Origin of the sequence: Cryptosporangium phraense (assembly GCF_006912135.1) — a bacterium.
Classification (GTDB): domain Bacteria; phylum Actinomycetota; class Actinomycetes; order Mycobacteriales; family Cryptosporangiaceae; genus Cryptosporangium; species Cryptosporangium phraense.
Window position 1 is genome coordinate 1 of sequence record NZ_VIRS01000022.1, and the last position, 56,412, is coordinate 56,412.

Below are 56,412 nucleotides of genomic sequence, written 5' to 3' on the forward strand. Positions count from 1 at the left end.
TACGTGAAGAAGAGGGCCGCTACCCGCACCGGGTAGCGGCCCTTTTCGCATGCCCGGATTCGGTCGGCCGGTTGGGATGCGACCCATGGAATCCGAGGGCCGGCGTGAGCGCAGGTAGGTCGAACGCCAACATCCATAGGCTTTCGCGCCAGCATCGTCACCGACCCTTTGCCGGCGCCGTTGTCTGCACCTCGGGGTCGGCTGCCGCGACCAGGGCCGCTCCAGGCATCTTCTAATCTGCAGCCCCACGGTCACGCGCTCTGTCGGTCAGGAGGCGCTTCGGGACCTCGCGCACTCGACGCGACCGCGCGCAGCGCCACCCGCGGTGCCGCAATCATCAGGCCCTTCACGAGGCCGCCGGATCTCGGTCGAGCATGCGCATCAGCATGCCGCTGGGGCTCGCACCCTCAGGCGGCGAAAGCGGCTCCGCCGATCACCCCGGCGCCGCGCATGTCGACATCGCGGCCCCCGGGGTCGGGGGTGAGGCGACGTGCTGTCTCGCGGCGGGCTGGCAGCAAGAGCCACCTCGCCGTGAAAGGCCGCAGCCGGCCGATGTCCATTCGACTGCTCGCCGGGCAGGCCGGCGATGGCCCGCAGTTCCTGCCGCTACTGGAGGAGGTTGCGCTGCCCCGGCCGGGGCTGGGCCGACCGCGGAAGCGGCGCTCTATCGGTCTCGTCCCGAGCCAGCCCAGATAGATGTCGACGCTGGGGGGAAAGATCCACGCGATGCTGTTTGCGGTCCAGCCGCTCCAAGGGCGGTCTTCCACGACCTCCCATCGCCTAGGGATGTCGCGTCACGGCGCGCCCGTTTGGTCGGCGTCCCGCCGCACTCAAGCCGCATCTCGGCGCTTGCGGAAACCTTGGTGATCAGGGAATCGGGGGAAGGGGCAGTCGGACACCTGGGCTATCAGGACCCATATTTGAACCAGGTTCAGAAGTCACTTCAAGAAATCGATCGCGCCGACCGGGCATTCTCGCGGATTCCGCAATCGATCCAGTCGCCTTCCCGTGAGACGAAATTCGGAACAGGCGCGGCGGATGATCACGCATGGGTTCGATGGGGCGATTCCGTCCCACCTTGCGGGACGACCATCCGAAGTGAGGCAACTCTTTGTCACTCCGCTGCACGCATCCTGTAATGGCGTCTACCCTGGTGGTTAGAGCAGAGAGTTACGCGGGCATCGAATCCGCACCAGGAAATTCTCGGCTGTCGGGAGGAGGGCTGCATGGCCCACATCGACATGACCGTGGCTTCGTCGGAGGTCGGTCCGGACGCGGTGCCGTCGTTACGACTCGTCGACAGCGTCCGGCCCCTTGAAACCTGGCTCCAGGCCGTCGAAGAGGCCGAGGAACCCTGCCTCCTGCTCGACCGGGACGGGGTCGTCGTCGCCGCTTCCTCCAGCTGCCACGCGGCCCTCGGGCTACCGACCGTGGGCGGGAGCCTGGTCGGGCGGGGCCTCCTGGAAGACGTCATCGAGCTCGTCGACTTCAGCGCCTCGCGGCTGCGGCTTCGTCCGGACGAGGTCGAGCGCATTCCTCCGCTGTTCGCTCTCTCCACCGCCTCCCTGGCCCGCGGGCTGATGCGCATCCGGGCCGGCGGGAGCACCTGGACGCTCGACGCGGTGGCGACCCCCCTCCGGGTCGGTGGCGCGGTCCTGGGCTCCCTGACGTTCTTCCATCGCGTCTGAGCTGACGCGGACGGTTAGGCTCCGGGCATGTTGCGCTATGCCTACCTCGGCCCGGCCGGGACGTTTACCGAACAGGCGCTCCGCTCGATCCCCGAGGCAGCCGACGCCGAGTTGCTGCCGATGGTCACGGTCCCCGAGGCGCTGTCGGCCGTCCGCACCGGTACCGCCGACGCGGCCCTGGTTCCGCTCGAGAACTCGGTCGAAGGCGCGGTTCCCCCCACGCTCGACGGGCTGGCCAGCGGCGAGCGGCTGATGATCAACCGGGAGGTCCTGCTCCCGGTCACGTTCAACCTCTACGCCGCTCCGGGCGCCGATCTCGGGTCGATCAAGACCGTCGCGTCGCACCCGCACGGGCTGGCTCAGTGCCGGGGTTGGCTCCGGACGAACGTCCCGGACGCCGAGCTCATCACCTCACCCTCGACCGCCGACGCAGCGGAGGGCGTCGTCCGGGGTGACTGGGACGCGGCCGTGTGTGCTCCGGTCGCCGGGCAGCGGTACGACCTGGCCGAGCTGGCCGTGAACGTCGCCGACAACGCGGCCGCGGTGACGCGGTTCATCCTGGTGACCCGGCCGGCGCCCCCGCCGGCCCGCACCGGGGCCGACGTCACGTCGCTGGTCGCGTTCATCCACCACGACCGCACCGGGGCGCTCCTCGAGGTCCTCACCGAGTTCGCGGTGCGGGACATCAACCTGACCCGGATCGAGTCGCGTCCGATGAAGGAGCGGATCGGGCGGTACTGCTTCTTCCTCGACTGCGACGGGCACATCGAGGACGACCGGGTCGGTGAGGCGCTGATGGGCCTGCGCCGGGTGTGCGAGGACGTCCGGTTCCTCGGCTCGTATCCCCGGGCGAACGCCGACCACGAGGGCGACGGTCGGGCCAAGCCCTCCGACGACGACTTCGCCGACGCCGCCGCCTGGCTCGAGCGCGTCCGCGCCGGCGGCGCCTGAGAGCCACCGGGCCTGAGATCAGCACCAGCTGGGTAGGACCCGATTAGACATGTCCGGCCGGGCGGGGCTGAGTCGCCCGGCCGGACAACACCAAAGATGACAAGCTAGGTTACGGCTCCCCTCGTACCCCAGTCGTTCCCTCTCTGGTGCGGTTAGGCTAACCTAACCCTATGACGAGGTCTAGAGGGGCTGGGCGATGACGCTCCCGCCGTCCACCGCGCGTCGGCCGGCCGCCGATCTCCTCGCCGACCGGAGCGCGCTGCGCGACTGGATCACCCGGTACGGGGAGCAGCACGGCAGCGACCGGTTCCCGGTCGCGTCGGCTCTCGCGTTCAAGGCCTACACCTGGGCGCTCATCGAGGTCGCGATCGGCGCCTGGGTCTCCGAACTCCGGGTGCTCGACGTGTCCTCGTCGCGCGTCGCCGTCTCGATCGATCCGAGCGGTGAGCCCCTCGCCGAATTCCTCGAAGTGCACTTCACGGTTCTGCCCGACGACCCGATGGCCGGGCAGCCCGGCGTCGCGGTCGTCGAGACCGAGGCGGAGCTGCTCGCGGTGCTGCGCCGGACCCTGGTCGAGGAGCACCTGGCCCCGGCCGTCCAGGCCTTCCAGGCTCTCCGGGGTGGTGGGCCGCGTCCGCTGTGGGGGACCGTCGCCCAGTCGATGGGTTACCCGGCCGCGACCGCCGACCCGGCCCTGCTGCCCGATCGCGCGGCCGCGGTGCGGTCGCTGCTCTCGATCCTTCCGGACGGCGTCGCCTCGCTGATCGAGATCGCCGAGCTGGACGACGGGCGCGGGTGGCGTCCGCTGTTGCTGCGTCGGACCTGCTGCTACGCGTACACGCTGCCGGCGTACCAGCAGCCCTGCCTCACCTGCTGCCTGCTCGACGACGCCGGCCGGGACGAGGTCGCCGCCGCCGACCAGGTGTCTTGGCGTCGCTGCTGAGAACAGAACAACGGCGGGCCACCCCCCGAGGGGTGGCCCGCCGTTGTCGTTCCTACTGGAAGAGACCGCCGAGGACGCCACCCTGCTGCTGCTGGTGGCCCCCGCCGCCGCCCGCGCCGAGGCCGGCGGGCATCTCGGACGGCTGGACGACGACGAAGCCCTGGCCGGCGAAGCTCATCGTGAACGCCTCACCGGTCGTGCGGCCGATCAGCGTGCCCAGGCCGAGCTGGTCGGCCCGGTGGTAGCCGGTCTGCAGCGAGGCCGACCAGCACACCGCGGCCTGCGGGTCGGCGTAGGTCGGCTGGTCGACCTTGAGGACGACCGGCGTGCCCTTGCAGGTCACCGCGATGCGGCCCTGACCGGAGAAGACCGTGTTGAATGCGCCCTGGGCGGAGAACATGCCCGCGCCCTGCACCATCTTGATGTCCCACTGCAGCGTCGGCTCGAACGCGAGCACGTTGGCGCCGTTGATCGTCAGGCCGTCGTGCGGGCCCTCGAGGTCGATCAGGTAGATGTCCGCAGCGTTGTCGGCGAGGAACACGTCACCCTGGCCGACCGCCTTCATCAGCGGGACGCCCTCGCCGGTGAGCTTCTGCTTCAGGAACTTGCCCAAACCGCCCGAGCCCTGAGCCTGGAACTGCACGTTTCCCTGGTAGGCGACCATCGAGCCGACGCGAGCGAAGACCTCGCCGCGCAGCTCGACCTTGAGGAGTTTCGAATTCTGCAGACGCAGGCCCGGCTGCGCCGACTCCTGCTCCATGTTCGAGGCGGCGAACAGTTCTGAGCGCATGGTTTTCCCTCCGCGTAACAGTGGCTACAGGGTAGGACCTACGGGCCACAGCAGGTGTGCGGAGTGCACAGCAAATGCTCAGCCCCAGCCCAGTTCGTGGAGCCGCGCATCCGGAATGCCGAAATGATGAGCAATTTCGTGGACGACCGTGATTGCCACTTCGTCGACGACTTCTTGTTCGGACGAACACATTGCGAGCGTCGGGTTACGGAAAATGGTGATCCGATCGGGGAGCACGCCCGAATAGTCCCAGCCGCGGTTGGTCAGCGCGTGTCCCTCGTACAGCCCCAGCAACCCCGGCTCGGGCGGATCGTCCTCGACCAGCACGACGACGTTGCTCATCCGGCGGAGGAGCTCCTCCGGGATCGCGTCCAGGGCATCGCCGACGAGTTCCTCGAACCGCTCCCGGCTCATGACGACCATGTCTACAGATTCTTCATCGCTTCCCGGCGGGAGAGCGGGGAAAGCCGGCTCTCGTGGGCGTCCACGTAGGCCCGGACCCACTCCGGGTCGGTCCAGGCGTACTGGCGCAGCGCCCAGCCGATCGCCTTGCGCAGGAAGAAGCCCTTCTCGGCCAGGTTCGGCTCGATGACGTCGGCGAGCAGGCCGAGGTCGGTGTCGGTCTTGAAGCTGAGCTGGGTCAGGATCGCCGTCCGGCGCAGCCACGGGTCAGGGTCGGTGCTCCAGGCCCGGATGGTCGGCGTGACCCCGTCCCGGTCGGCGTGCAGGATCGGGCCGACGCGACGGTTCGCGATCTCGTCGACGTAGTCCCACCAGGCCCCGTCGACGATCAGCTCGCGGTAGAGCGTCAGCGTCTCCGCGTCCTGGAACGGCTGGTACGCGCGGTGACCGGTGAGGTCGATCGCCGCGTAGCGCTCCTCGCGGTGCGTCGCGTCGTGCCAGAGCGCCAGGACCGCCTGCTCCCAGGCGGCCCGGTCGGGCAGCGGGTGGTCCTTGAAGACCGCCTTCAGCGCCTTCGCCCGCTCGGGTTTTCCGACGCCGAGGTACGGCATCGTCGACTTCATGTACGCCTGCATGGGGGCCGCCTTGTCCGGATCGGCGGCCCCAGCGAGCGCGGTGCGGACCGCGGCGACGAGCTCCTCGACGGGCATAGGGTCGAAGTATGGCTGATCTGACGGTCCTCATCACGGGTGCGACGAACGGCCACGGTCTGGCGCTCGCGCGTTCATTGGCCGCAGACGGTGCGACGGTGATCGTCCATGGGCGGAGCGCGGAGAAAGCGGCCGCGGCCGGCGTCGGCGAAACCGTCGCGGCCGACCTGGGCGACCTGCGAGCCGTCGAGGAGCTCGGGGCCGAGGTGCGTCGGCGGTTCGGAACGCTGGACGTCCTGGTCAACAACGCCGGGATCGGTAGCGGCCCGCGCGGGCAGGGACGGCAGGTCTCGGCCGACGGGATCGAGCTCCGGTTCGCGGTCAACTACCTGGCCGGGGTCGTGCTGACCGCCGCGGTGCGGCCGGGCCGGGTCGTCAACATCGCCTCGCTGGGCCAGGCTCCGCTGGATCCTGCGGATCCGCTGCTCGAACGCTCCTACGGCGGATCGCGCGCCTACGCGCAGAGCAAGCTCGCCCAGATCATGTGGACGTTCGACCTGGCCGCGTCCGGGGTGACCGCCAACGCGATCCATCCCGGTACGTACATGCCGACCGGGATGGTCGCGGAGGCTGGGGTCACGCCGCTCACCGCCCTGGAGGACGGGGTGGCGGCCACGGCCCGCCTGGTGAAGCTGGAGGGGATCAGCGGCAAGTTCTTCGACGGACAGCGCGAGGCGACGGCCGACCCGACCGCCTACGACCCGAAGGCCCGCGAGTACCTGCGCGCGCTGACCGACAAGCTCCTGGCCGACGCCCTACCAGCTCGTGCGTAGCGGGCGGCCCTCGTCGTAGCCGGCCGACGACTGGATACCGACCACGGCCTTCTCGTGCAGCTCCTCCAGGCTGGTCGCGCCCGCGTAGGTGCAGGCCGACCGGAGGCCGGCGACGATCTGGTCGATGACGTCCTCGACGCCCGGCCGCTCGCGGTCGATGTACATCTTCCCCGAGCTGATGCCCTCCTCGAACAGCGCCTTGCGGGCCCGGTCGAACGCCGATTCGGTGCGGGTGCGCTGACGCACGGCCCGCGACGACGCCATGCCGAACGACACCTTGTAGAGCCGTCCGTCGCCGTCCTGCTGCAGGTCGGCGGCGCTCTCGTAGGTGCCGGCCAGCCACGAGCCGACCATCACGTTGGCCGCGCCGGCGGCCAGCGCCAGCGCGATGTCGCGCGGGTGGCGGACGCCGCCGTCGGCCCAGACGTGCCGCCCGAGCCGGCGCGCCTCGGCCGAGCACTCCAGCACGGCGCTGAACTGCGGACGCCCGACGCCGGTCATCATCCGCGTCGTGCACATCGCACCCGGGCCGACGCCGACCTTCACGATGTCGGCCCCGGCCTCGATCAGGTCACGGGTGCCCTCGGCGGTCACGACGTTGCCGGCCACGATCGGCACCGACGGGTCGACGCTGCGGACCGCGCGGACGGCGGCCAGCATCTTCTCCTGGTGCCCGTGGGCGGTGTCGACGACCAGGACGTCCGTTCCGGCCTCGAGCAGCGCGCTCGCCTTGCCGGCGACGTCGCCGTTGATGCCGATCGCGGTGCCGATGCGCAGCCGGCCGTCGGCGTCCAGGGCCGGGGTGTAGAGCGTGCTGCGCAGTGCGCCGGTGCGGGTGATCACGCCGACCAGGCGGCCGTCGGCGTCGACGACCGGGGCCAGCCTGCGACGCGAGTCGTGCAGCGTCCCGTAGGCCTTGTCCATCGGGGTGCCCTCGGTGATCGTCAGCAGCTCGCTGCTCATCACCTCTTCGACCTGGGTGAACCGGTCGACGCCGGAGCAGTCGGCCGGGGTGACGACGCCGACCGGCCGGTCGCCGTCGAGGACGACCGCGGCCTCGTGGGCCCGCTTGTGGATGAGGGCCAGCGCGTCCCCCACCGTGTGGTGCGGGCTGAGCGTCACCGGGGTCTCGTAGACCGGGTTCCGCTGCTTCACCCACTCGACCACGCTCGCGACGACGTCGAGCGGGATGTCCTGCGGGATGACCGTCAGGCCGCCCCGTCGGGCGGTGGTCTCCGCCATCCGGCGGCCCGCGATCGCGGTCATGTTCGCCACGACGAGCGGGATCGTCGTTCCGACGCCGTCGACGGTCGAGAGGTCGACGTCGAGACGGGACCCGACGTCGGAGCGCGCGGGCACCATGAAGACGTCGTTGTAGGTCAGGTCAGCTGTCGGCGTGGTCGGGCCGCCGGAGGCCTGGAGAAAACGCACGTTATTCCATGTTACGCGGGCTGGTTTCGCAGTTCGTGTGATTCACGGCACGGGGACGGGTCATCCTTCTGGAACGATCCGGAAATCCTGGCCCCGCACGATGGCCCTATGACTCTGTGGCAGATCCGAACGGTCGTCGACGACGAGCCGGGCCGGTTGGCCGCGCTCGCGAGCAGCCTGGCCGACCTGTCGGTGAACATCCTGTCCGTGCAGGTGCACCCGGTCGTGGCGGGCGCGGTCGACGACTTCGTCGCGGACGCGCCGGCGTCGCTGACCGCCGAGGACCTGACCGCGGCGGTGGCGGCCGGAGGCGGGCGCCGCGCGGTGGTTCGTCCGGCGGACGTGCACGGGCTGGCCGATCCGCCGACCCGGGCGCTGCAGCTGGCGGCCCGGTTGGTGCGGGATCCCGAGTGCCTGCCGCTCGCGATGTCGGAGCTGTTGGACGGCAGCGCGGTGCAGTGGAAACCGGCTCCGGGAGGCGGTGGTGACCTCGAGCTTCGCGATCCCCGCGGTGGTTCGCTGCACATCGTCCGCATGGATGGACGACTGACGCCGTCGGAGGCGGCTCGGGCGCACGCCCTCGCGGACCTGGCGATGGTCCTCAGCGCGCCGGAGGCGGACGCGGTCCGCTGGCGTCGGCCGGAGGCGGCCGACCTCGGAGCGATCGCCGCGATGCACGACCGGTGCTCGGACTCCTCGCGGTACCGGCGGTACAACTCCGGGATGGCGCGCCCGAGCGCGCGGCAGCTGGCCAAGCTGATCAATCCGCGCCTGGGGGTGTCGCTGGTCGGCGTGGCGCCGGACGGGCAGATCGTCGCGCTCGGGAACCTGATGTGGTGCACGGACGAGGCGACGCCGGCCGAGCTCGGGCTGCTGGTCGAGGACGCGTGGCAGGCGCACGGGCTGGGCACGGCGCTGACCCGACGGCTGCTCGCCGCGGCCGCCGACTCCGAGTGCGAGCAGGTGCACGCGGTCGTGCGGCCCGACAACCAGCCGATGCTGCGACTGCTGGCCGGGCTCGGCCTGCCGCTGCACCGGGCCTGGGACGACGGCATGCTCACGGTGACGGTGGACCTAATGGATTTGGCCCGTCTGTAGGCTTGGCGGGTGATCGATCTTCGCTTCCTCAGGGACAATCCGGACGCCGTTCGCGCTAGCCAGCGTGCCCGGGGCGAGTCGGAATCCCGGGTGGACGACCTGCTGGCCGCGGACGAGGCCCGGCGGGCCGCGGTGGCCAAGGCCGACGCGCTGCGCGGGGAGCAGAAGGCGGTCTCGAACAAGGTCAAGGCGGCTTCGAAGGAGGAGCGGCCCGCGTTGGTGGCCGCGGCTCGGGAGCTGGCGGCGACGGTGAAGGCGGCCGAGGCCGACCAGGCTTCTTCGGATGCCGCACTTCGCGAGGCGCACCTGGCTATTCCGAACGTCGTCGAGGAGGGCGCGCCTCCCGGGGGTGAGGACGACTACGTCGTCGTGCGTGAGGTCGGGACGATTCCTTCGTTGGACGCTCCACTGGACCACCTGGAGCTGGGCGAGAAGCTCGGCGCTATCGACATGGAGCGCGGGAGCAAGGTCAGCGGGTCGCGGTTCTTCTTCCTGACCGGCGTCGGCGCGCTGCTGGAGCTCGCGCTGCTCAACATGGCGATCGCCCAGGCGGTCGAGTACGGCTTCACGCCGGTGATCACGCCGACGCTGGTGAAGCCCGAGATCATGGGTGGCACCGGGTTCCTCGGCGCGCACGCGGACGAGATCTACCGGCTCGAGGCCGACGACCTCTACCTGGTCGGTACGAGCGAGGTGCCGCTGGCCGGCTTCCACTCGGACGAGATCCTCGACCTGTCGGGCGGCGCGAAGCGGTATGCGGGCTGGTCGACGTGTTACCGCCGGGAGGCCGGCTCGTACGGCAAGGACACCCGCGGGATCATTCGCGTCCACCAGTTCGACAAGGTGGAGATGTTCTCCTACACGACGCTGGACCAGGCGCACGAGGAGCACCAGCGTCTGCTCGCGTGGGAGGAGGAGATGTTGGCCAAGGTGGAGATCCCGTACCGGGTGATCGACGTCGCCGCCGGTGATCTCGGGTCGTCGGCCGCGCGGAAGTTCGACTGCGAGGCCTGGGTGCCGACGCAGGGCCGGTACCGCGAGGTCACGTCGACGTCGAACTGCACCGACTTTCAGGCCCGGCGGCTGAACATCCGGCATCGCGGGGCGTCGGGGCGGCCGGAGCCGGTGGCGACGCTGAACGGGACGCTGGCGACCACCCGGTGGATCGTCGCGATCCTGGAGAACCACCAGCAGCCGGACGGGTCGGTGGTGGTGCCGGCCGCGCTGCGCCCGTTCCTCGGCGGCCGGGACGTGCTCGCGCCGTGAGACCTGGTTGGCGTCCCAAGCTCGTTGCGCTCGACCTGGACGGCACCGTCGTGCCGTACGGGCGGGCGGGTACCCGGCCGAGCCTCGCGGTGGCCGCGGCGGTCGGCCGGGTGATCGACGCCGGCGTGCCGGTGGTGGTGGCGACCGGTCGGGCCGTTCCCGACGCTGTGGATACCGCGGTGGCGCTGGGGATCCGAGGCGTCGAGTTGGTGTGTACGAACGGCGCGGTCGTGTACGACGCCGGAACGGCGTCGGTTATCCACAGCGTGACTGTGGACGTGGCGCCGGCGGCCAAGGCGCTCGCCGCCCGGATCCCCGAGGCGGTGTTCGCGGCCGAGCGCGCTCCGGGCGGGTTCGTCGTGACGGATGGGTTCCACCGGGAGTTCACGGTCGGGCGGGAACGGGTCGTCGACCTGGAGACGCTGGTGGCCGAACCGACCGTTCGTCTCGTGTGCGTGGCGCCCGGGTGGGACGTGACGCGGATGGGTGCGGTCGCGGCCGAGGTCCTGGATCCGGCCGAGTACAGCTGGGACCTCGGGTTCTCGGCCTGGCTCGACGTCCAGGCGCCGGGCGTCTCGAAGGCGACCGGCACCGCGATGGTCTGCGCCGACCTGGGCATCGACCCGTCGGACGTGCTGGCGATCGGCGACGGAACGAACGACATCGAGCTGTTCAAGTGGGTCGGCTGGGCGGTGGCGATGGGCCAGGCGCCCGAGGTCGTCCAGTCCTTCGCCGACGAGGTGACCGACCCGGTCGAGCTGGACGGCTGCGCCACGGTGCTGAGCCGGTGGTTCCCGTAAGTTCCGGGTGGCCCGCGCCGATGGGAGCGGGTGTGCTGCCGAGGCTCGTCGCGACCGACCTCGACGGGACGCTGATCCGGTCGGACGGGACGGTGTCTTCGTACACCCACGACGTCCTGCGCCGGGTGCGGTCGTCGGGCGTCGAGGTGGTCGGGGTGACCGGGCGCGGGCCCCGGCTGCGCACGCTCTCGGCCGCCGCGGTGGACGTCTCGCGGTACCTGGTGTGCGCGCAGGGCGGGTTCGTCCTCGACCTGGAGACCGGGGGCGTGCTGAAGGCGACGCGGATCGCCGGTGCGGTCGCCGCGCAGGCGGTTGCGCTGATCGAGGAGCGGGTCGGGCCGGTGCTGGTCACCGTCGAGGCGGAAGAGTCGGATTCGGCGCCGCTGCACGGGGACGCGGGGTTCGCGTGGCCGTATCCGGATCCGTGGGAGCCGCTGGATCGTGCGGCGATGTTCTCGGGTGACCTGCTGAAGCTGTTCGTGCTGGCGCCTGAGCTGGACGTCGACGAGTTCTTCGCGGTGGCTCGGTCGGTGGTGCCGCCTTCGGTGGGGGAGGTGACGTACGCCGGGCAGGGGTTCGTGGAGATCTGTCCGACCGGGGTGACGAAGGCGGCGGGGTTGGCCGTGGTGTGCGACACGCTCGGGGTGGCGGCGGCGGACGTGCTGGCGTTCGGCGACATGCCCAATGACATTCCGATGCTGGAGTGGGCCGGGCGGGGGGTCGCGGTGGCGAATGCCCACCCGTCGTTGAAGGCGGTGGCCGAGGAGGTCGCCCGCTCCAACGACGACGACGGGGTCGCCGGGTACCTCGAGCACCTGCTCGAGGGCGAGGGCTGACCGGTCAGCGCGGCCGGCCGCCGACCATACACGTCGGGCCGGGAGCGGGGAGCAGGTAGAGAGCCCCGTAGGCTCCCCGGCTCTGGTGGCCGAGGGCGTCCATGACGACGACGACCGCGACCTGGCTCGGCGGTATCGCGGCGGGGTCGATCGTCAGCTCGTTCCGGGTCTGCCTGGCGATGCGCCGATCAGGGGTTCCGCGGTCGGCAAAGAAGTAGGCCAACGGCTCCCCTCCGTCCACCCCCGTCAGGACGCCCCACGGAGCGATGGCCGGATCGGTCCCGCCGACGGCCCTCCCGATGCCGGTTCGGGCACCCGGTCGGGCCGGTGCGGTGGCCGAGCACGCCGGCAGCTCGTCGACGCCGATCGCTCGTACCCGACCCGCACCGTGGGCGCGCAGATCACGGTTGAGTGCCTCGGCGTCGGTCAGGTCGTGGAACGTGATCGTGATGGTTCCGTCGGGGTCCTCGGTCAAGGCGTAGGCCGCGCTCGGCGTCAGCCAGGCACTCAGCCCGGCCAGCAACGCGGCGATCACCGTGGTCACGGCGACAGTTGCCACCCCGCGTCGAACGCGGGAGGTCCGGCGCGGGGAGGGCACGTCATCGGCCCGTGTTTCGACGTGGGTGACGAGCTCGGCGAGGAGCGCGTCCTGGAATCGGCTCACTGGTGCTCCTCGGAGTTCGTGAGGGCTGCGCGCAGCGCGGTGCGGCCGCGGTGGAGACGGACGTAGACGAGGCCGGCCCCGACGCCGGTCACCCGGGCGGCCTCGGCCGGGGTCAACCCGTGGACGTCGACGAGTTCAACCACCTGGCGCTGGGACTCGGGTAAGGCCGCGAGCAGGCCGACTGCTCCGGCACCACGCCGCTCGGCGTCGATCCGGGCCTCGAGGTCGGCGACGTCGTCCGGCTCCAGTAACCGCCGTCCGATGATGCGGCCCATCGTTCGGTGGTCGCTGGTGCGGTCGCGGTGGAACCGCCGGAGGCGGTTGTGGGCGATGCCGATCAGCCACGGCAGCGGCCGGCCCCGACGTGGGTCGAACGTGCTCGCGCTCTCGACGGCAGCGAGGAACGTATCTGCGACCAGGTCGGCCACGTCGTGCGGATCGGTGAGCCGCCGGGAGAAATACCGGACGATCTCGTCGTAGTGCGCCCGATAGAACCGCTCCAGTGCGGCCGCGTCGTGCCCGATCCGGCGCGTGTCGACGTCGGGAGGCGGCCCGGCGGAGGCGGCCGGTGGTCGGGCCGGGGGTCGGACCTCGGCCCGGAGCGTGTCGGTCATACCTGTTCTTGCCACCAACGCCGCTCCGTCTTACCGGGCCAGCACTCAGTCGTCCTCGGGGAAGGCTTGCCACCTCGGTTCGGGGCTGGATTCGCCGACTCGGCGGGCGGCCCGGGCCTCGGCGGACTCGGACAGGCGGCCGGCGCGAGGACCGTCGGTGGGTGCCTCGTCCGGCTCGGCCGGGAGCGGGGGCATCGTCAGGGCGACCGCGGCCGCGGTCAGGAGCGCACTGCTGACCAGGCCGCAGGCGATCGCCGCCGTCCACGGCACCGCTACCCCCGCCACCCGCTCGGTACCGAACGCCACGTCCGCGTAGAACGACTCCCAGAGGGTCACGACCCAGTCGACCGACCCGACTACGACCAGCGCGCCCAGGCCCGCGTAGCGGAACGTCAGGCGGGCGGGGCGGGCCAGCGCGGTCAGGCCGGCCGCGACCAGTGCGGCCACGGCGAGAAACCCGGTCAGCAGGGCCAGTAGCGACCACTCGCTCGGCAGGTGCCCCTCGTCGCCGACCGGGCGCACCCAGGCGACCGGCACCACCAACGCGATCGCCGTTCCGGTCAACGCCAGGATCTTGCCAGCGTTCAACGCTGAGGCCGGCGGCCCTAGCGGCCCCGCCGCCACGGGGCCTGGCGGGCCCTCCCAGTGGTCGGGCGCGGGCCGGAACCAGCGCACGACGGCCGCGCCGATCAGCACCAGCAGCGTCGCGACCACCGCCACCGCGCCGATCCCCCCGCCGATGATCTGGCCGAAGATGTGACCCCGGTACGCCGCGTCGCGGGTCTCCGGCGGCATCGCGTCGACGTACTCCTGGTACCGGATGTACGCGGCCAGGAACGCCAGCAACGTGGCCGGCAGCAGGGCCGGAACCGCGGCCCGCAGCAGCGGCGCCCCTAGCGACGAGGCCCGCAGGATCAGGATCGCCACCGCGGCGAACAGCAGCGCGAAGCCGACCGCGTAACCGCCCAGGACGTACACCGTCGGCAGCGCGGTGCCGGGATCGATGTTCTCGACCGTGTCGTCGCCGGCGCGCAGCGCCCGGTGGAGCAGCGCGATCTCGCCGAGGAAGTGGTAGGCGGCGAACAGCCCGCCGAGCGCTCCGATCGCCAGCAAGCCGGCCACGACCCGGTCGAGCAACCGTTCAGTGCGTACCAGTTGCCGCGCAGAAGCCATGCCGCATTGTCGCCGGACCGCACCGGGCCCCTGCACGCGACCGGCCGGATGCTCATCCGAGCATCCGGCCGGTCACTATCTACTACTCAGCTGTCGCTGCGGTTTCCGCCGCTGCGGGACGCGCGCTGCTCCGGCGTCCACCGCGGACGGCGCGGGTCCCGGTCGGACCGCTCCCGGTAGGAACGGTCTCCCCGGTCCGACCGGTAGCCGCGGTCGTCGCCCGACCGCTGCGTCGGCCGGCCCTCGCCGCCGGTGGGCCGCTCGCCGCGGTCCGGCCGCTCGCCGCGCGGGTAACGGTCGCCGCCCTCCGGGCGGTCGCTCCGCTCGGACCAGCGCGGCCGGTCCGACCGGCGCGGTCCGCCGCGGTAGCCGCCTTCGCGGCGATCCGGCGAATTCCGACGGAACCCGCCGCTGCGTCCGCGCTCACCGTCGAACTCACGATTGCGACGACGACGGGACTCAGCCGCGGCCAGTTCCTCCTCGGTCGGCGGCGGCGGAGCCGGCGGCAGCTTGTCGGTCAGCACGCTGGGCAGCGGTGCCTCGGGCGCGATCGTCGACCGGATCGGGTTGATGCCGGCCAGCTTCGCGAGCCGGTGCGCGGTCTTCCGGCTGTACGGCGCGACCAGGGTCGCCACCACGCCGGACGCCCCGGCGCGAGCCGTGCGACCGGCCCGGTGCAGGTACGACTTCGGGTCGGTCGGCGGCTCGAAGTGCACCACCAGCCCGACGCCGTCGACGTGGACGCCACGCGCGGCCACGTCGGTCGCGACCAGAACCGGCGAGCGCCCGTTCTTGAAGTTCGCGAGCACGCGGTTGCGCTGGCCCTGCGTCCGGCCGCCGTGCAGGGGCTCGGAGAAGATGCCGCGCTCGGTGAGCTGCTCGGCCAGCCGGTCGGCGCCGGCCTGGGTCTTCACGAACACGATCGTGCGGCCGGTGGACCGGACGAGGTCGGCGACGACACGCACCTTGTCGGCGTGGATCACGTGGAGCATGTGGTGCTCCATCGTGTCGACCGACGCCGTGGCCGGGGCCAGGGAGTGCGTGACCGGGTCGTGGAGGTACTCGCGTACCAGCGTGTCGACGTCGTTGTCGAGCGTCGCCGAGAACAGCAGGCGCTGGCCGTCCGGCCGGACCTGGTCGAGCAGGCCGCGGACGACCGGCAGGAAGCCCATGTCGGCCATCTGGTCGGCCTCGTCGATCGCGGTGATCTCGACGTCGTCGAGCACCGCGCTACCGCGGCGGATGTGGTCTTCCAGCCGGCCCGGAGTGGCCACGATCACGTGGACGCCCCGCCGGAGGTCTTCCAGCTGCCGGGACATGGCCGCGCCGCCCACGATCGGGCGAACACGCACGCCGACCGCCCGGCCCAGCGGGGCCAGCGCGTCGGTGACCTGCAGAGCCAGCTCCCGGGTGGGCACCAGCACCAGGCCGAGCGGGTGACCGGGACGAACCCGGGCCCCGGCCAGCTTGGCGACCAGCGGCAGCCCGAAGGCCAGCGTCTTTCCGGAGCCGGTGGCCCCACGGCCGAGAACGTCTCGACCGGCCAGGACCTCGGGAATCGTCGCCGACTGGATCGGGAACGCGTCGGTCAGCCCCTGCCGGCCGAGCGCAGTCACGATCGCGGACGGCAGGCCGAGGTCGGAGAACGGGATCAGAGCCGGAGCGGTGTCGGGCTCCAAACTCTCCAGAATTGCATCTTCCGATGCGAAATCAGGCATTTCAGAAACAGCAGACAGCGTTGGCACAGAACAGCTTTCCGGGCGGACGACAGCAGCTATGGCCATCCACCCCGGTCGGGGTAACAGGGGATCTCCGATACACGGATCGGTACGCCGAACCCACACACCACCGGACACGGGTTCGCGTCGCCTAGAAGGAACAGTCTTACGAGGTCGTGGATTCCCCTGAGCTGCTGGAGGGCCCCCGCGAGGTCTCGTTGATTACAAGAATACCTGGTCCGGACGACACTCCCGCCGACGGCGCTGATCAGCCTTACGGACCCTCAGTTGAGCCAACAGGCCACATCTTTCTCACAGCGGGTCGGCTGGTCTCGGTGGACGGGGATGCCTACCGTCTCTAAGCATGGGAACAGGTGGTCCCGGCACAGCACCGGGGAACAGCCAGCTCGCCGAGGCGGGCCGTCGCATGAGAGGAACCGCGATGTACCGGCTGCACTGCCCAGAGTGCGCACGGCCCGGCGTCACGCGAACGAACCGTCGCGAGGTACAGGCGCTGGCCAACACGCACAACCAGATGCTCCACCGCGGCCAGCCGGTAGCAATTGTCCGGATGGCCGGTTGGAACCTTTTTCGGAGGGTGACCCGTCAGTCCTGATCGGTAGTTAGTTCCCCCAGTAAACCCAATGATCGACCGGGGCCTCGCGCGAGCGCGCGGGGCCCCGCTTCGTTCAATAGGCTGGCGACCATGCACGCGATCACGATCACCGAGCCGGGCGGACCCGAGGTACTGCGCTGGACCGAGGTCCCCGATCCGGAACCCGGGCCCGGCGAGGTCCTGATCGACGTCGTCGCGTCCGCGGTGAACCGGGCCGACATCATGCAGCGCCAGGGCTTCTACCCGCCGCCGCCGGGGGCGTCCGAGTACCCGGGCCTGGAGTGCTCGGGCCGGATCGTCGCGCTCGGGGCCGGCGTCGAGGGCTGGAGCGCCGGCGACGAGGTGTGTGCGCTGCTGGCCGGCGGCGGCTACGCGGAGAAGGTGGCCGTCCCGGCCGGGCAGGTGCTGCCGGTCCCGGAGGGCGTCTCGCTGGCCGAGGCGGCCGGCCTGCCCGAGGTGTACTGCACGGTCTGGGCCAACGTCTTCGCGGTCGGGCGGCTCGCCCCCGGCGACACGTTCCTGGTGCACGGCGGGGCCGGCGGCATCGGCACCGCGGCGATCCAGCTGGCCTCGGCCTACGGCGCCCGCGTGTTCACGACGGCCAGCGCGGCCAAGCACAACCGCTGCCTCGCGCTCGGCGCCGAACGGGCGATCGACTACCGCACCGAGGACTTCGTCGAGGTGCTCGACGAGGTCGGGGGCGCCGATGTGATCCTCGACAACATGGGCGCGAAGTACCTCGAGCGGAACGTCTCGGCACTGGCCACGAACGGGCGGCTGCTCGTGATCGGAATGCAGGGCGGCGTCAAGGGCGAGGTGAACCTGAGTGCGCTGATGTCCAAGCGCGCCTCGATCACCGCCACGTCGCTGCGCGCGCGTCCGGCCGAGGAGAAGGCCGAGATCGTCGCGGACGTGAAGGCGCACGTCTGGCCGCTGCTGGAGTTCGGCAAGATCCGCCCGGTCATCGACCGCGCGGTCGCACTCCCGGACGCCGCCGAGGCCCACCGCGCGGCCGACTCCGGCGACGTCATCGGCAAGGTGCTGCTGGTCCGCTAAGGCGCGGGCACCACCAGGCGCCAGGTGTCGGCGGCGAACTGGAGCTGGAAGCCCAGGCCGGTGTAGAAGTGCAGCGCGTTGTGGGCGTTCTCGGTGTCGACGCCCAGGCCGACCGCGCTGCGTCCGCGGGCGGCGAACTCGACGAACGACGTCCGTAGGAGCGCGGTGGCGATGCCACCGCCCCGGGCCGCGGCGACCGTCCCGAGGTTCTGCACCCAGCCGGTCGCCTCCCGGTCGTTGTGCCCGATCAGCACTCCGACGTCGGTCGACCCCCGGGACGCGATCCAGGTCAGCGTCCAGTCGCGGTGGTCGGCGTCCATCCGCTTGCGCCACTCGTCGTACGACGTCGGCTCGAAGCCGAAGTGCCCGGCGAACGTCTCCTGGACGAGCCGGTACGCGGTCTCCTGGTCGTCGGGCGACGTCGCGACCCGGATCGTGACGTCGGCCGGGAGCGCGGGCTCAGCGTCGTCGGAAGGAGAGACCGGACGGGTGAGCACGTGGTGGCGCCGCACGGCGCGCCACCCGCGCACCGGGAGCGCGTGAACGGCGAGGACCGACTCGGGCGTGAGCGCCAGATGCAGGTCGGCGGCCTCGACGCCGGTCGCCGCGGCGATCTCGGCGGCCCGGGCCGTGAGCAGGTCGAGCAGGAGCGAACCGGCCGACACCGCGTCGCGGAGCACGTAGTGGTCGACGTCGAGCCGGCCGCTCGCGGAGGCCGGCCAGAGGACCGCGTAGGCGACCAGGCGGTCGCCGTCGTAGGCGAGCCAGGAGTCCCGGGCCAGGTCCCCGGCCCGGCGGAGGTCGCCCTCGACCTCGTCGACGGCGTAGCCACCCTCTCCGGTGTCGACGAGATCCACGACGTTGATCAGGTCGCGGATGGCGGGCGCGTCGGCGATCTCCGCGGGTCGGACCGTCAACTCAGCAGTAGCAGGAGTACTCAGGGGTTGAGAGGGCATACCCTGCACCCTCCGCCACCGGCGTCCGCAAGCACAAGAAGATTGGGAGAGGATGGTCCCATGACCGAACCTCAGTCCCCTGATGAGCGCCCCGACTCGCCCGGTCAGACCGTGATGGTGATGGGTCCGGACGGCTCGCCGGTCGGCGCAATGCCGGTTGAATTGGGCAAAGAAGACAGCGACAACGACCCGGCGCGCCTGATCGAGCAGCCGGGCAAGGTCATGCGGATCGGCAGCATGATCAAGCAGCTCCTCGAGGAGGTGCGGGCGGCGCCTCTGGACGAAGCGAGCCGGGCCCGGCTCAAGGAGATCCACGCGCGGTCGATCTCCGAGCTGGAAGACGGGCTGGCGCCCGAGCTGCGGGACGAGCTGGAGCGGCTCTCGCTGCCGTTCACCGACGACGTGACGCCGACCGAGCCGGAGCTCCGGATCGCCCAGGCGCAGCTGGTCGGCTGGCTGGAGGGCCTGTTCCACGGCATCCAGGCCGCGCTGGTCGCGCAGCAGATGGCGGCCCGCATGCAGCTCGAGCAGATGCGCGGACGCCCGGCGCTCCCGCCCGGGCTCGGGGGCATCGTTTCTCCCGAGGGCGGCCCGACCGGCCACGGCACCGGCCAGTACCTGTAGGTCAGCGCGGGGTGGTGGCTTCGACCTCGTCCAGCAGGGCGTCGAGGTAGGTCGCCACCCCGTCGGCGTCGTTGCCGGTCGTCACCGTGTGCGCGACCGCGGCCGCCTCCGGGTGGGCGTCGGCGACGACCACGCCGCGCCCGGCCCACGTCAGCATCGGGATGTCGTTCGGCATGTCGCCGAAGGCGACGATGTCCTGCGGGTCGACGCCGCAGCGCTGGGCGACCCATTCCAGGCCGGTGGCCTTGGTGACGCCGCCGGCCGACACCTCGATCAGGCCGCGGAAGCCCGAGTGGGTCGGGGTGACCCGACCGTCGAAGACCCGGGTGCAGCGCGTCCAGAGCTCGGCCGCCTCCACGCTGGGCGCGCGGATCAGCAGTTTCTCCACCGGCTCAGCGACCAGCTCGTCGTAGGAGACCTGGTTCTCGTCTCGGCGGCCGAGGTCGTGCCGGACCGGGTACTCGGGTTCGTGCAGCATCCGGCGGCCGCGTTCGACCGCGAAGATCGCGTCGGGGAACGTGTCGCGGACCGATTCGGTGACCGCTCGTAGCGTGTCGGCCGGGATCGTCCAGTTCTGCAGCACCTGGCCGGAGGCGCCGTCGAGGACAACCGCTCCGTTGGCGCAGACGACCCGGCCGCGCCGGCCGGTCTGGGCGAGGACCGGGTCCATCCAGCGCCAGGGCCGGCCGGTGACGAAGACCAGCGTGATGCCGCTGCGCTCGAGGCGTTCGAAGGTGGCGAGCGTGCGCTCCGAGACGGTCAGGTCCGATCTGAGCAGGGTTCCGTCGAGATCGGTGGCGACCAGCTTGGGCACGAACACACGTCCAGCCTTACACGCGGCGGCGCAATGTACCCGTCGGATGTCGGGTTTGGTTACGCCGGATTGTGGTTACGCTGCGTAGGTGCCGAACTACGCGACCTCGAACGTCGTGGACCGGACCGCACTGCTGGCGTTCCTGCGCCCTCGTCACCACGGGTTGCTGGCCACCACCCGGAAAGACGGGCGGCCCCAGCTCTCGCCGGTGACCTGCGGGGTGGACGACGCCGGCCGGATCGTCGTCGCGACGTACCCCGAGCGGGCGAAGGCCTGCAACGCCCGGCGCGACGAGCGGGCCAGCATCTGCGTGCTCTCGTCCGACTGGGACGGGCCGTGGGTGCAGATCGACGGGGTGGCCGAGGTACTCGATCTGCCGGGGGCGCTGGAGCCGTTGGTCGAGTACTACCGGGTCATCGCCGGTGAGCATCCGGACTGGGACGGGTACCGGGCGGCGATGGAGCGGCAGGGGAAGGCGTTGATCCGGATTTCGATCGAGCGGTGGGGACCGATCGCTACCGGGGGCTTCCCGCCGCGGCTCGCGGGAGCCTGACGGGGATCCGACACGGGTCGCTTCCTCCCTGGTCCTATCCTGGCCTGCAGAGGGCGAGGGGAGGTCGGGTGACACCTGCGGGCACCGGGCCTCGACTCGGAGACCGATATGTCCTCGGCGAGGTGTTGGGGCGCGGGGCGACCGGTGCGGTCTACGCCGCGCACGACGTCCACCTCGACCGGCCCGTCGCGGTCAAGGTCCTGATCCAGGCCGGCGACACGCTGACGACGCCGGAACGCTTCCAGCGCGAGGCCCGCACGACCGCCCGGCTCAACCACGCGAACATCGTCGCGGTCTACGACGTCGGCCGGGTGACCGAGCGCGACACGGTCGACGCCGCTCCGGGGACGCCGTTCCTGGTCATGGAGCTGCTGACCGGCGGGAGCTGGAAGGACACGCTGTCGCGGGGCAACCCGTCGCCGCCGCGGGTGGCGTCCGCGCTCGCCGGGGTCGCTCGGGCGTTGGCGGCCGCGCACGCGGTCGGCGTGACGCACCGGGACATCAAGCCGGCGAACGTGCTGATCAGCGCGGACGGCTCGGCCAAGCTCGCGGATTTCGGGATCGCGAAGTCGGTGGAGTCGACCGGGCTGACGAAGCAGGGGGAGATCGTCGGGACGTTGGCTTACACGGCGCCCGAGTGTCTCGAGGGGCAGGCGGCCGGGCCGGCCGCGGACGTGTGGTCGTTCGGGGTCTTGCTGTACGAGAGTTTGTCGGGGCGGCGGCCGTTCGAGCAGGAGACGCTCGGGGCGTTGATCACGGCTATTCAGTCGGGTCGGTATCGGTCGTTGGCTTATGACTTACCGGCGTTGCCGCACAGTTTGTCGGCGACCGTGGATCGGTGTCTTGACCCGGATCCTCCGCATCGGCCTTCGGCGGCGGAGTTGGCTCGGGTTCTGGGTGAGGCTGCGGCGGCTGGGGAGTCTTCGGCGCCAGTGACTACGGTTACGCCGTTCTTGGGGCCGGTGGAGTTTCCGGTGTCTGGTCCTCCGGTGTCTGGGGGGCCGGTGTCTGGGCCTCCAGGCTCTTGGCGGGGTGGGGCGCCGCCGGCGCCTCCCACGTCTGGGGGGCCTAGCTGGGGGCGGCCGGTTTCGGGGCCGCCAGTGTCTGGGGGACCGGTGTCCGGGGGGCCGGTGTCTGGGCCGCCTCGGGGTGGGTCGGGGACCAGTCCGGTGCCGATTCCTGGGCTGCGTAGCAGCGGGCAGTTGCCGGTTCCGCCGCGGGGTGGGGCCGGGGCGGGTGGGGCGCCGCCGCCGTCGGGGCGGCCGGTGGCCGGGCCGGGGCGGCCGGTGGCCGGGCCGCCGCCCGAGCCTCCGCGTAAGAGGCGCCGCTGGCTGGTTCCGGTCGCCGGGGTCGTCGCGTTCGTGGTGCTTGCCGGGGGCGTCCTCGGCTCCCGGGCCCTGATCGACAGCGTCTCGGGCTGCAGTGGCGAGCTCCCGCTGGTCGTCGCCGCCTCGCCGGAGAAGTCCGGCATCGTCAGCGCGCTCGCCGATCGCTTCAATGCCGATCCGAGCGACGTCGACGGGCGGTGCATCAAGGTCCGGATCGTCACCGTGAAGTCGGGTGAGGCCGTCGACGCGCTGGCCAAGGGCTGGCCGACCGACGACTATGGCGACCGGCCGGACGTCTGGTCACCCGCCTCCAGCGTCTGGGTCGGCCTCGTCGGCCAGCGCGTCGGTGCGATCGGGACGCCCGCCAAGGCGCCCAGCCTGGCCCGGTCCCCGCTGGTCATCGCCGCCCCGGAAGCCACCGCCAAGGCCCTGGGCTGGCCCGACCGGCAACCCAGCTGGCAGGACATCGCCCGCTACGCCGGTAACGACGCCGCCTGGAAGGCCGCCAGCCACTCGAACACCCCGTTCGTGTTCGCGCGCACCAACCCGCTCGTCTCGACGTCCGGATTGCACGCGACGCTCGCCGCGTACCTGGCCGCACCCGGCCACACCGGGGACGTCCAACAAGATCTGGAGCGGAACAGCGTCAAACTCTTCCTCAGGACCCTGGAGCGGTCGACCGACCGCTACGGAGACACGACGCTGACGTTCCTCGACACGCTGCGGCAGCAGCAGGAGGAGCAGGCCGCGACGACGGTCTCGGCGCTCGCGGTCGAGGAGCAGACGGTCTGGGCGTACAACCAGGGCGAGCCGCTGAGCGCGGGGGCCAGCCATCTGCCGCCGCCGAAGGAGAAGCTCGTCGCGCTGCACCCGAGCGACGGAACGCTGGTCTCCGACCATCCGTACGTCACCGTCGACAGCGTGATCGACGCGCCGTGGGTGACGCCCGCCAAGCGGACCGCGGCCGACAAATTCCTCAGCTTCCTGCTGGCCGGTCCGCAGCAGGAGACGTTCCGCGCCGCGGGGTTCCGCGGTGCGGACGACAAGCTCGATCCGGACGTGGTGGCCAAGTCGAACGGCCTGATCAGTGCGGACGCCCCGACCGCGTTCGCGCCGCCGCAGCCGGCCGCCGTGCAGGCGCTGCTCGGAGCCTGGCGGAACCTCAACAAGCCGGCGAACGTGCTGATCGTGCTGGACACGTCGGGGTCGATGAACGAGAAGGTGCCGGGGACCAGTACGACGCGGTTGCAGTTGGCGACCCGGGCGGCGAAGGAGTCGCTGTCGTATTTCGGGTCGAACGATTCGGTGGGGCTGTGGGAGTTCTCGACGCACCTGTCGGGGTCGGTCGATCATCGGCAGATCGTGGCGCTGGGTCCGAAGGACGAGGCTGCGCTCAGCCGAGGGCTGGACAGTCTGAAGGCGAAGAACGACACCGGGCTGTACGACACGGCGCGGGATGCGGTCGATACCGTGCGGGAGTCCGCGGATGCGGACGGCATCAACGCGGTCGTGCTGCTGACGGACGGGGATAATCAGGATCCGGGGAGCATCTCGCCGGGGGCGTTGTTGACGTCGCTGAAGAAGGCGCCGAGGGTGCACGTGTATCCGGTGGCGTTCGGGAGTGAGTTGACGCCGGCCGGGAAGAGGGTGTTGTCGCAGATAGCGGCGGCGACCGGGGGGCAGTATTACGAGTCGAACGATCCGCGCAATATCGAGTCGGTACTGGGCGATGTGATGTCGAACTTCTGAGGCCGCCGTTCAGACTTCCAATTCCAGCTCGTTGCCGAATTACTCGTACGGCTGGGACGGCGTCGGGATGCCGTTGACGGTGGCGGCTTTGAGGACGGGCACGGCCTGCCAGGGGTCTTTCGACTTGCTTGGTTCCCAGGTGCCGGTCACCTTCACCCAGGCGTCTCTGGTCACTCGGATCGGGGAGTCGACTACCTGCACCTGGAACGGGCGGGCATCCGCGGCGCAGCAGTTCACCTTCATTCGGGTGAGGTACCACGTGTCACCGGTGTGTGGGGTGACGAATCCGGTCAGTTCCACGGTGTGACCCTCCAGGGTCTTGCCGTCGTCCCAGACTGCTCGGCGGGCATAGTCCACGATCTTGAGCTGGACCGGGTCCGCGCCGGTCAGCGCTGGGTAGGTGACCGACCTCGGGGGTTTGGGCACGGTCACCGCGCCTCGTTCGGCGGCGAAGGAGCCCAGAGCCGGGGGTGGCACCAGCACCAGGACGAACACCGGCAGGATCCACAGCCAACCGACGCCATGTCCGTCCGAGCCGTGTGAGTGGCCTTCCTCCGCGTCCGCGTGGGAAACGTCGGCCTGGGGAGCGTCCGTATTGGCGCCTGGGCCGTGAGTTCGGACTCTGGCCTCAGCCCACCGCTCCTCGGAGCGTTCGGCCGCCTCGCGGCCGCGCCAGTCCTTCAGGAAGCCGAGGACGCCGAACGCCATCAGCAACACACCGGTCGCGACCAAGGGGATCGTGAGCACGCCGCGGACGTAGTTCAGGTACTCGCCGGAGATGACCAGCTTCAGCAGGACCGCACCGAGCAGGACGAAGACGATCGCTTGGACCTCGCGCCGCATCAGGCGACTCCGATCAGCAGCAGGCCGGTGGTGACCGAGGCCGCGACCGCGACGACGAACGTCAGCGGCGCGAATCTGGTGGCGAAGGCTCGGCCGAACGTTCCCGTCTGCAGGGCGATGAGCTTGAGGTCGACGACCGGTCCGACGACCATGAACGCCAGCTGCGCCGGCACGGGAAACCCGGTCAGGCTGGCCGCCACGAAGGCGTCCGCCTCCGAACAGATCGAGAGGACGACGGCGAGCAGGGCCAGCACCAGGATCGAGAGCACCGAGACGCCGGCGACGGCGGTGATCCAGCTCGGCGGGACGACGACGTTCATCGTGGCGGCGGCCGCGGCCCCGATCACCAGGAAGCCGCCGGCCTCGAAGAAGTCATGGGCCACGGCCAGGCGGAAGGCCTCGAACCTCGGCGTGCCGTCGGACGCGGCCGGCAGCCGCCGGGCGACCACGCGGCCCAGCCACTCCGGGCGCCCGAAGCGGGCCCAGATCCAGCCGACGATCACCGCGGTGGCCAGCGAGGCGACGAACCGCCCGACGACCATCATCGGCTGGCCGGGGAACGCGACAGCGGTCGCGACCAGCACGATCGGGTTGATCGACGGCGCCGAGAGCAGGAACGCGAGCGCGGCCGCGGGCACGACACCGCGCTCCACCAGCCGGCCGGCGACCGGGACCGACGCGCACTCGCAGCCGGGCAGCAGCGCACCGGCCGCGCCGGCGACCGGCACCGCCAGCGAGGCCCGCTTGGGCAGGATCGCCGAGAACACCCGGGCGGGCACGAATGCGGTGATCGCGCCGGAGAGCACCACACCGAGCAGCAGGAACGGCAGCGCCTGGACGACGATCGCGCTGAACACCGTGGTCCAGGTCGCGACCGCGCCGCGGCCACCGATCAGGAACGAGAGCACCTGGCGGCCGATGAGCACCGCGATGATCGCCGTTACGAGCAGCGCGATGACGCCGGTGTGCGACTCGGGATCGGCGGCCTTCGACCGGACCTCGGAACGCGACGACATGAGCCGACGCTAACTCACGGGGGCCATGAGCCCGGTGAGCATCGATTTCTCATGTTTTCATGATCTCAAGTGGACACTGAACCGATCCACCCCGGGATACGTACTACCTGACGAAGATTCGTGTTTGAGAACCGTCCGTAAACGGCACTAATACAGCACCGGAGCGTTACCGCCCGAGGTCACCACCGTACTGGGAGCGAGGTGTTCGACGATGTCCCCTTCACATCTCACCGTTTACTACTCCGACGGGTCGGATACATCGTTCGACAACGTGACCTACCGAGTGTCCGATGAGTACCTGTACGTCGAACCCTCCAGTGGTGCGGCGGCGACGCCGATCGAGCTGTTCTCGGTTTACAGCTGGGTAGCGAAGACGGCACCGATGGCGGCCTGAGCAACCGCCGGATCTGATCAGCCCTACCGACTTCAGTCGGTAGGGCTGATCAATTTGTGAGCGCCGACACGTTACCCGCGAGTAAAGTGCCCGGCCATGGGAGCGAAGCGGACGGCGATCCTGGTGGGTGCGGCCGCGGCCGCAGCGGTGGTTCTCGCTCGACGGTCGGCCCGGGCGCACGCGCTCACCGACCCGCGGCTGGACGCGCTGGCGCCGGTTGCGCCGCGGTCCGAGCGGATGGTGCGGTCGGCGGACGGCACCGAGATCCACGTGGCCGAGTACGGGCCCGAGGGCGCGCCGATCGTGGTGCTGGCCCACGGCTGGACCTGCGGCATCGGCTTCTTCACGAACCAGATCCGGGCGCTCTCCTCAGACCTGCACGTGGTCGCGTACGACTTACGTGGGCACGGCGGTAGCGCGATCCCGAGCCCGGGGCGGTACACGACCGATGAATTGGCCGACGATCTGGCCGCGGTGCTGCGGGCCACCGTGCCGGACGGGCAGAAGGCCGTGCTGTTCGGGCACAGCATGGGCGCGATGAGCATCGTCGCGCTGGCGGCCCGGCACTCGGCGCTGCTCAACGACAAGGCGGCTGCGACCCTGCTCGCGAACACCGGCGTGACGAGCCTGGTCACCGACTCGCGGCTGCAGCCCGGGCCGGACGTCCTGCGTCGGCTGACCGCCCCGCTGAACCGGGCCGTGCTGGCCGCGCCGCTGCCGCTGGGCCCGGTGACGTCGGCGACGTTGCCGCTGATCCGCTACATCGCGCTGGCGCCGGGCGCGACGCGCGAGAACGTCGCGTTCTGCGCGCACGTGATCCTGGACACGCCCCGAACGGTGCGCGGCGGGTTCGGGGCGACGCTCGGGACGCTCGATCTGCGGCTCGCGGTGCCGCACCTGGGCCTGCCGACGACGGTCGTGACCGGGGAGTTCGACATCCTGACGCCGCCGGCGATGGGGCAGCGACTGGCCGCCGATCTGCCGAACGCGCGGTTGGTCGAGATCCCCGGGGTCGGGCACATGACGCCGGTGGAGGCGCCCGAGGTGCTCGAGCGAGAGATCCGGGCGCTGGTGCCGGCGATCGTGAACTAGGCGGCCGGCGTCGACGGGGGGTCGTTGACCTGGGGGGACGGGCAGATGACCTGGACGTCGACCGGCGTCGGGCGGAAGGTGCCCGGCGTCGTGATCAGGCCGCTGATCGAGATCGTGCCGGTGGCCGGGTTGGCGATCGTGATCGCCATGTTCGGCGAGAACGTGTCGGCCGCGGTCGTCGTGTTGACGCCGAGATCGCTCTCGCCCGAGCTGGCCGTCACCTTGTAGACGACGCGTGTCGCCGCCGAGACCGAGATCGTGAACCTGACGTTGACCGTCAGCGGGGCCGTGCAGTCCTTGGGCTGCAGCGGCGTGGACGAGGCGAGTGACGCGCTGACCACGGTGGCCGATGGGGGGACGTCCGGGTCGGGATCCGGGTCCGGGCTCGGCGTCGTGGGCGACGGGCTGAGGGTCGACTGGCTCGGTGAGGGCTGGGCTTCGGTCGGCGACGGGACCGGGGTGGTGGGGGTCGGTATCGGCGCCGGGTTGCTCTGACCTGGGTCTTCGATGGTGCTGGCGCGGGTTGCGCGGTCGGTGCGGCCGGAGGTGGCGACCATGTTGGCGATCGCGCCGGCGGCCAGGGCGAGGATCAGGATCGCGACGACGGCGAGGACCCGTTTTCCGCGGTTGCCGGGCGGGGGAGAGTCCGGGGTGAAGCTCGGGGGGTCGGTGGGGGGCGGGCCGCCGCCGACGTTGCCCGGGCCCCAGGCGAGTTCGCGGGCTCCGGAGACGGGTGGGGCGGCGTGATACGAGTCGTACCGAGGCCCGGAGACGGGCGGCGCTCCGGAGACCGGCCGGCCATAAACAGCTCCGCCGGAGATGGGTGCACCAGAGACCGGCCGCCCGTAGACAGCCCCGCCCGAGACCGGCGCGGCGCCGGACACCGGAACCCCGGAGATCGGTCGGCCATGAACAGCGCCCCCGGAGACCGGGAAGTCTCCCGAGTCGCGGCGGAACTCGCCCGTGTACGGCAGCGGCTCGCTCGGCAGCGGCTCGGCACCCGGACCCGACTGCCACGACAACGGCCGTAACTGCTCCGCCGGCCGCAACACCGCGAACACCGCGGTACTGAAATTGCTCGGCTCGTCCCCCTGCACGTTCGCCCGCTCGTCCGTGTCGACCCGTCCGGGCGGCGGCGGCACGAACTCGCCCGACCGCGTCGCCGACTCCTCCGACTCGTTGTCGGCGATGCTCTTCAGCATGGCCCGGGCCCGGGCGTGCTCGAGCCGGTTCTCCGGCGTCTTCTCCAGCAGCCCGTCGATGATCGGCGTCAGGCGCGCGCCGGCCCGCTTCGGGCGCGGGTGCGGCTGCGTCGCGCTGGCGAACAGCCCGACGATCGTCTCCTTGGCGGTGAACGGGCTGATGCCCTCGACCGCGAAGAACAGCGTGGCGCCGAGCGCGAACAGGTCGCCGGCCGGCGTCGTCTCGCCCTTCATCAGCCGCTCGGGCGCGATGTAGCCCGGCGACCCGAGCAGCGCGCCGGTCTTCGTCAACGTCTCGGTGCCGAACACCGACGCGATCGAGAAGTCGGTCAGCTGGGCCGTGCCGTCCCGCTGGATCAGCACGTTGTGCGGCTTCACGTCCCGGTGGATGACGTTCGACGCGTGCGCCGCGGACAGCGCGTCGAGCAGCTCGACGCCGATCCGGGCGACCTCGCGCGGGGTCAGCGGCCCGTCGGCGGCGACGACGCGGTCGAGCGAGCGCCCGTCGACGAACCGCATGATGATGAACGGCTGCTCGTCGTGCAGGATCACGTCGTGCACCGGCACGATGTTGGGGTGGTCGAGCCGCCCGGCGCTCTGGGCCTCGAGTAACGCGCGCTTGGTCAGCGTCTCGCGTTCGTCGGCGTTGATCGTAGAGGGGAAGCGGACCTCTTTGACGGCGACCGTGCGGTTGAGCCGCAGGTCGTAGGCGCGCCACACCACGCCCATGCCGCCCGAGCCGACCACTGCGTCGAGGCGGTACCGGCCATCGACTGCCCTCTGCTCAGCCATTCCTCCGCCATCTGTCGCCCCGACCGACGGTAGCCTCCCCGTGCACGTTGCACCGACGGTCCGATCGGATACCGGACAAGGGTGCAACCGCGAGCGTCAGCCCAGGCAGACGACGTTGATTTGCACCGGAACGGGAGAGAACCGGGTCGGCGATTCAACCACCGCCTGCACCGCATACTTGCCGCTGCCCTGGGCGAACAGCAAGCCCACCGAGTCCGTGCTCGTGAACGTCCGGTCGTCGTCGGTGACCGTGCCGCCACCCCCGGCGACCTCGCTGTCTCCCGGTGCGAGCGAGACGCGATAGCGGACGTCGGTCGGCACGTCGCTCACCGTTACCGAAAGGTTCACGGTGAAGGTCACCTCGTTCGCGCACGAGCCGAAGTAGCTCTTCGGTGAGACGTCGAGGTCGGCCGAGGTCACCTGCCCGACCGGCGCGGCCGGGGCGTCGCTGGGCCCGGGCGGGGCGGCCGAGGCCGACGGCGAGGACGACGCGGACGGTGACGCCGAGCCGCTCGGGCTCGCGCTGCCGCTGGGCGACGCGCTCGTGCTCGCCGACGCGGATCCGTCGGCCGACGGTGCCTCGGCCGACTCGGCCGGCCCGAGCGACGTCGTCACCGAGGTGGATCCGTCCCGGTCGTCGGTGCCGCCGCGGAGGGCGACCGCGGCCACGACCGCCACCGCGACGAGCAGGACGGCGAGCCCGCCGATCAACGCGCGCCTCCGACGCCGGCTGCTCGGATCGACGTGCGACGCCACGTCTGCCCGCGATGGCGGCCCCTCGCGTGACGCCGACGCCGCCGGAGCGCCGCCGTGCGAGATCGTCGGCGAATCGGTGCCCGCCGCGAATTCGTCCCACGCATCGGGCTCGGACGCCACGGCGACGCGCTGCGTAGCGTCCGTATCGAGTTCTTGGGTCAGCGCGTCGGAGACGGACGGGCGCGGGGCGCGGGCCACCGCGACGAGCGTCGCGCGGATCGACACCAGGTCGGGCCGGGCCGATGGGTCCTTGACCAGCAACGAGTTCAGCAGCGGGCCCAGCGGGCCGGCGCGCTCGGGCGCCGGATGCGGGTGGGTCGCGGTGGCGAGCAGCGCGGCGAGCGGGTCGGGGCGGTCGAACGGACCGTGACCCTCGACCGCGCAGAACAGCGTGGCGCCGAGGCCGAACAGGTCCGCCTCGGGACCGGTCTGCAGTCCGTTGAGCCGCTCGGGGGCGATGTAGCCGGGCGAGCCGAGCGCTCCGCTGCCGGCCGACATCGTGCCGCGGAGCGAGTCGGTGGCGATCGAGAAGTCGGTGAGCAGGACCTCGCCGTCGTCGGTGACCAGCACGTTCGACGGTTTGACGTCCCGGTGGACGACGCCGTTGCGGTGGGCCGCGGACAGCGCGTCGGTGAGCGCGATGCCGATCTGCGCGACCCGGGCCGGGCTCATCGGCCCTTCTTCGCGCACGATCTGGCTCAGCGAGCGGCCCTCGACCAGCCGCATCACCAGGCAGGGCATGCCCCGGTCGGCGACGACGTCGTGCACCGCGACGATGTTGGGGTGCGACACCCGGGCCGCGTGCCGGGCCTCGGACATCGCCCGGCGGACCAGGATCGTCCGCTGGTCGTCGGTGACGGCGTCGGGTAAGTGGACTTCCTTGACCGCGACCGGACGCCGTAGCCGCGTGTCGTAGCCCCGCCAGACCGTGCCCATGGCGCCGGTGCCGACCACGTCATCCACCCGGTAGCGCCCAGCGATCATCCGCACCGGGTCTCGGCCCGGCGCTCGCGTGGGTTCTGTCATCTCAGACACCAGTAGTCACCGTAGCCGCACGACCCTGGGTGCGCGGTGGGCGCCCGGTATTAGGCACGATGAACCAGTGACGACCACTCTTGAGCGACGGTTGCGTACCGAAATCGCCGGCGACGTCGCGTTCGACGCCGGTGCTCGCGCGCTCTACTCCGCCGACGCGTCCAACCACCGCCGGGTTCCGGCCGGGGTGGTGCTCCCGCGCAGCGTCGACGACGTGCTGGCCACGCTGGCGATCTGCGCCGCGGACGGCGTGGCGGTCACCATGCGTGGTGGCGGCACCACGATCGCGGGCAACGCGATCGGCCCGGGGATCGTGCTCGACACGTCCCGGTACCTGAACCGGATCCTCGACGTCTCCGGGAATCAGGCGGTCGTCGAGCCCGGTGTCGTCCTCGACGTGCTGCGTCGCCGGATCGCCCCGGACGGCCTGGACTTCGGCCCCGACCCGTCGACGCACAGCCGCTGCACGATCGGCGGGATGCTCGGCAACGACGCCTGCGGCTCGCACTCGGTCGCCTGGGGTACGACGTCTGACAACACCGACGCGCTGGACGTCGTACTGGCCGACGGGACGCGTCTCCAGCTGGGCGCGAACACCGCGGAGGAGTGGCGGCAGAAGGCCGCCGCCCCCACCCGCGAGGGACGGCTGTACGCCGACCTGGGGGCGATCGTCGACCCCAACCTGGCGCTCATCCGCACCACGTTCGGGCAGTTCAGCCGTCAGATCTCGGGTTACCCACTGCATCGCCTGCTGCCGGAGAACGGCCGTCACCTGGCCCGTGCGCTGGTGGGAACCGAGGGCACCTGCGCGGTGATCCTCGGCGCGACCCTGCACCTCAACCGGGCTCCGCGCTTCCGCGCGCTGGTGGTCCTCGGTTATGCGGACGCCGTAGCCGCGGCCGCCGCCGCGCCGGAGATCATCCCGCACCGACCGCTGACGATCGAGGGCATCGATCTGGCGCTGGTGAACGCCCTGCGGGCGCGGGGCCGGAGGCCGGCCGAGCTGCCGGCCGGTGAGGCCTGGCTGCTGGTCGAGGTCGGCGGTTCCACGCCGGCCGAGGCGGCGGACGCGGCGGCCTCGCTGGCGCGGCTCGTCCCGGGTGCCCCCCGGGTAGTGACCGACGCCGCCGAGATGCGCTCGTTCTGGCGCGTGCGCGAAGAGGGCGCCGGGCTGGCCACCCGGCTGGCCGACGGCTCCGAGGCCTGGCCCGGCTGGGAGGACTCGGCCGTGCCCCCGGCCCGGCTCGCCGACTACCTGCGCGAGTTCGCCGACCTCACCGAGCGGTACGGCTACCAGGGCGTCACCTACGGGCACTTCGGCGAGGGCTGCGTGCACGTCCGGCTCGACTTCGACCTGGTGTCGGTGGCCGGGCGCGACAAGTACGGGCTGTTCGTGCACGAGGCCGCGCAGCTCATCGTGAAGCACGGTGGGTCGCCGTCGGGCGAGCACGGCGACGGCATCGCCCGGTCGGCGCTGCTGGCCGACGTCTACAGCCCGGAGGCGGTGGCGCTGATGGGCGGGTTCAAGCGCGCCTTCGACCCGGCGGCGGCGCTGAACCCCGGCGTCATCGTCGATCCGCCGGCCGTCAACGACCTGATCCGGATCGCCTACACGCCCACCGTGCTGCCGGTGAACGGCTTCGCCTACGCCGACGACGGCGGGGAGTTCGACCGGGCCGTGCGTCGGTGCGTCGGGGTCGGCAAGTGCCGGAACGACCACACGCCCGGCGGTGTGATGTGCCCGAGCTACCAGGTGACCGGGGAGGAGAAGCACTCCACCCGGGGCCGGTCCCGGCTGCTGCTGGAGATGCTGCGCGGCGAGGTGATCACCGACGGCTGGCAGTCCGACGAGGTCGCCGAGGCGCTGGACGGCTGTTTCTCGTGCAAGGGCTGTCTCACCGACTGCCCGGTGAACGTCGACATGGCGACGTACAAGTCGGAGTTCCTGTACCAGCGCTACAAGGGCAAGCTCCGGCCGGCCGTGCACTACGCGATGGGGTGGTTGCCGGTGGCGCTGCGGGGAGCCGCACTGGCCCCGCGGGTCGCCAACGCGGTGACGGCGTTCGAGCCGGCGGCCCGCCTGATGAAGAAGGTCGCCGGGATCGCGCAGGAGCGGTCGGTGCCCCGGTTCGCGACCGGCGGGACTTTGAAGCAACGCCTCCGCCGTCGCCGAGGTTCAGCCCCGAAACAGCCCAGGACCGTGCTGCTCTGGCCGGACACGTTCACGAACTTCTTCGACCCACAGATCGGTGAGGCCGCCGTCGAGGTGCTCAACGCGGCCGGCTTCGCCGTCCGCGTCCCCTCGGGGGAGCTCTGCTGCGGTCTGACCTGGATCTCCACCGGTCAGTTGGACGTCGCCCGGACGGTGGCCCGTCGGACGCTGGATGCGCTCGAGCCGCACCTGGACGCGGGCATCCCGATCGTCGGGCTGGAGCCGAGCTGCCTGGCCAACTTCAAGCACGACCTGCCCGCGCTGCTACCCGACGACCCGCGGGCGAAGAAGCTCGCGGAACTCTCGATCACGCTGGCCGGAGTGCTGGAGCGGGACGCGCCCGACTGGGAGCCGCCGCAGACCGACCGGCCGGCGATCACCCAGGTCCACTGTCACCAGCACGCGGTCCTCGGCGACAAGCCCGACCGGGCGCTGGCCGCGGCGGCCGGCGTCGACCTGACCGTGCTGGACTCGGGCTGCTGCGGGGTCGCCGGGAACTTCGGCTTCGAGGCCGGGCACTACGAGATGGCCCAAGCCGCGGGCGAACGCGTGCTGCTGCCGGCCGTGCGGGCGGCCGATCAGGACACGATCGTGCTGGCCGACGGCTTCAGCTGCCGGACCCAGATCCGCCAGAACACCGACCGTGACGCTCACCACCTCGCCGAGGTGCTGGCCGGGCGACTGCGAAAGTAATCGTCCCAATTGTTCGTTTTGGCCGCGCATAACTGACCTGACACCCGGTTCCCTGCGGTGGCATAGTCGGTGCCGTTACCAACTATCGCCGGAGGTGCTGCATCGTGCGCGGGCGTTGGGCGAGCTACGTGGCGATCGGTGACAGCTTCACCGAGGGAATGGACGACCCGTACGGCGACGGTACGTACCGCGGCTGGGCCGATCTCGTCGCCGGGTGTCTGGCCGCGGAGTCGGACGGCTTCCGGTACGCGAATCTGGCCGTGCGCGGGCGGTTGCTGCCGGCGGTCGTCGACGCACAGGTGCCGCTGGCGGCGGCGATGAGGCCCGACCTCGTGTCGTTCGTGGCCGGGGGCAACGACGCGCTGCGCCGGCGGTTCGATCCGGTGCGGCTGGCCGAGGCCTACGAGGGCGCGGTCAAGCGGCTGGTCGCGAGCGGCGCGACCGTCGTGCTGTTCACTCCGGCCGACATCACGACGAACTACCCCGCGGCCCGGCGGTACCTGTTGCCGCGGATCGAGTTCTTCCTCGAGCTGATCCGGGAGACCGTCGAGAAGTACGACGCGTACCTGGTCGACCTGTGGGCCGACGACGGGTTCCGCGACCGCCGGCTGTGGAGCATCGACCGGCTGCACCTCAACGAGAGCGGGCACCGCCGGGTCGCGCACAACGTGCTCGAGACGCTGGGGCTGGACTGCGACCCGGATTGGGTGGCCGCACTGCCGGCGGCCTCGCCGGAGAAGTGGTTCGCGGCGAGGCGCGCCGATCTGCAGTGGGCTCGCGTGCACTTGGCGCCGTGGATAGGGCGCCGCCTCACCGGCCGCTCCAGCGGTGACACCGTCACCGCGAAGCGGCCGGATCTGGCCGAGATCTAGTCTTCTTCGTCGCCGAGGCCTAGGTCGCATTCGCCGGGCTCGTGCTCCGGCTTGGTCGGGGGTTCGAGGCCGTAGCGATCGAGCAGGTCGTTGACGCGGTCCATGGCCGCGTCCGGATCCGGCAGTTCGAGCAGCAGCGAGGCGAACGGCTCGTCCGAATCGGCCCGCACCAGGTGCAGGATCAGATCGGCCTCGATGCCCACGTCTGGGCAGTACAGCGGCTCGTAACCGACCGCTACCCGGGCGTCCAGATCGACGACCAGGCTGGCCGGCACGTCGGTGCCGTGGATCCGGGAGAGGGCCGACCGGAGGTCGTCCCAGAGTTCCACGGCGGTGGCCCACCGCTCGTCGTCGGAAGGGGTGAAGTTCACCACCCCGGCGTCGGACGCGAACGAGGCCGCGACCAGGTCCTCACGCTCTTCCCAGGCCTCGCCGTCGAGAGCAGGCCGCACCGCGGCCTCGAACGACGCAAGCCGGTTGACTCCATTGATCCGCAGTTGGTCGACCAGTTGATCAATGCTTTCGACGACGGCATCCTGCCAGTCCAAGGCAGCTCGCTCGGCCGCAGCCCTGGCGGCCGTACGGCGAGCCCGCGCCTTTTCCAGCACGTCCATCCCCGCCTCCACTGACGTTGAGGTACCAGCCGGTCGGGAGCTCGCCGGGGACGACGACAACCGGCCTTCCCTGAATCCTCTCACCTTCGGCGCGACACGCCCTTCATCTCCTCGTTCAGGTGCCGATAGGAGCTGAAGTAGGGCCGGTCGAGCAGGAGGCCGCGTGGCGGATACATGGGTGAACGTGGGGTGCTCGGCCGACGTCGATTCGCGGATCGCCGGCACGGAGGCGGCCCGCGTGGCTCTCTCGGGCGACCCGCGGCTGGTGGTCGCGTTCTTCGCCACCACCCACGATCCGGACGCCGTCTCGGCCGGGATCCGCTCGGTCAGCGGGAACGTCCCGCTGATCGGATGTCAGACCGCCGGGGAGATCGCCGACGGCTGGGCCGGCGACGGCGCGGTGGTCGTGACCGCGCTGGGCGGGCCCGGGCTGGCGGTGGAGGTCCGCGGGACCGAGATCGATTCGGCCTCGCCGCGGGACGTCGGCGCGCGGGTGGTGGCGCCGCTGGCTTCCTTGGCCGGCGGGGACCACCGGTTCGCGCTGGTGCTCACCGATGGGCAGGCCGGTCACCAGCAGGACATCATCCGGGGCGCGTACGGGGCCGTCGGCGCGGCGGTGCCGCTGGTCGGGGGGTGCGGCGCGAGCCCGACCGTGGGGGCGTTCGCGGCCGCGCCCCTGCTCTGCAACGACCGGGTGCTGCGCAACGGCGTGGTCGCGGCCTCGGTCGCCAGCGACAACCCGTTCGGGATCGGGATCAGGCACGGCTGGGAGCGCACCGGCGACGCGGTCGAGATCACCGCGACCGACAAGAACGAGGTGCTCGAGCTCGACCACCGACCGGCGCTCGACACGTACCTCTCGCTGCTCGGGGCGCCCGAGGAGTGCTGGACCGACGAACGCGCGTTCCAGGAGTTCTCGTTCCTGCACCCGTTCGCGATCCGGCGCCCGAACGGTGACGAGATCCGCGTCGTCGCGTACCCGAACTACGGGAACCGGTCGTTCTCGTCGGCCGCGGACGTGCCCGCGGACAGCGTCGCCTGGCTGATGCGCGGCGACGCCGACGCGCTGCTGACCGCGACCGACGAGGCCTTCGACGCGGCGATCGCCGGCCTCGGTGACCGGTCGGCCTCCGGGTTGCTCGCGTTCGACTGCGTCGGCCGGCGCGGGGTCCTCGCTCCGCGCGGGCTGACCGACGTCACCCGGATGGCGTCCCGGGCCGACGGTGCGCCGTTCGCGGGCTTCTACTGCCACGGCGAGATCGCCCGGACCAAGGGTGCGGCCGGCTATCACAACCAGGCGCTCGTCGTGCTGGCGCTGAGCTGAGCGTGACGGATCCCGGAGCGGGAGCGAACTGGGCTGCACAGCAGCTGCCGGAGTACCTGGCGGTGGTCTCGTCGCGTCCGGACGTGCGTTCGGCGGCCGGTGTTGCTGCGGAATGGGCCGCCGAGCTGATGGAGGCCGAGGTCGGCGCGGTGATCCTGGGTTCGGAGCTGCAGGCCCAGGTCGGTTTCCCGCGTGGGGCCGCGCCGGACGAACTGCTGGTCGCGGCGGCCGTCGACCGGCCCACGACGATCGACGTCCCGGGTGTCGGGCCGTGCTTCTGCACGGTCGTCGTGCTCGGTGCGGACACCGCCGGGCACCTCCTCGTCGCCCGCGGCGACCGCGCCTTCGGCGCCGAGGAGCTCAGCCTGCTGCGCGGGATGGGCCGCGTCCTGGGGTTGCAACTGCGTCAGATTCAGACGTTGGCCAGCGAGCGGACTCTCGTCGAGACGCTGCAGCGGCGCCAGCGGTTGCTCGAGGAGTTCGGCCGGGTCCAGCGCGCGCTGCTCACCCGGGCGCCGCTGCAGGAGATCCTGGACGCGATCACCGCGGGCGCGAACGCGCTGTTCGAGGGCGACATGGTGTCGCTGCGGCTGGTCGACCCGGACGATTCGGGGCAGATGCTGCTGGCCTCGCGCAGCGGGATTCCGGACCGGTTCGCGGCGAAGTCCTGGCGACTGCCGATCTCGCCCGGACTCCAACGCGCGATGGACACCGGGGAGATCGTCGTCGCCGACCGGGCCCGCCTGGCGTCGGCCGGCTACTCGAAGGACGTCGTCGAACCGATCGAGGCGGTGATGGCCGCGCCGGTCAGCGAGGACGGCGAGCGGGTCGGGTGCCTGATCGTGGCGTCCTCGGAACCGGGCCGGAGCTACGGCGAGAGCGACCAGGAGACGCTGCAGGGGTTCGCCGACCACGTCAGCATGGCGCTGACCGACGCCCGGGGCGTCCAGGCGCTGCACCAGGCCTACCACGACGGGCTCACCGGCCTGCCGAACCGGGCGCTGCTGAAGGAGCGGCTCGGCCACGCCCTGCGACGCGGGCCGTGCGGGCTGCTGTTCGTCGACCTCGACCGGTTCAAGCTGGTGAACGACAGCCTGGGCCACGAGGCCGGTGACCAGCTGCTGATCGAGACCGCGGAACGGCTGCGCGAGGCTGCCGGCCCGGGGAACACCGTGGCTCGGTACGGCGGCGACGAGTTCGTCGTCCTCGTCGACCGGGTGATCGACTCGGTCGCCGAGGCGACCGAGGTCGGAGACCGGATGCTGGCCGCGATGCAGTCGCCGTTCCTGATCATGGGCCGGGAGTGCTCGGTCGGCGCGAGCATCGGGGTGACGGTGGCGGCCGGGGATCGGGCCCCGGACGAGGTCCTGCGGGATGCGGACGTGGCGATGTACCGGGCCAAGCAGGGAGGCCGGGGCCGGGTCGAGGTGTTCAAGCCGGAGATGCACGCGGTGCTGATGGAGCGGCTGGATCTGGAGGCCGATCTGCGCCGGGCGATCGAGCAGGACGAGCTGTTCCTCGTCTACCAGCCGATCGTCGACCTCGCGACGATGCGACCGGCCAGCCTGGAGGCGCTGGTGCGCTGGAACCACCCGACGCGAGGCGTCCTCCCGCCGTCGCACTTCATCCCGATGGCCGAGGAGACCGGGCTGATCGCGTCGATCGGGAGGTGGGTGGTGTCCGAGGCGGCGGCCGCCGCCCGGCGGTGGGGCGTCTCCGACCTCGGTATCAACGTCAACCTGGCCGTGTCGCACCTGCGGTTGCCGGGGGCAGCGGACGAGGTCGCCGCGCTGGTGCGGGAGGCCGGGGTCTCGCCGGAGCGGCTGACGGTCGAGGTGACCGAGAACGAGATCGTGCGGGAGCACGACGAGGCGCTGGACGCGCTGTTCACGCTGCGGGAGCTGGGCATGACGATCGCCGTGGACGACTTCGGCACGGGGTTCTCGTCGCTGCGATATTTGCGTCAGTTGCCGGTGAACGCGGTGAAGGTCGACCGGTCGTTTCTCGCCGACATCGACCTGTCGCCGGAGGCGCTGGCGTTCGCGCAGTCGATCGTGGGGCTGGGGACCGCGCTGTCGTTGCACACGGTGGCGGAGGGGATCGAGCGGCCGGCTCAGCTGGTTGAGTTGCAGCGGATGGGGTGTGGGTACGGGCAGGGGTTTTATCTGTCCCGGCCGCTGCCGGAGGACGGTGTGGTGGCGTGGCTGAGTTCGGCGTCTCGGGCTCAGCCCGGCGCGGCGTCTCTCGCGCAGCCTGGCACGGCGTCTCTCGCGCAGCCCGGCTCGGTGGGAAACGCGCATCCCGGCTCGGCGGGGAACGCCGAGCTAGGCGGGGAGGGAGACGCCGATTCCGCCCTTGGTGTGGGCGCCGAAGCGGGCCACCTCGGCGGCTAGGTCGAGCCGGTGGATCTCGTTGCGCTTGGACTTGATCTCGTCGGTGAGGAGGTCGGCCGGGACGAGCCAGGAGACCTCGAACTCGATGCCGTCGGGGTCCTTGGCGTAGAGGGCCTTGGTGGTGGAGTGGTCGCTGGCGCCGACGAGGGCGTTGAGCTCTTGCAGTTTCTCTTCGATGCGCTGCAGTTCGGCGAGAGTGTCGACTTCCCAGGCCAGGTGGTAGAGCCCGACCGTGCTCCGGCCGGCCCCGGACGGGCCGGCCTGGTCGCCGATCTGGAACAGCCCGAGGTCGTGGTCGTTGCTCGAGCCGCCGGCCCGGAGGAAGGCCGCGCCCGGGAACACGTCGCCGCCGTCGATGACCGAGAAGCCCAGGGCGGCGCGGTAGAACGCGACGCTGCGGGCGACGTCACGGACGTACAGCACCGCGTGGTTCAGACGCTGGATCGGCATCGGTGGAGCCTCCGGAGGTGTCGCCGACCTCCTACGATAGCCAGACTTTGTTTAGCGTTCAACGATGCCGACCTGGGCTACCGTTCGCCTCTGCTGCCGAGGCCGGCCGTCACGGTGGAAGACATTTCCCGCCGATCGCCGGGGAACCCGCCGTCGTGGAGCGGGCCGGAGGGGCGTGCCACACTAGGCGATGGTCGACGGCGTGCCGACGGCTGGGAGGGCTCGCCTAGTGGCCGATGGCGGCAGTCTTGAAAACTGCTATGGGGCGGAAGTCTCATCGTGGGTTCGAATCCCACGCCCTCCGCACTGACCGGGACGGTTGCTGCGCTGACCTGCTGCGATCGGATTGATTCGGGCGCGCGCTCTCCTTCTTGTTTGCCCAGGTCGTCTAAGCCATGCCCTCGATTGCGGTCATTGTGCTCGGCTTCATCCCGTCTGCCGTCGACCCACCCACCGGGGAGCGGGGCGGCATCGGGGTCGCCATATATTCCGACATCCGATCCTGTGCCTCCAGTCGCTGGCGACCCCGGTGACGGTCTGCTCGGCTCGTCCTGGGGCGACGGTGGGCGGGATGTCCCATCCCCTGAGCTAGAGCGCTCGCCTGTAGAAGTTGGCGCGTGCCGCAACGGCGGCCCGCTCGCCCGCAGTGGCCACCCGCATGTCGTCTGCGACGCCGTGGCGGTGCGGCCGGTGACCGGCCGGAGCCGCATGCTCCGGACGCGAAGCGCCGACGGCGCCACCAGACGCGGACGTCGGCGCGCTGGCGGCCGGCCTTGATCTAATAGGGCACAATTCGGCAAGTAGGTCGAGTTATGAAGGTGGCTTGAATTGCTTTGTTCCTGAGCTAACCCACGAGGCTGGATCCTCACACGGAAGAGGACGTTGATGCAGCTCGGTACCCTGGCCGACGTAGCAGAGGTATTTTCTGCCCTGGGAAGCCTGGCGGCAGTTGTTGTTGCGGCATTAGTGGCAAATAAGACCCTTAGAGAGGTCAGGATAGATCGGAAGTTGCGGGTCCGTCCTTTTGTTGCTTTTCAAATGGGTGGCGAGCAAATTTTAATTGGTTCCAGGACTTTCCGGTGGCGAATTGGCGGCCTCGACCCCGACTGGGTGGAGAAGAATTTCGCTCATATCCCAGAGGATGCCGAGGTTCTAGACCTTGAGTCTGCCCACCTCTATGGTGAGCTGGAAAATCTGGGTGGCGGCGTCGCGATCGGAATTCAGACGGTCTGGACTCCCGATGAGATGGGCATAGCTGGCGAGATGTTCTCATTGGGTAGCGACAAGCTTGAGCAGCTTAAATATGCTAAGCATGTGAATACGATAGCGCCCATACCTGCGATCCTGAAGGGTGGGGAAAGTGCGCAGTTGGGTCGGCTACCGACGTTCTTAGTTCTCGACCTTGAGAAGCAGCTAACTGAAATAAATGGGCACGTTGAGCTGCTATATAAAGATCTAGAAGGCGACACGTTCTCTACCCGGCAGCGATTTCATTTCTGGCGACACGAACCGAAGGATGGGGGAACTGTCTACGGAGTGACATTTTACGAAATAGCGGCCGACTCTCTTTCTTTGCGTTCCAGCGGAAAATCTCGAAAGTCGGGCTAGTTCATATCTTAAAGTGATCTGACTTCGACCGGTGCTCGGCCCGGACCGCGCGGCGACCCTGGGTGAGCTGAACCGTGCCCATCAAGCCCTCGCCCCATTGACCGGGGCGAGGGCTTCGAGCCCGGTTGAGCATCACTTCTTGGTCTGAAGGCCCTCATTCTCGATGTCGTCTGCCGCCTTGTTCAACCCGGATACCGCAACCGACAGGTCTAGGTACCGCTTGTTCTCATTGCTCTTTGGTTCACAAGTACGGGTCCGGATCGCGCGGACCTCGTCGGCCATCTGGCGCAGTCTCGCTACGTCGTCCATCTGCTTAGGGTCGACCGATCTACAGGCCGACGCCAGCAGTCCGCGCGAATTACAGATCGGGCACGCAACGGGCACGAGGAATCCTCATCGTGGGTTCGAATCCCATGCCCTCCGCTCGACCTGCGCGAACGTGCTCTGAGGGGCCGACTCGGCCGTAGCTGTTCGGGTGTCAGGGCGCCGATTGCTCACGGACTGCTCACGTGAGTGGAGCCGGATAACGGGCAGCTCGACCTCGATGCCTAGCGCCTTGAACCGGCGGCCGGCCTGCTCGTCGTCGGCGCATGGGATAGGGATGAGGCATGCGCTTCCAAAAGTTCGGCCACGCCTGCCTCCTCGTCGAAGACGCCGGTGCCCGGGTGCTCATCGACCCCGGGGCGTTCGCGCCCGGGTGGGAGGACCTGCGCGACCTGACCGCGGTGCTCGTCACCCACCAGCACTTCGACCACCTCGACCTCGATCGCCTGCCCGCCCTGCTCGACGCGAACCCGGACGCGTCCGTGCACACCGACCAGGCCACCGCCGGGATCCTGGCCGAGAAGGGGCTGCGGGCCACGAGCGTCGCGGCCGGGGCGACGTTCGAGCTCGACGGCCTCTCGGTCGAGGCGATCGGCCAGGATCACGCCACGATCCACCCCGACATCCCGATCATCCCCAACGTCGGATTCCTGCTCGGCGGCCGCTTCTTCCACCCCGGCGACGCGCTCACCGTGCCGACGGTCCCGGTCGAGATTCTCGGCGCCCCGACCGCAGCACCCTGGCTCAAGCTCTGGGAAGCGATCGACTACGTCCGCGCGGTCGCCCCCAGGATCGCGATCCCGATCCACGAGAAGGCCGCCGCCGCGCCCGGAATGTACTACCAGAACATGTCCTCGCTCGCGCCGGAGAGCACGGCCGTCGAGGTCATCGACGACGGCGAACCCCGGGAGTACTGATGCTCCGGGTGGCCCTCCTCGGATACGGCACCGGCGGTGCCTACTTCCACGCGCCGCTGATCGCGGCGGTCGAGGGACTGCAACTGTCCGCGGTGGTGACCGCCAACCCGTCCCGCCGTGCTCAGGTTCACTGTGACCATCCGGACGTCCGGGTGCTGGCCGCACCGGCCGACGTCTGGGCCGATCCGGACGCCTTCGACCTGGTCGTCATCACCACGCCGAACGCGACGCACGTCGAGCTGGCGGCGGCGGCGATCGACGCCGGGCTGGCCACCGTGGTCGACAAGCCGCTGGCGGCCACCGCGGCCGAGGCCCAGGAGCTGGTCGACCGCGCCGAAGCGGCGAACGTGCCGCTCACGACCTACCAGAACCGCCGCTGGGACGGCGACTTCCGGACGCTGCGCCGGCTGATCTCCGACGGATCGATCGGGCGCCCGGTGCGGCTGGAGAGCCGGTTCGACCGTTGGCGTCCGACCGTCCCCGAAGGGGCCTGGAAGGAGAAGCCGGACAACGCCGGCGGGATCCTGCTCGACCTCGGCACCCACCTCGTCGACCAGGCGCTGGTGTTGTTCGGGCCGGTCCGCTCGGTGTACGCCGAGATCGAGGCCCGGCGGCCGGGCGCCGTCGTCGACGACGACGTGTTCCTGGCCCTGACCCACGAGTCCGGCGTCCACAGCCACCTCTGGGCCTCGACGCTGGCCGGGCAGCTCGCGCCCCGGTTCCGCCTGCTCGGCGACACCGCGGCCTTCGTCAGCTGGGGGATGGACCCGCAGGAGGCGGCGCTGCGCGCGGGCCGGAAACCCGGCTCCCCGGGCTTCGGCGAGCGCCCCGCGGCCGAGTGGGGGACGCTCGGAGCGGGCGACGCGGTGCGGCCGTACCGCACGCTGAGCGGCGAATACGCACGGTTCTACGAGGGGGTGGTGGCCGCACTCACGACCGGAGCGCCGCTGCCGGTCGATCCACGCGACGCCGTCCACACGCTCACGGTCCTGGACGCGGCCCGGCACAGCGCAATGGAGCGCCGGATTGTGGATATCTGAGTTATCCACAAAATCCACAGCCTGTGGATGACGCTGTGCACAGTTGTGGACGAGTCCTGTGCACAGCTGTGGATTACAGGGTCGAATGGCGTCTTCGGAGCGCGACCGAGCGTCCTCATTGCGTTGTGGACATCAGCCGTCGCAGGCGTCACGAAGAACGGCCGGAGCACCGGCCGTACACCGGTCCGTACACAGGAGGGCACATGTTCAACCCGCTGGACCCGATCGGGCTCGACGACCTGCTGACCGACGACGAGAAGACGATCCGGGAGGCGGTCCGTACTCGCTGTGATGCTGTAGTAACGCCGCACATCGCGGAGTGGTTCGAAGAGGGCCGGATTCCGGCCCGCGAGCTGGCCAAGGAGTTCGGTGAGCTGGGCGTGCTCGGCATGCACCTGACCGGCTACGGGTGCGCCGGGATGAGCGCGGTCGAGTACGGCCTGGCCTGCCGGGAACTGGAGGCGGCCGACTCCGGGCTGCGCTCGCTGGTCTCGGTGCAGGGCTCGCTGGCGATGTTCGCGATCTGGAAGTTCGGCACCGAGGAGCAGAAGGAACACTGGCTGCCGCGGATGGCGGCCGGCGAGGCGATCGGCTGCTTCGGCCTGACCGAGCCCGACCACGGCTCGGACCCGGCCGGCATGCGCACCCGGGCCCGCCGGGACGGCGACGACTGGGTGCTGGACGGCCGCAAGATGTGGATCACGAACGGCTCGGTGGCCGACGTCGCGGTGGTCTGGGCCGGCACCGACGACGGCGTCCGCGGGTTCGTGGTGCCGACCGACACGAAGGGCTTCAGCGCGCCCGAGATCACCCGCAAGCTGTCGCTGCGGGCCTCGGTGACCAGCGAACTCGTTCTCGACGGGGTTCGGCTGCCCGCTGCGGCCGCGCTCGACGTGCAGGGACTGAAAGGCCCGCTCTCGTGCCTGAACGAGGCCCGCTACGGGATCGTCTGGGGCGCGATGGGCGCCGGACGCTCGGCGTTCGAGACCGCGCTGGCCTACGCGAAGGACCGCGAGCAGTTCGGCAAGCCGATCGCCGGGTTCCAGCTGACCCAGCAGAAGCTCGCCGACATGGCCCTCGAGCTGATCAAGGGCGAGCTCCTCGCACTCCACCTGGGTCGGCGGAAGGACGCCGGCACGCTACTTCCGCAGCAGGTGAGCGTCGGAAAGTTGAACAACGTGCGGGAGGCGCTCGAGATCTGCCGGACCTCGCGGACGATCCTCGGCGCGAACGGGATCTCGGGCGAGTACCCGATCATGCGGCACGCCGCGAACCTGGAGTCGGTCCTGACCTACGAGGGCACGGTCGAGATGCACACGCTCGTGCTCGGCCAGGCACTCACCGGCGAATCGGCCTTCCGATGACTACTTAAACGCACCGGATCTGCGCCGATGTCGACTATGTGCTGAGTCGGTTGACCGCCAGCTTCTGGCAGCGCGTCCCCCGGGGGCGTCCGCCGGGCGATCCCACCTGGGCTTCTCGCCACCGGACGATCGTGGTGGTGTTGGTCGGCCACGTCGTCGGGCTGCCGATCTACGGCTGGATCCGCGACATCCCGTTCGCTCAGTGCATGTTCTCGGTCGCGCCGCTCGTGTTGCTGACCGCGCTCGCCGCCTCGGACCACCTGCCCCGGCGGCTGCGTGCCGTGGCGGCGACGCTGGGCACGGTCGTGTCGTCGGCGGTCGTCGTGTCGTTCTCGGGCGGCTACATCGAGGCGCACTTCCACTTCTTCGTCATGCTGTTCGTGATCATGCTGTACCAGGACTGGCTGACCTTCTTCCTGGCCATCGCGTTCGTCGGGGTGGAGCACGCGGTCGTCGGGGTGCTGACGCCCGGCGACGTCTACGGCGAGCACACCCACCAGGCCGCCGACCCGGTGAAGTTCGCGCTCATCCACGCCGCCTACGTCGGGGCGGCCGCGCTCGCCGCGATCGGCAACTGGCGGCTGACCGACCGGGCCCAGGCGGCCACCGAGGAGATCGCCGAGCAGCTCGAGTTCGAGGTCAGCCACGACCCGCTGACCGGCGCGCTCAACCGCCGCGAGTTCGAGACCCGGATCACCGACGTGCTGACCCGGGTCGAGGAGACCGACGCGAACGTCGTCTGCGTGCTCGACCTCGACCGCTTCAAGATCGTCAACGACACCTGCGGCCATCCGGCCGGCGACCGGCTGCTGGTCGAGGTCTGCGAGGTCCTCAAGAACGTGCTCGCGCCCGGCGACACGCTCGCCCGGCTCGGTGGTGACGAGTTCGGCATCCTGGTCGAGCGTCCGACGGTCGAGGAGGCGGTCGCGCTGGCCGAGGCCGCCTGCGCGGCCCTGGCGGCTCATCGGTACAAGGCCGACGGACGGACGTTCGCGGCCAGCGCGAGCATCGGCGTGCTGCCGTTGTTCGGGCAGGTCCGGTACGTCGAAGAGGTCATGCAGCTCGCCGACGCGGCCCTGTACGGCGCCAAGGAGGCCGGACGCGGCCGGGTACACGTCCACCAGCAGGGAGACGTCGAACTCAACCGGAGGCAGAGCGATTCGATCTGGGCCGGAGCCCTGCTGGACGCGCTGCACGAGGACCGCCTCGAGTTGGTGTACCAGCCGATCGTGCCGACGGCGCAGCCGGAGGCGCAGACCGGCGGGAGGATCGGCGAGATCCTGGTCCGGCTGCGAGAGGCCGACGGGTCGCTGATCTCGCCCGGGCTGTTCTTCCCAGCGGCCGAGCGGTACGACCTGCTGCCCGCGCTCGACCGGCAGGTGGTCGCGAAGGCGATCTCGATGATCGCCGCGCACTACCGCCCGGGCGAGCCGACGAACGACGACCTGTACACGATCAACCTGGCCGGCCCGTCGATCGGCGACGAGACGTTCCGGACGTTCGTCCAGACGCAGCTCGACGAGCACAAGCTGTCGCCCAGCCTGATCTGCTTCGAGATCACCGAGACGGTCGCGATCACGAACCTCGGGGTCGCGCGCCGGTTCATCACCGAGCTGCGGTCCACCGGCTGCCGGTTCGCGCTGGACGACTTCGGCAGCGGGCTCTCGTCGTTCGCGTACCTGAAGAACCTGCCGGTCGACTTCCTGAAGATTGACGGGAACTTCGTCAAGACGATCACCCACGACTCGATCGACCGCACGATGGTGGCCGCGGTGAACAAGATCGGCCACGAGATGGGGCTGCGCACGGTCGCCGAGTTCGTCGAGGACGACGAGACGCTGGCCATCCTGCGCGAGATCGGCGTCGACTACGGCCAGGGCTACGGCCTCGGCCGGCCCGGGCCGCTGACGAGCTGGCTGACCGATCGGCGTCCCCCGACGGGCTCACCGAGCCGGTCGGCCGGAACGACGGCCGCCGTGGCCTGAAGCTTCCTCGCAGACCTCGGGATCGTTACACCGTCTGAGGGTGGGATACTCGCTCACGGCGCCGGATGAAAGGGGAGTCCCTGGTATGGCGGGCCGTCCAGAGACCGAGCAGGCCGGCGAGTACCGGATCAACGACCTGGCGCGCGAGTCCGGCATCCCGGTGCGCAATATCCGGCTCTACCAGGAGCGGCGCATCCTTCCGCCGCCGGAGCGCCGCGGCCGGGTCGGCTGGTACAGCGAGGCGCACCTGGCGCGGCTCCGGCTGATCGCGCGCCTGCTCGATCGCGGGTACTCGCTCGCGCACATCGGCGAGCTGATCTCGGCCTGGGAGCGCGGGCGCGACCTGGCCGACGTGCTGGGGCTCGAAGCGGCGCTGACCAGCCCCTGGACCGAGGAGCCGCAGACCGTCATCTCGGCCGGCGACCTGCAGCGCATGTTCGGCAAGCAGGAGGAGCGGGGGACGCTCGACCGGGCGATCTCGTCCGGGATGCTGGTGCCCGACGGCCCGCGCTTCCGCGTCGCGAGCCCGCAGCTGCTCGACATCGCGGTGCAGCTCGTCCAGGCCGGGTATCCGCTCTCGGTCGTGATGAAGCTGGCCGAAGACAGCATGCACGACGTCGAACGGGTGGCCGAACGGTACGTCTCGCTGGTCAAGGCCACGATCACGCCGAGCCTGTCGCCGGGCGAGCACGGCGAGGCGACGGAGATCGACGACCCCGCCGCCGCCGCTGAGCTGGTGCAGCGGCTGCGGCCGCTGGCGCGCAAGAGCGTCGACGCGATGCTCGCGATCGCGATGGAGAACGCGGTGAACCAGGTGCTCGGTGACGCGGTGAGCGCGCTCGCCAAGGGCGAGGGGGTTCCTGTCGAAGGCGCTCTTGCCGAAGGCGCCCTTGCTGAACGCAAGGGCTAGCTCGTCGGTAGGTTCGCGATTCGGTCGGCGTACTCGTTGAGTTCGCGGACGTTGGGGACGACGCCCATCCGGCGTAAGCGTCCGTGCAGTTCCTGGGCGATCTCGTCGGCCGGAGCGCCGGCCTTCTGCCGCGCCACCTGACTGACGACGAATTCGACGCGCTGCGCGATCTGCCAGCCCAATCGGGTGGCCGAGCTGTCGGAGGCGTTGAAACTTAACCCGCTGATCGAGAATCGTGAGCTCATGCCCGGGATATCGGCGCGCGGTACCTCGGGTTGAGCCCCCACCGGCTCCGTCACTCCGGGGTAGGAGCGACGGAGCCGGCGACTCACCTTGGGAAGAGGGCGCGATCCCGCCTACCGGGTAGCGACAGGATCGCGCCACCAGAAGCGTCGCTCACCGGGGCCGCCGTACTGATACCTCGGTGCATGGCCCCTATTCGGCGGGGTTGGGGGTTCAGTATTGGATCGAGGTATCGGCGTGCGTGACGCCGAATGCCCGGGTGATCTTCGGGTCGCGTGTCTGTTCGTGCAGCCAGAGCGCCAGGCTCGCCAACTCGTCCGGGTCGGCGTCGGGCGCCTCGACCTCCACCTCGTGTGCTGCGGTGCTGATCCGGACTCGCGTCATTGGCTGAAAATACCTGGGGTGGGGATCAGGGGCTGGCTAGTGCCTCGGTCGTCACCCGGCCTGGCGCGGGCGGTGGGTCGAGGTCGAGGTCGCTCACCGGTGCGGTCGTGCCGCCGCACGAGGTTCTGCCGCGTTTCACCGGCTGCCCGCGCAGCGCCGGGCTGGGCCTCTCGATCGTCCGTGAAGTCACCACGACGCACGGTGGCCGATTGATCGCGGAGCTCCGCGACGCAGGTGACGGCTCACGTTCTCAGTGCGTGCGCCTACGAGAACCGACAGCACGACATACGCGTGTGAGTAGGGCCAGCACGTTTCGCGTTACTTTCTGTCGCGGGCCTGTGTCTACGCCCCCGGGATGAAGTCGAGCAGCGCGGCGTTGACGACGTCGCGGTGGGTCCAGGTGATGCCGTGTGGCCTGTCGGGGACCTCGACGACCTGGGCATCGGGCACGAACTCCGGGATGTTCCGGTCGGGTGCCGTGCAGCACGAGCAAGGGTCGCGTCGGATCGCCTCGGCGATCGTGGCGAACGCCTCGGGCGGGACCCCGAGCGGATCGGACTCGCTCTGAACGAACTGCGGGCCCAGCGGTGGCCGGCCGGTCGGATCGGCCGAAGCCCCGTCGGTCGTAGGTGATTACGCGATGGCCGGCCCCGAGAAGCTCGATCGTCTGCGGTTCCCATGACGAGCCGTCCAGGGGGAAGCCGTGGATCAGGACGACCGGGCGGCCGTCGCCGTTGGTGGAGCCGAGGCCGGGCGTCGAGCCGAACTACGATGGGGGTATGCCGAGTCGCGTCAATGCCCGCCACGGGCTGGCCGACGCGCCGAACGGGCTGCTGACCGTTCAGGAGCTGCTCAATACGGTCGCGCTCCGGACTTGGGATGCGCCGGACGACCTGCTCGAACGCGTGGAGAGCGCGTCGGAGTGGCTCGGCGAGGAGATTTCGGAAGCCGAGCTCGGTGAGTTGAAGGCGCTCCGCGATTCCGTGCGGGAACTGCTGCACGGAGCGGCCGCGCCTCTCTCCGGTGCGGTCTCGCTTCAGGTGGACGAGGACGGTCACGCTTCGGCTGGGGTGACTCCCGGAGCGACGCCGGCGGAGGCCCTGCGCGGGAGGGTTTTGGCCGAGGTCCTGCTGGCGCAGGCGCGCGGTGACTGGGATCGCCTCAAGCTGTGCGGGTTCGGGCCGTGCGATTTGGCGTTCTACGACCAGTCGAAGAACCGCTCGGCGCGCTGGTGCTCGGCGCGCTGCGCGAACCGGGTCAATCTTCCCCGCTCGCGGGAGCGCCGGGCGGTTGCGCGGGAGTCCTAAGCTCCCCGAACCATGGGCGCACTCAAACCGTGGCACGTCTTGTCCCTGCTCTGCTGCCTCCTGGTGGTCACGGGTGGCGCGGCCGGTGTGATCGCGCTGGTGCGGTACTCGAGCGGCAAGCGCTGACCACTGAGGTGGTCGTGTTCGAGCGCGTCCGCGGCGGCGACTACCACGGCCGGGTGCTCTCGATCCGCGCCGATGACCTGCGCACGCTCCCGCGCCAGCGCGCAGATTGACGGGTTCCCGGGCCTTCGAGCGGTCGGAGAACCCCGAAAAGTCGCGAATCCGCGTTCGACTGGGGGTTGGCGCGGGTCTACCGGCCGAAGCGGCGGGAATCAGCCGCGCTTAGGTGCACACTGCGGCAGCCCGCCGTGGCGCAGGCCGCCGGCCCTGACCGCCGCATGGCTGCGCTGACTAACTCCATAGACAGACGCTGGTCGGGTCGTCGGATCCAAGACGCCATGTCGCCGCAATCGGGTCCGCGCGCGGGGTGGCTTCCAGATTGAGCGAGTGGCCGCTGGGTTCTCACGCCACCGTTCTGAGCGAATTCGCTGGACCGCGGGTACCTCGATGCCATTGGTCGGCGTCATTGACTGACGACGTCCTGTGCGGGAGAACGGCGAGGGGCTCCGCCGCCGCGGCGACCGCGGTCGCGGATTCCGAGCGCCGGAGGGCTGTTACGCGACTGCTTCCGACTGGTCGGGATCGGCGGATGGCGGCGCCGTTCCGATCGCCACCCGCTGAGGTTCCTCGCCGGTCCGTTGGTGCGCGCGACGGTCCAGGCGGCCGGCCAGCGACCCGCCCCCGGCCTCACCAACGGCCGGGCGGCGGGCCGCCCTGGGCTGGCACAGGTCGATCACGAGGGCGGCGCACTTCGTCCGGACGGTCACCAGTACCGGCGGCCGTCGCGGGGCGGGGGCGAGGGGCGCGTCGTGGGCCACTGATGGAGGAGCGGGCGTGCCTGCGGTGGTTCGCCGGGCGGCGTAATCAAAAGACGCGGGCCGAACGAGGGGTGGGCGGACCGCCTAGGGGACCACCCTCGGTCGGGTCGGGGAGCGTGAACCAGGCGACGGTGCCGCCGGACGGGCTGGCATCCAGGCCGATCTGGCCGCCGTGGGCGGTGATGATCCGGCGCGCGGTGGCGAGCCCGATGCCGGCGCCCTCGGCGCTGGAGTCGTGCGGGTCGTGGACGCGGGTCAGGGGGCTGAAAGCCTCCTCGCGACGGTCGCGCGGGACGCCGATCCCATTGTCCACGACCTCGATCCGCCACGCGTGGTCCTGACGCGCGCTGTGGACGGCGATCAGCGGCGGGCGCTCGGGGTGCCGGTACTTGGCCGCGTTGGAGATCAGATTTTGCAAGACGGCGCGGATCTGGGTGGCATCCACGCGGACGGTGGGGAGGGGGCCGACGTCGAGGTGGGCGCCGACCGCGGTCAGCGCGGGCGCGAGGTCGTGGCGGACCTCCTCGACCAGGTTACGGAGCATGACCGGCTCCCGGCGGAGCTCGCCGCCGAGCTTGGCGAAGCCGAGCAGGTCGGTGATCAGGTCGCTCATCCGGTGGGTGGACGACAGCGCCCGGGCGACGTACTCCGACGACGGGGTGTCGTGCGGGACGTTGTACTGCAGTTCCTCGAGGAAGCCGTTGATCGCGGTGAGCGGGTTGCGCAGGTCGTGGCTGACCTGGCCGGCGAACGCGTGCAGGGCCTCGTTGGAGCGGGTCAGCTCGGCGCGCACCTCGGCCAGCTCGGCGACCGCGTCGACCAGCTTCGACGTGCGCCTGCGCAGCTCCAGGGCGTCGTCGACCTGGCGGGCGAGCAGACCCAGGCCACGGATGCGGCGGTCGTCGAGGCTGCGGGCCTCGTCGTCGAACACGCAGAGCGTGCCGAGGACCTGGCCCTGTGGATTGCGCAGGTGGGTGGCCGCGTAGAAGCGGAAGTTCGCGCGCTCGCCGGTGACGTACGGGTTGTCGGCGAAGCGCGGGTCGTCGAGCGTGTCGTTGATGATGACCTGGCCGGGCTCGTCCAGGATCACGTTGCACATCGAGTCGCTGCGGTTGCAGACGCCCGGCTCGAAGCGGCCGTAGGTCGCGACCGAGTGCTGCTTGCTCTCGCCCATCAGGTTGACGATCGCGGTCGGCGTGCCGGACAGGTCGGCGGCGAGTTCGGCCAGGGCGGTCAGGTCAGGGGCCGGCGGATGTCCCACGACGTCGTAGGGCGCGATCAGCGCGTCCCGGTCGATCCGGCCCGCCATCCACGCCCCCTGACGCCTGAATACCGCTAAGCGCCCATTATAGGGTATTTAGGTAGTTTGCGGAGTTGCGCCGTTCGGACGGTGCAGCTTCGCGAGGCGGTTCTCCAGGTTGAGGACGACGGCCGGGCGGGCGGCGTGTGCGCGCTCGTAGGCCAGCAGCGTCAGGATGTCGCGGTCGTCGAGGTTGCGGGTGCGCTGGCGGATCGCCGCGATCGTGAGGCCGTCCCAGTTCTTGACCGGCAGCTCGTCGGCGGGGGTGGAAGCCGCGGCCGGCGTCACCTCGGAGAGCAGGCTGGCCGCCTCGGCGTGGGCGGCGGCCGGGGTGGGCGCGCCACCGGCGGTCGGCACCGTGGCGACGTGCGGCGGCCGGACGATCTTCGGAGCGGGAGGCTCGGGCGTCACCGGGGGCCGACGGCCCGGGAGCAGCCCCCACAGGGCCTCGGCGGCGCCCGGGCTGAGCCTTCCCAGCGTCTGGACGACCGGGCGGCCGGCCGCTCCGGCCAGCTTGAACACGGGACCTGCGGCGCGTCCGACCACCCACCCGGCGAACCGGAACGACTGGGTGAGCAGCTTCTCCGCCGGGTCCGCCACGCGGCGGGCGACGTCGGTCAGCACGGGAACCTCCGGGGTCGGTGAATTGCTGCTTCGCAGTACCCCGGGGCGGGGCGGCGAAAACTCCATCGTGCCCGGCGCGCGCCATTGTCGTAGCGGCGTGGCAGGGTTTCTGCGGATCCACCGACGGGATCCATCGACGAGGAGGAATCCATGCCGCTTGACCGTCCGCAGGCGCCCGATCCGTACGAGTTGCTGCCCGCGGTCCCGTCGTTCACGGTGACGAGCACCGACGTCACCGCCGACACTCAGCTCGACCTCGCCCAGGTGGCCGGCGACGCCGGAGGGCAAGACGTCTCCCCGCAGCTCTCCTGGTCGGGCTTCCCGGCCGAGACCAAGAGCTTCGTCGTCACGTGCTTCGACCCGGACGCCCCGACGCCGTCCGGGTTCTGGCACTGGCTCGCGGTGAACCTGCCGGCGTCGACGACGTCGCTGCCGACCGGTGCGGGTGCGAGCGACGACAGCCTGCCCGGGGCCGCGTTCCACGTCCGCAACGACTACGGGACGAAGAACTACGGCGGTGCGGCTCCGCCGCCCGGAGACCAGGTGCACCGCTACTACTTCGTCGTCCACGCGGTCGACGTCGAGGCGCTCGACGTGAACTCGGACGCCACTCCGGCCGTAGTGTCTTTCAACCTCGCATTCCACACGCTGGCGCGGGCCCTGGTGGTTCCGACCTATCAGCACTGATTGTCCTGAGTGGGGCCTGGCCTTCGGGCCGGGCCCCAGATGCGAGCGCTTTCCGAGGGGTCCTAGGATCGTCCAGAGAGGACTGTGAGCCGCCGTTGTGTAATAGTGAGGCTGGCAGCGTCCATTCCTGACGTCTTTCCCCGACGAGGAGCGATGGTCCCTGAACAGCGCCGCCAACAGATCGTGACCGCACTGGGCACGAAGGGCATGGTCCGGGCGGACGATCTGGCCAACCAGCTCGGTGTTTCGCTGGAAACCATCCGGCGTGATCTGAACGAGTTGGAACGCCGTGGCGAGCTCACCCGGGTCTACGGCGGCGCTACGCGGGCGCCGAAACGGTCGGAGAGCTGGGACCGGCGGGTCGGTTCACAGGTGGCGGCGAAGCGGGCGATCGCCCGGTACGCGATCCGGTTGCTGCGGCCGCAGCAGACCGTCGTCTTCGACATGGGCACCACGTTGCTGGAGGCCGCGAAGGCGTTACCGGGCGACTGGTCCGGTTCGGTGCTGACGGCGTCCCGGCACGTCGCCGACCACCTCGCCGACTACCCGGGCGTCCGGGTCCAGATGGCCCCGGGCCAGCCCCGGGAGGGTGAGCTGGCGGTCTCCGGGCCCGAGGCCGAGCGGATGTTCGCCGGCGGGTTCGCGGACGTGGCCCTCGTCTCCGCCGGCGGGGTGCACCCGCAGGCCGGCCTCACCGGGTCGCACGAGGACGAGGCCGCGGTCCGGCGGCAGATGATCGCGCGCAGCTTCGAGCGCTACGTGCTCGCCGACTCGACGAAGCTCGGCCGGGTGTCGACGTACCGGGTCACCGACCTGAGCTCGATCACCGCGGTGATCACCGACTCGGACGTGACCAAGGACGTGCTGGACGCGCTGGTCGCGAGGGGTCTGCGGGTGCACATCGCGCCTCCGGTGCCGGTGGATCAGCTCGCCTGATTTCGCCCCTTTTGGGTACACTCTGCGTGTTACCCGATGAGAGGCGGCGTCCACGGACCAGCACCGTTCCGCGTGGACCGCGACCCTGGCCGGACTGGTCTGTGGTTGCTGCTCGGTGGTGCTTCCAGGCTCGGCTGCTCAGGCTGACGTCACCCCGGCGGTGATGCACATCGTGTCGTTGAGCGATGAGCCCATCGCGGCGTATCCGGGTGGGCGCGAGGGGCTCGCGGGGACGCGGCCTCGCCGGGGGGAGCGGGTCGGGCTCTCCTCGGAGGCGGTGCGGAAGTACGGCGAGTACCTGGATCGGCGGCGCCGCGAGGTGCTGGCCGCTCTGCCCGGCGTGCGCCCGGTGTACTCGTACCGGTGGACGGTGAACGGGTTCGCGGCCGAGCTGACCCCGGAGCAGGTGGCGGCCCTGCGGAAGTTGCCCGGGGTCCGGTCGGTGGTGCGGGATTCGGTCCATACGTTGGACGCGGTGTCGCCCGCCGGAACCGGGGAGTTCCTGGGGCTGCCCGGGGTCGGGGGTGCGTGGGCTTCGGCCGGTGGGGTGCCCCGGGCCGGGGCCGGCGTCGTGATCGGGGTCGTGGATACCGGGGTGGCGGCCGGGAGCCCGAGTTTTGCCGGCGGGCGGCCGGGAGCGGCTCGGTACCGGGGGATCTGCGACAGCGGGCGGATCGTCGACGGGTTCCGGTGTCGGGGGGCTCTGAGCGGTGGGCGCTGGTACCTGCGCGGGCTGGGGATGAAGACGGCGGACGCATCGGATCCTCGATCGCCGGCGGACGCCGACGGGCACGGCACGCACGCGGCCGCGGTGGCTGCGGGGGGCGCCGACGTGCCGGCGGATCTGGGGGCGGTGTCGGGCGTGGCGCCGGCGGCCCGGGTGGCGTCGTACAAAGCCTGCTGGCGCGTGAAGGGCGAGGCGACCTGTGCCACGTCCGACACGGTGGCCGCGGTCGACCAGGCCGTCTCCGACGGCGTCGACGTACTGAACGTCTCGATCGACGGGGCCGCCGCGGCCCCGGTCGGCGAGGACCCCCTGTCGACGTCGCTCTACCGGGCGGCCCAGGCCGGCGTGTTCGTGGCCGCGTCGGCCGGGAACGACGGCCCGGCGGCCGGGACCGCGCACGGACGTCCGTGGATCACGACCGTCGGCGCGGGCACGTACGACCGGCATCCGGCCGCGGCCGTGCGGCTCGGGGACGGAACCCGCCTCACCGGGGCCGGGCTGGGCGCCGGGGTGCCGGACCGTCCGCTGGTGGCCGGGTCCGAGTGCCGGAAGCTGGACCCCGCCGACGTGCGCGGGAAGATCGTCGTCTGCCTGCGCGGCGGCAACTCCCGGCTCGACAAGAGCGAGGAGGTGTCGCGGGCCGGTGGCGTCGGCATGGTGCTGGCGAACCCGGGGGTCGAGGCGGTCGCCGCCGACCGGCACTCGGTACCGACCGTGCACATCGACTCCCGGACGTACCAGCGGCTCCGCGCGTACCTGCGGTCGGCGTCCGCCCCGACGGCCCGGCTCGAACCGGCCCGGATGCTCTCGAACGGCGCCACCCGGCCCGAGGTCGCGGAGTTCTCGGCCCGCGGCCCGGACGGCGACGCGCTCGCGCCGGACCTGCTGGCTCCCGGCGTCGACGTGCTCGCCGCCGACGGTGAGGACTCGTTCGGGTTGCGCTCGGGGACGTCGGTCGCGACGCCGCAGGTCGCCGGGGCGGCGGCGCTGATTCGGGCCGAGCACCCGGAATGGTCCCCGGCCGCCGTGAAGTCGGCGCTGGTCACGACCGCTGACCCGACGTCGATCAGTACCCAGGGTGGCGAGATCGCCGGTCCGGCGGAGTACGGCGCGGGTGCGCTGTCGGTGTCGGCCGCGCTCGATCCCGGCCTCGTCTTCGACTCGGCCGCGGCCGCTACCGCGCCCTACAGCGCTCAGAACACTCCGTCGATCACGATCGGCTCGCTGGCCGGCGTCCGCATGGTGCGACGGACGGTGACGAACGTCGGGGACGCGGAAGAGACGTATCGGGTGCAGGTCGACGAACCGGCCGGGGTCGAGGTCGCGGTGGAGCCGCGGACGCTGACGTTGAGGCCGGGGGAGCGGGCGTCGTTCACGGTTGCGTTGCGGCGGGTGTCGGCGCCGTACGACCAGTTGGCGGCAGGGTCTTTGACGTGGGTGAGCGGTTCGGCCGGCCGGGAGGCCGGGAGTGGGGCGGGCCGGGAGGCCGGGAGTGGGGTGGGCCGGGAGGCCGGGAGTGGGGTGGGCCGGGAGGCCGGGAGTGGGGTGGGCCGGGAGGCCGGGAGTGGGGCGGGCCGGGAGGCCGGGAGTGGGGCGGGCCGGGAGGCCGGGAGTGGGCACACGGTGCGGGTTCCGGTCGCGGTGACTCCTGTTGTGGTGGCGGCGCCGGCGCAGGTGCCGTTGGGGCGGGAGCTGACCGTCGTGCCGGGGTTCACCGGGCGGCTGTCGGCGCGGATGGTCGGGCCGGTGCCGGCGGTCGGGCATTTCGCGCGGCTGACCCGAGGCGCGGCGGCGCACTTCACCGTGAGAGTGCCGAAGGACAGTGCGCTGGCCCGGTTCGCGCTCGATCCGGCGGATTATCCGGTGGGGACCGA

Annotated in this window: 49 protein-coding genes, 1 tRNA gene and 1 pseudogene (1 of these 51 only partly in view); 29 read left to right on the top strand and 22 right to left on the bottom strand. The window is 70.9% G+C overall.

The genetic code is table 11. The features are described 5' to 3' along the window. Nucleotides 1–1,226: 1,226 nt before the first annotated feature. From FL583_RS27375 to FL583_RS27385, 3 genes are all read left to right on the top strand, one after another. On the top strand, nucleotides 1,227–1,688 hold the full coding sequence (locus FL583_RS27375) for a hypothetical protein (RefSeq protein WP_142707724.1): 462 nt from the start codon (nucleotides 1,227–1,229) through the stop codon (nucleotides 1,686–1,688). A 27-nt stretch (nucleotides 1,689–1,715) separates the two neighbouring features. After that, a complete protein-coding gene (gene pheA, locus FL583_RS27380) occupies nucleotides 1,716–2,639 on the top strand; it encodes a prephenate dehydratase (RefSeq protein ID WP_142707725.1) in 924 nt (307 codons plus the stop codon). Between the two features lie 196 nt (nucleotides 2,640–2,835). Further along, nucleotides 2,836–3,582 carry an IucA/IucC family C-terminal-domain containing protein gene (locus tag FL583_RS27385; protein WP_142707726.1) on the top strand — a complete coding sequence of 249 codons (747 nt, stop codon included), beginning with the start codon at nucleotides 2,836–2,838 and terminating at the stop codon, nucleotides 3,580–3,582. A gap of 52 nt (nucleotides 3,583–3,634) precedes the next feature. Here the strand turns inward: FL583_RS27385 and FL583_RS27390 are convergent, their stop codons facing one another. From FL583_RS27390 to FL583_RS27400, 3 genes are all read right to left on the bottom strand, one after another. Next, a complete protein-coding gene (locus FL583_RS27390) occupies nucleotides 3,635–4,372 on the bottom strand; it encodes an AIM24 family protein (RefSeq protein ID WP_142707727.1) in 738 nt (245 codons plus the stop codon). 78 nt (nucleotides 4,373–4,450) lie between these two features. After that, on the bottom strand, nucleotides 4,451–4,786 hold the full coding sequence (locus FL583_RS27395) for a metallopeptidase family protein (protein ID WP_142707818.1): 336 nt from the start codon (nucleotides 4,784–4,786) through the stop codon (nucleotides 4,451–4,453). 11 nt (nucleotides 4,787–4,797) lie between these two features. Then, nucleotides 4,798–5,484, bottom strand: a complete 687-nt coding sequence (locus FL583_RS27400) for a DNA alkylation repair protein (protein ID WP_142707728.1) — start codon at nucleotides 5,482–5,484, stop codon at nucleotides 4,798–4,800. An 11-nt stretch (nucleotides 5,485–5,495) separates the two neighbouring features. Here FL583_RS27400 and FL583_RS27405 point away from each other — a divergent pair, with 11 nt between their 5' ends. Beyond that, nucleotides 5,496–6,257, top strand: a complete 762-nt coding sequence (locus FL583_RS27405) for an SDR family NAD(P)-dependent oxidoreductase (RefSeq protein ID WP_142707729.1) — start codon at nucleotides 5,496–5,498, stop codon at nucleotides 6,255–6,257. Here the strand turns inward: FL583_RS27405 and FL583_RS27410 are convergent. Next, nucleotides 6,240–7,688, bottom strand: coding sequence for a GuaB1 family IMP dehydrogenase-related protein (locus FL583_RS27410; RefSeq protein WP_240746819.1), 1,449 nt, complete (start codon nucleotides 7,686–7,688; stop codon nucleotides 6,240–6,242). The two genes, FL583_RS27405 and FL583_RS27410, sit on opposite strands and share 18 nt — an antisense overlap. A gap of 108 nt (nucleotides 7,689–7,796) precedes the next feature. Here FL583_RS27410 and FL583_RS27415 point away from each other — a divergent pair, with 108 nt between their 5' ends. Genes FL583_RS27415 through FL583_RS27430 form a run of 4 tightly spaced genes read left to right on the top strand, consistent with a single transcriptional unit; the run spans nucleotide 7,797 to nucleotide 11,688 of the window. Continuing rightward, nucleotides 7,797–8,786, top strand: coding sequence for a GNAT family N-acetyltransferase (locus FL583_RS27415; RefSeq protein WP_142707731.1), 990 nt, complete (start codon nucleotides 7,797–7,799; stop codon nucleotides 8,784–8,786). 9 nt (nucleotides 8,787–8,795) lie between these two features. Continuing rightward, entirely contained in the window at nucleotides 8,796–10,052 is a 1,257-nt protein-coding gene (serS, locus tag FL583_RS27420) for a serine--tRNA ligase (protein ID WP_142707732.1), read from the top strand. Continuing rightward, nucleotides 10,049–10,852 carry an HAD family hydrolase gene (locus tag FL583_RS27425; protein ID WP_170323887.1) on the top strand — a complete coding sequence of 268 codons (804 nt, stop codon included), beginning with the start codon at nucleotides 10,049–10,051 and terminating at the stop codon, nucleotides 10,850–10,852. The genes serS and FL583_RS27425 overlap by 4 nt, the downstream gene beginning before the upstream one ends. Nucleotides 10,853–10,872: 20 nt before the next feature. Continuing rightward, nucleotides 10,873–11,688: an HAD family hydrolase gene (locus FL583_RS27430; protein WP_142707734.1), complete on the top strand. Its 816-nt coding sequence runs from the start codon at nucleotides 10,873–10,875 to the stop codon at nucleotides 11,686–11,688. 4 nt (nucleotides 11,689–11,692) lie between these two features. Here the strand turns inward: FL583_RS27430 and FL583_RS27435 are convergent, their stop codons facing one another. The 4 genes from FL583_RS27435 to FL583_RS27450 form a co-directional block, all read right to left on the bottom strand. Continuing rightward, nucleotides 11,693–12,352, bottom strand: a complete 660-nt coding sequence (locus FL583_RS27435; protein ID WP_142707735.1) for a hypothetical protein — start codon at nucleotides 12,350–12,352, stop codon at nucleotides 11,693–11,695. After that, nucleotides 12,349–12,966: an RNA polymerase sigma factor gene (locus FL583_RS27440; RefSeq protein ID WP_142707736.1), complete on the bottom strand. Its 618-nt coding sequence runs from the start codon at nucleotides 12,964–12,966 to the stop codon at nucleotides 12,349–12,351. Before FL583_RS27440 ends, FL583_RS27435 begins: the two co-directional genes overlap by 4 nt. Nucleotides 12,967–13,011: 45 nt before the next feature. Continuing rightward, the gene (locus tag FL583_RS27445; RefSeq protein WP_142707737.1) at nucleotides 13,012–14,139 is read right to left on the bottom strand and encodes a hypothetical protein; all 1,128 of its coding nucleotides are present in this window, start codon (nucleotides 14,137–14,139) and stop codon (nucleotides 13,012–13,014) included. 86 nt (nucleotides 14,140–14,225) lie between these two features. After that, nucleotides 14,226–15,857 (bottom strand): DEAD/DEAH box helicase, encoded by a 1,632-nt coding sequence (locus tag FL583_RS27450; RefSeq protein ID WP_205752497.1) that lies wholly within the window; start codon nucleotides 15,855–15,857, stop codon nucleotides 14,226–14,228. 706 nt (nucleotides 15,858–16,563) lie between these two features. Here FL583_RS27450 and FL583_RS27455 point away from each other — a divergent pair. Continuing rightward, nucleotides 16,564–17,529 (top strand): NAD(P)H-quinone oxidoreductase, encoded by a 966-nt coding sequence (locus FL583_RS27455; protein WP_142707738.1) that lies wholly within the window; start codon nucleotides 16,564–16,566, stop codon nucleotides 17,527–17,529. On the opposite strand, the gene FL583_RS27460 is transcribed toward FL583_RS27455, so the two are convergent. After that, nucleotides 17,526–18,446, bottom strand: a complete 921-nt coding sequence (locus tag FL583_RS27460) for a GNAT family N-acetyltransferase (RefSeq protein WP_142707739.1) — start codon at nucleotides 18,444–18,446, stop codon at nucleotides 17,526–17,528. The genes FL583_RS27455 and FL583_RS27460 overlap by 4 nt on opposite strands. A gap of 99 nt (nucleotides 18,447–18,545) precedes the next feature. On the opposite strand from FL583_RS27460, the gene FL583_RS27465 reads away from it, so the two are divergent. Continuing rightward, nucleotides 18,546–19,109, top strand: a complete 564-nt coding sequence (locus FL583_RS27465) for a bacterial proteasome activator family protein (RefSeq protein WP_142707740.1) — start codon at nucleotides 18,546–18,548, stop codon at nucleotides 19,107–19,109. A 1-nt stretch (nucleotide 19,110) separates the two neighbouring features. Here the strand turns inward: FL583_RS27465 and FL583_RS27470 are convergent, their stop codons facing one another. Continuing rightward, entirely contained in the window at nucleotides 19,111–19,923 is an 813-nt protein-coding gene (locus FL583_RS27470; protein WP_170323888.1) for an HAD family hydrolase, read from the bottom strand. Between the two features lie 88 nt (nucleotides 19,924–20,011). Here FL583_RS27470 and FL583_RS27475 point away from each other — a divergent pair, with 88 nt between their 5' ends. Both FL583_RS27475 and FL583_RS27480 read left to right on the top strand, forming a co-directional pair. Continuing rightward, on the top strand, nucleotides 20,012–20,476 hold the full coding sequence (locus FL583_RS27475) for a PPOX class F420-dependent oxidoreductase (RefSeq protein ID WP_142707742.1): 465 nt from the start codon (nucleotides 20,012–20,014) through the stop codon (nucleotides 20,474–20,476). A 68-nt stretch (nucleotides 20,477–20,544) separates the two neighbouring features. Further along, entirely contained in the window at nucleotides 20,545–23,553 is a 3,009-nt protein-coding gene (locus tag FL583_RS27480) for a protein kinase domain-containing protein (RefSeq protein ID WP_142707743.1), read from the top strand. A 39-nt stretch (nucleotides 23,554–23,592) separates the two neighbouring features. Here the strand turns inward: FL583_RS27480 and FL583_RS27485 are convergent, their stop codons facing one another. Together FL583_RS27485 and FL583_RS27490 are read right to left on the bottom strand one after the other, a co-directional pair. Beyond that, nucleotides 23,593–24,396, bottom strand: coding sequence for a TIGR03943 family putative permease subunit (locus FL583_RS27485; protein WP_142707744.1), 804 nt, complete (start codon nucleotides 24,394–24,396; stop codon nucleotides 23,593–23,595). Beyond that, nucleotides 24,396–25,412 carry a permease gene (locus FL583_RS27490; RefSeq protein WP_142707745.1) on the bottom strand — a complete coding sequence of 339 codons (1,017 nt, stop codon included), beginning with the start codon at nucleotides 25,410–25,412 and terminating at the stop codon, nucleotides 24,396–24,398. The genes FL583_RS27485 and FL583_RS27490 overlap by 1 nt, the downstream gene beginning before the upstream one ends. 211 nt (nucleotides 25,413–25,623) lie before the next feature. Here FL583_RS27490 and FL583_RS27495 point away from each other — a divergent pair, with 211 nt between their 5' ends. Both FL583_RS27495 and FL583_RS27500 read left to right on the top strand, forming a co-directional pair. Next, nucleotides 25,624–25,806, top strand: a complete 183-nt coding sequence (locus FL583_RS27495; protein ID WP_142707746.1) for a hypothetical protein — start codon at nucleotides 25,624–25,626, stop codon at nucleotides 25,804–25,806. Between the two features lie 96 nt (nucleotides 25,807–25,902). After that, a complete protein-coding gene (locus FL583_RS27500) occupies nucleotides 25,903–26,898 on the top strand; it encodes an alpha/beta fold hydrolase (protein ID WP_142707747.1) in 996 nt (331 codons plus the stop codon). On the opposite strand, the gene FL583_RS27505 is transcribed toward FL583_RS27500, so the two are convergent. Together FL583_RS27505 and FL583_RS27510 are read right to left on the bottom strand one after the other, a co-directional pair. Then, nucleotides 26,895–28,892 (bottom strand): serine/threonine-protein kinase, encoded by a 1,998-nt coding sequence (locus FL583_RS27505; protein ID WP_142707748.1) that lies wholly within the window; start codon nucleotides 28,890–28,892, stop codon nucleotides 26,895–26,897. The two genes, FL583_RS27500 and FL583_RS27505, sit on opposite strands and share 4 nt — an antisense overlap. Before the next feature lie 96 nt (nucleotides 28,893–28,988). Continuing rightward, nucleotides 28,989–30,674, bottom strand: coding sequence for a serine/threonine-protein kinase (locus FL583_RS27510; RefSeq protein ID WP_240746826.1), 1,686 nt, complete (start codon nucleotides 30,672–30,674; stop codon nucleotides 28,989–28,991). A gap of 76 nt (nucleotides 30,675–30,750) precedes the next feature. Here FL583_RS27510 and FL583_RS27515 point away from each other — a divergent pair, with 76 nt between their 5' ends. Then, entirely contained in the window at nucleotides 30,751–33,588 is a 2,838-nt protein-coding gene (locus FL583_RS27515; RefSeq protein WP_240746820.1) for an FAD-binding and (Fe-S)-binding domain-containing protein, read from the top strand. 104 nt (nucleotides 33,589–33,692) lie between these two features. Continuing rightward, on the top strand, nucleotides 33,693–34,460 hold the full coding sequence (locus FL583_RS27520) for an SGNH/GDSL hydrolase family protein (protein WP_240746821.1): 768 nt from the start codon (nucleotides 33,693–33,695) through the stop codon (nucleotides 34,458–34,460). Here FL583_RS27520 and FL583_RS27525 read toward each other — a convergent pair. After that, nucleotides 34,457–35,074 (bottom strand): hypothetical protein, encoded by a 618-nt coding sequence (locus FL583_RS27525; protein ID WP_142707750.1) that lies wholly within the window; start codon nucleotides 35,072–35,074, stop codon nucleotides 34,457–34,459. The two genes, FL583_RS27520 and FL583_RS27525, sit on opposite strands and share 4 nt — an antisense overlap. A gap of 163 nt (nucleotides 35,075–35,237) precedes the next feature. On the opposite strand from FL583_RS27525, the gene FL583_RS27530 reads away from it, so the two are divergent. After that, the gene (locus FL583_RS27530) at nucleotides 35,238–36,398 is read left to right on the top strand and encodes an FIST signal transduction protein (RefSeq protein ID WP_142707751.1); all 1,161 of its coding nucleotides are present in this window, start codon (nucleotides 35,238–35,240) and stop codon (nucleotides 36,396–36,398) included. A gap of 2 nt (nucleotides 36,399–36,400) precedes the next feature. After that, nucleotides 36,401–38,791 carry a putative bifunctional diguanylate cyclase/phosphodiesterase gene (locus FL583_RS27535; protein ID WP_142707752.1) on the top strand — a complete coding sequence of 797 codons (2,391 nt, stop codon included), beginning with the start codon at nucleotides 36,401–36,403 and terminating at the stop codon, nucleotides 38,789–38,791. Here FL583_RS27535 and FL583_RS27540 read toward each other — a convergent pair. Then, nucleotides 38,723–39,241 (bottom strand): VOC family protein, encoded by a 519-nt coding sequence (locus tag FL583_RS27540; RefSeq protein ID WP_142707753.1) that lies wholly within the window; start codon nucleotides 39,239–39,241, stop codon nucleotides 38,723–38,725. The genes FL583_RS27535 and FL583_RS27540 overlap by 69 nt on opposite strands. 215 nt (nucleotides 39,242–39,456) lie before the next feature. Between FL583_RS27540 and FL583_RS27545 the strand changes: the two genes are divergently transcribed. After that, a tRNA-Ser gene (locus FL583_RS27545) sits at nucleotides 39,457–39,545 on the top strand. Nucleotides 39,546–40,126: 581 nt separating this feature from the next. Further along, nucleotides 40,127–40,849 carry a hypothetical protein gene (locus tag FL583_RS27550; protein ID WP_142707754.1) on the top strand — a complete coding sequence of 241 codons (723 nt, stop codon included), beginning with the start codon at nucleotides 40,127–40,129 and terminating at the stop codon, nucleotides 40,847–40,849. Between the two features lie 132 nt (nucleotides 40,850–40,981). On the opposite strand, the gene FL583_RS40355 is transcribed toward FL583_RS27550, so the two are convergent. After that, a complete protein-coding gene (locus tag FL583_RS40355; RefSeq protein WP_170323889.1) occupies nucleotides 40,982–41,158 on the bottom strand; it encodes a hypothetical protein in 177 nt (58 codons plus the stop codon). Nucleotides 41,159–41,457: 299 nt separating this feature from the next. Here FL583_RS40355 and FL583_RS27555 point away from each other — a divergent pair, with 299 nt between their 5' ends. The 5 genes from FL583_RS27555 (at nucleotide 41,458) to FL583_RS27575 (ending at nucleotide 47,389) form a co-directional block, all read left to right on the top strand. Then, complete coding sequence (locus tag FL583_RS27555) at nucleotides 41,458–42,090, top strand: MBL fold metallo-hydrolase (protein WP_142707755.1); 633 nt, start codon at nucleotides 41,458–41,460, stop codon at nucleotides 42,088–42,090. Further along, the gene (locus tag FL583_RS27560; RefSeq protein ID WP_142707756.1) at nucleotides 42,090–43,130 is read left to right on the top strand and encodes a Gfo/Idh/MocA family oxidoreductase; all 1,041 of its coding nucleotides are present in this window, start codon (nucleotides 42,090–42,092) and stop codon (nucleotides 43,128–43,130) included. The genes FL583_RS27555 and FL583_RS27560 overlap by 1 nt, the downstream gene beginning before the upstream one ends. Nucleotides 43,131–43,333: 203 nt before the next feature. Next, nucleotides 43,334–44,494, top strand: a complete 1,161-nt coding sequence (locus FL583_RS27565) for an acyl-CoA dehydrogenase family protein (RefSeq protein WP_142707757.1) — start codon at nucleotides 43,334–43,336, stop codon at nucleotides 44,492–44,494. 50 nt (nucleotides 44,495–44,544) lie between these two features. Then, complete coding sequence (locus FL583_RS27570) at nucleotides 44,545–46,479, top strand: putative bifunctional diguanylate cyclase/phosphodiesterase (protein ID WP_142707758.1); 1,935 nt, start codon at nucleotides 44,545–44,547, stop codon at nucleotides 46,477–46,479. A gap of 85 nt (nucleotides 46,480–46,564) precedes the next feature. Beyond that, complete coding sequence (locus tag FL583_RS27575; protein ID WP_142707759.1) at nucleotides 46,565–47,389, top strand: MerR family transcriptional regulator; 825 nt, start codon at nucleotides 46,565–46,567, stop codon at nucleotides 47,387–47,389. On the opposite strand, the gene FL583_RS27580 is transcribed toward FL583_RS27575, so the two are convergent. The 3 genes and pseudogenes from FL583_RS27580 to FL583_RS43120 all read right to left on the bottom strand — a co-directional run. Then, the gene (locus FL583_RS27580; RefSeq protein WP_142707760.1) at nucleotides 47,386–47,634 is read right to left on the bottom strand and encodes a hypothetical protein; all 249 of its coding nucleotides are present in this window, start codon (nucleotides 47,632–47,634) and stop codon (nucleotides 47,386–47,388) included. The genes FL583_RS27575 and FL583_RS27580 overlap by 4 nt on opposite strands. Nucleotides 47,635–47,845: 211 nt before the next feature. Continuing rightward, entirely contained in the window at nucleotides 47,846–48,016 is a 171-nt protein-coding gene (locus FL583_RS40360) for a hypothetical protein (protein ID WP_170323890.1), read from the bottom strand. Between the two features lie 544 nt (nucleotides 48,017–48,560). Then, nucleotides 48,561–48,749, bottom strand: a pseudogene (locus FL583_RS43120) (alpha/beta fold hydrolase); the annotation flags it as partial. Between the two features lie 46 nt (nucleotides 48,750–48,795). Here FL583_RS43120 and FL583_RS27590 point away from each other — a divergent pair. Continuing rightward, the gene (locus FL583_RS27590; RefSeq protein ID WP_142707761.1) at nucleotides 48,796–49,323 is read left to right on the top strand and encodes a CGNR zinc finger domain-containing protein; all 528 of its coding nucleotides are present in this window, start codon (nucleotides 48,796–48,798) and stop codon (nucleotides 49,321–49,323) included. Between the two features lie 987 nt (nucleotides 49,324–50,310). On the opposite strand, the gene FL583_RS27595 is transcribed toward FL583_RS27590, so the two are convergent. Both FL583_RS27595 and FL583_RS27600 read right to left on the bottom strand, forming a co-directional pair. Further along, the gene (locus tag FL583_RS27595; RefSeq protein ID WP_142707762.1) at nucleotides 50,311–51,573 is read right to left on the bottom strand and encodes a sensor histidine kinase; all 1,263 of its coding nucleotides are present in this window, start codon (nucleotides 51,571–51,573) and stop codon (nucleotides 50,311–50,313) included. Nucleotides 51,574–51,621: 48 nt separating this feature from the next. Then, nucleotides 51,622–52,188, bottom strand: coding sequence for a hypothetical protein (locus FL583_RS27600; protein WP_142707763.1), 567 nt, complete (start codon nucleotides 52,186–52,188; stop codon nucleotides 51,622–51,624). A 150-nt stretch (nucleotides 52,189–52,338) separates the two neighbouring features. Between FL583_RS27600 and FL583_RS27605 the strand changes: the two genes are divergently transcribed. From FL583_RS27605 to FL583_RS27615, 3 genes are all read left to right on the top strand, one after another. After that, nucleotides 52,339–52,875, top strand: a complete 537-nt coding sequence (locus tag FL583_RS27605) for a YbhB/YbcL family Raf kinase inhibitor-like protein (protein WP_142707764.1) — start codon at nucleotides 52,339–52,341, stop codon at nucleotides 52,873–52,875. Between the two features lie 153 nt (nucleotides 52,876–53,028). Next, complete coding sequence (locus tag FL583_RS27610; protein ID WP_142707765.1) at nucleotides 53,029–53,811, top strand: DeoR/GlpR family DNA-binding transcription regulator; 783 nt, start codon at nucleotides 53,029–53,031, stop codon at nucleotides 53,809–53,811. A 178-nt stretch (nucleotides 53,812–53,989) separates the two neighbouring features. Further along, nucleotides 53,990–56,412 carry the 5' portion of a S8 family serine peptidase gene (locus FL583_RS27615; RefSeq protein WP_170323891.1) on the top strand. The gene runs 352 nt beyond the window's last position, so only the first 2,423 of its 2,775 coding nucleotides appear in the window; it begins with the start codon at nucleotides 53,990–53,992; the stop codon falls past the right edge of the window.

Bases quoted from the DNA above. Each gene is read 5' to 3' on its own strand.
- FL583_RS27375 (WP_142707724.1), top strand. From the start codon at position 1,227: ATGGCCCACATCGACATGACCGTGGCTTCGTCGGAGGTCGGTCCGGAC.
- pheA (WP_142707725.1), top strand. From the start codon at position 1,716: ATGTTGCGCTATGCCTACCTCGGCCCGGCCGGGACGTTTACCGAACAG.
- FL583_RS27385 (WP_142707726.1), top strand. From the start codon at position 2,836: ATGACGCTCCCGCCGTCCACCGCGCGTCGGCCGGCCGCCGATCTCCTC.
- FL583_RS27390 (WP_142707727.1), bottom strand. From the start codon at position 4,372: ATGCGCTCAGAACTGTTCGCCGCCTCGAACATGGAGCAGGAGTCGGCG.
- FL583_RS27395 (WP_142707818.1), bottom strand. From the start codon at position 4,786: ATGAGCCGGGAGCGGTTCGAGGAACTCGTCGGCGATGCCCTGGACGCG.
- FL583_RS27400 (WP_142707728.1), bottom strand. From the start codon at position 5,484: ATGCCCGTCGAGGAGCTCGTCGCCGCGGTCCGCACCGCGCTCGCTGGG.
- FL583_RS27405 (WP_142707729.1), top strand. From the start codon at position 5,496: ATGGCTGATCTGACGGTCCTCATCACGGGTGCGACGAACGGCCACGGT.
- FL583_RS27415 (WP_142707731.1), top strand. From the start codon at position 7,797: ATGACTCTGTGGCAGATCCGAACGGTCGTCGACGACGAGCCGGGCCGG.
- FL583_RS27430 (WP_142707734.1), top strand. From the start codon at position 10,873: ATGGGAGCGGGTGTGCTGCCGAGGCTCGTCGCGACCGACCTCGACGGG.
- FL583_RS27440 (WP_142707736.1), bottom strand. From the start codon at position 12,966: ATGACCGACACGCTCCGGGCCGAGGTCCGACCCCCGGCCCGACCACCG.
- FL583_RS27445 (WP_142707737.1), bottom strand. From the start codon at position 14,139: ATGGCTTCTGCGCGGCAACTGGTACGCACTGAACGGTTGCTCGACCGG.
- FL583_RS27450 (WP_205752497.1), bottom strand. From the start codon at position 15,857: ATGCCTGATTTCGCATCGGAAGATGCAATTCTGGAGAGTTTGGAGCCC.
- FL583_RS27455 (WP_142707738.1), top strand. From the start codon at position 16,564: ATGCACGCGATCACGATCACCGAGCCGGGCGGACCCGAGGTACTGCGC.
- FL583_RS27465 (WP_142707740.1), top strand. From the start codon at position 18,546: ATGACCGAACCTCAGTCCCCTGATGAGCGCCCCGACTCGCCCGGTCAG.
- FL583_RS27485 (WP_142707744.1), bottom strand. From the start codon at position 24,396: ATGCGGCGCGAGGTCCAAGCGATCGTCTTCGTCCTGCTCGGTGCGGTC.
- FL583_RS27490 (WP_142707745.1), bottom strand. From the start codon at position 25,412: ATGTCGTCGCGTTCCGAGGTCCGGTCGAAGGCCGCCGATCCCGAGTCG.
- FL583_RS27495 (WP_142707746.1), top strand. From the start codon at position 25,624: ATGTCCCCTTCACATCTCACCGTTTACTACTCCGACGGGTCGGATACA.
- FL583_RS27500 (WP_142707747.1), top strand. From the start codon at position 25,903: ATGGGAGCGAAGCGGACGGCGATCCTGGTGGGTGCGGCCGCGGCCGCA.
- FL583_RS27505 (WP_142707748.1), bottom strand. From the start codon at position 28,892: ATGGCTGAGCAGAGGGCAGTCGATGGCCGGTACCGCCTCGACGCAGTG.
- FL583_RS27510 (WP_240746826.1), bottom strand. From the start codon at position 30,674: ATGACAGAACCCACGCGAGCGCCGGGCCGAGACCCGGTGCGGATGATC.
- FL583_RS27525 (WP_142707750.1), bottom strand. From the start codon at position 35,074: ATGGACGTGCTGGAAAAGGCGCGGGCTCGCCGTACGGCCGCCAGGGCT.
- FL583_RS27540 (WP_142707753.1), bottom strand. From the start codon at position 39,241: ATGCCGATCCAGCGTCTGAACCACGCGGTGCTGTACGTCCGTGACGTC.
- FL583_RS27550 (WP_142707754.1), top strand. From the start codon at position 40,127: ATGCAGCTCGGTACCCTGGCCGACGTAGCAGAGGTATTTTCTGCCCTG.
- FL583_RS40355 (WP_170323889.1), bottom strand. From the start codon at position 41,158: ATGGACGACGTAGCGAGACTGCGCCAGATGGCCGACGAGGTCCGCGCG.
- FL583_RS27555 (WP_142707755.1), top strand. From the start codon at position 41,458: ATGCGCTTCCAAAAGTTCGGCCACGCCTGCCTCCTCGTCGAAGACGCC.
- FL583_RS27560 (WP_142707756.1), top strand. From the start codon at position 42,090: ATGCTCCGGGTGGCCCTCCTCGGATACGGCACCGGCGGTGCCTACTTC.
- FL583_RS27565 (WP_142707757.1), top strand. From the start codon at position 43,334: ATGTTCAACCCGCTGGACCCGATCGGGCTCGACGACCTGCTGACCGAC.
- FL583_RS27575 (WP_142707759.1), top strand. From the start codon at position 46,565: ATGGCGGGCCGTCCAGAGACCGAGCAGGCCGGCGAGTACCGGATCAAC.
- FL583_RS27580 (WP_142707760.1), bottom strand. From the start codon at position 47,634: ATGAGCTCACGATTCTCGATCAGCGGGTTAAGTTTCAACGCCTCCGAC.
- FL583_RS40360 (WP_170323890.1), bottom strand. From the start codon at position 48,016: ATGACGCGAGTCCGGATCAGCACCGCAGCACACGAGGTGGAGGTCGAG.
- FL583_RS27590 (WP_142707761.1), top strand. From the start codon at position 48,796: ATGCCGAGTCGCGTCAATGCCCGCCACGGGCTGGCCGACGCGCCGAAC.
- FL583_RS27595 (WP_142707762.1), bottom strand. From the start codon at position 51,573: ATGGCGGGCCGGATCGACCGGGACGCGCTGATCGCGCCCTACGACGTC.
- FL583_RS27605 (WP_142707764.1), top strand. From the start codon at position 52,339: ATGCCGCTTGACCGTCCGCAGGCGCCCGATCCGTACGAGTTGCTGCCC.
- FL583_RS27610 (WP_142707765.1), top strand. From the start codon at position 53,029: ATGGTCCCTGAACAGCGCCGCCAACAGATCGTGACCGCACTGGGCACG.